Below are 56,257 nucleotides of genomic sequence, written 5' to 3' on the forward strand. Positions count from 1 at the left end.
GGGAGGCGGCCGGCACGTGGCTGAGGGCGACCCTGAGGGCCGTCGCGTCGTGCGAGTGCGACACCGGCTGCCCCTCCTGCGTGCAGTCCCCCAAGTTGCCGCAGCCGGCGCAGCGCGAGCGCGTCCGCCCCGCCGACCGGCGAGGTCAGCAGCTCGACCGCGGTGTCGACGTCCAGCGCCTCGGGTCGCAGGGCCACGCGCAGCGCCAGGCGCAACGGCCGCACCGCGGGCTCGTCGCGGACCGGCACCTCAGCGGTCGGCACCTCCACCGGGACCGCCGCGGCGGCCAGCGCCCGCCGCAACGCGCCGGTGCGGCCGGCCGAGCGGACGACGACGGCCATCCGCGACCACGGCAGGCCGTCGACGAGATGCGCCTGCCTCAGCACGTGCGCCACGTACGCGCCCTCCTGGGTGGCCGAGCGCAGCACGTCGGCCCGCACCGACCCCTCACGGGCGTCGTCGGGGAGCACCGCCCCACGGTGCGCGACCTCCCCCACCGTGCCGACCGTCGCCGCGACCCGCCGGGTCGCCGCGTCCACCGCGCGCGACGGCCGCCAGCGCGTCCCGAGCCGCACCACCCGCGCGGGCGCCCCCGCGGCCGCGCGGTGCCGGCGCGCCGCCCCGGCCAGGACCGTGGGGTCGGCGCCGCGGAACGTCTGCGTCGTCAGGTCCGGGTCGCCGGTGAGCAGCAGGTCGCTGCCCGGCGGGCGCAGCAGGTCCAGCACCCGGGCCAGGGCCTCCCCCGACTCGTGGTGGTCGTCGACCGCGACGAGCTGCCAGCGGGACCGCTCCGCGGCCAGCAGCTCGGGGTCGTCGGCCAGCAGCTCCGCCGCGGCGTCCAGGATCGCCGCCGGGTCGTACGCGCCCGGCGAGGACAGGGCCGTGACCTCCAGGTACTCGGCGAGGACGTCCGCCGCGGCCACCCACTCCGGCCGGCCCTCCCGCCGGCCGAGGTCCGCCAGGTCCTCCGGCCCGAGCCCCCGCTCCAGCGCGCGCATCAGCAGGTCGCGCAGCTCGTCGCGGAACCCGCGCAGCCCCAGCCCCGGACGCACCGACGGCGGCCAGTCCGGGCGGCGTCCCACGCCGGCGTCGTGGCCGGCGAGCAGGTCCGCCAGGACCCTGTCCTGCTCCGGGCCGGACAGCAGCCGGGGCGGCGGCTCCCCGGACGCGACCGCGGCCCGCCGCAGCAGCGCGAAGGCCAGCGCGTGCGGGGTGCGGGCCACCGGCTCGGTGAGGGTGCGCCCCAGGCGCGCCGTCACCCTGTCCCGCAGCGACGCCGCGGCCCGGCGGGACGGCGCGAGCACCAGCACCGCCCCCGGGTCGACCCCGTCCCGGTCCACGCGGGCCACGACCGACTCCACCAGCACCGTCGTCTTGCCCGTCCCCGGGGCGCCCAGGACGACGAGCGGCCCGTCGCCGCGGCGGTGGTCCACCGCGGCGCGCTGGGTGGCGTCGAGGTCGACGACCTCCCCGGCGGCGGGGGCGGGCCGGACCAGCCGGAACGCGGGTGTCGTCGTCACGCGGAGGAGTCCACCACAGCAGGCCGACACCCCCGGGACGGGCTCACCCGTCCCAGCGCGCCCGCGCCATGTCGACCCGCAGGTCCGCGACGTCGTCGCGACCGGGCCGCAGCGGCGTGCCCTCCTCCAGGTAGCGGGGCAGCGCCCTGGCCGCCAGCTCGGGCACGACGCTGCCGTCGGCGCGCAGCACCCGCCACCACGGGACGCCGGCCCCGCGAGTGGACATCACCCGGCCCACTGCGCGGGCGCCGTACCCACCGGCCGGGGCGTCCCCGAGGTACTCCGCGACGTCCCCGTAGGACAGGACGCGTCCCGGCGGGATCGACCGGACGACGTCCAGCACCGCCTCGGCGAAGTCGTCGAACACTCCCGCCGTCCGGTCAGGTGCCGGGGCGCAGGCCGCGCTCGGTCATCCGCCGCACCTGCAGCACGCACCACGGGCTCAGCGCGAACGGCACCGCCCCGACGGCGGCCACCAGGGACTCCCAGGGGAGCCAGGCGTGCTCCGCCACCTCGTCCGGGTCCGGCCGCAGCCCGACGTCCCCGCCGGCGCCCGTCGGCCCGTCGACGCGCGCCGACCACACCGGGCACACCTCGTTCTCCACGACGCCCGACGCGTCGACCGCCCTGTACCGGAAGTCCGGCAGCAGCGCCGCCACGCCGGTGACGACCAGGCCCAGCTCCTGCTCGAGCCTGCGCACCACGGCCTGCTCGGGGTCCTCCCCCGGCGCCGGGTGCCCGCAGCACGCGTTGGTCCACACCCCGGGCCACGTGCGCTTGGACAGGGCCCGCCGGGTCATCAGCACCCGGCCGCCGCCGTCCGTCACGTAGCAGGAGAACGCCAGGTGCAGCGGGGTGTCGGCACCGTGCACCGTGGCCTTGTCGGCCACGCCGACGGGCTGGTCGTCCGGCCCGAGGAGCACCACCTGCTCGCGCTCGCCGGTCACCGCGGGGGTCGTCACGCCGCCACCCTAGAGGCGGTGCGCCTCCGCGGCCCGGCGTGCGACCATCCCCGCGTGACCGCAGCCCACCGCCTCCGTCCCGCACGCCCCCTCGCGGCGCTCGCCACCGTCGCGCTGTCCGCCGTCCTGCTCACCGGCTGCGGCGAGGACGCGCTGCGCCAGGTCGCCGACGACGCGGCGTCCGCCGCCGGCGACGCCGCGAGCACCGCGGCCGTCGACGCCGTCCGCGACCAGGTCTGCCAGGTCGTCGGCGACCGCCAGGTCTCCCAGCGGGACGTGGAGGTGCTCCGCGGGCTCTCGGACGCGGCCCGGGCGGCCGGGGTCGAGTCCGGTCTGCTGGACGCGCTGGAGGACGTGGCGGGGACCGACGGCACCCCGCCGGAGAGCGCGGTCGCGCGGCTGGCCGAGGAGTGCGGCGTCACGCCCACCTCCTGACGCTCACGGCCCGACGTCCCCGCGAGCGCCCGCGCAGCGGGTCTCCCCCGGCCCGGGGTGGGGCCACCCCCCGCCCGCGCTCGGCAGGTCGCAGGATCACGGCGCCCACCGGCGCGGACCTACCGTTGACGCCGTGAGCAGCAGCCAGCCACCCGTCCCCCGCCGCAGGTCGTGGCCGGGCCGGTACGCCGTCGCCTGGGGCGCGGTGTGCCAGCTCGTCGTCGACCTCGCGCTGGTCCCCGTCTACCTGACCGTCGTCGTCCTCACGCTCGTCGGCGTGGGCACCACACCGGTCGCCGGTGCGGGGCTGCTGCTGCTCGCCCTGGCCGCGCTGATGGCGTTCCTGGCCGGCTACCTGGAGAGGGCCCGGCTGGCGGCCTTCGTGGGCGTGGACGTCGAGGCGCCGCCCGCGCCGCGCGACACGACGTCCTTCTGGCGCCGGTACGTCGTCAACGGGCGGCCGTGGAAGGCGCTGCTGCACGTCACCGCGATGACGGTGTGGGGCACGGTCGCGGGCACGACGGTCCTCGTGGCCGCCTCGGCCTGCCTCGCCGCCACCCTCCTGCCGCTGTACGCGGCCGCGCTACCCGAACCGTGGGTCGCCCGGCTGCCCGGCGGTCGCGAGCTCGCCGGGGCCGAGGTGTGGTTCGCCAGCCTCTCCGGCCTGGTCGGGCTCCTCGTCGTCGTCCCGCTGACCGCCTGGGCCCTGTCGCGGGTGGACGTCGCCCTCGTCCGCTGGCTGCTCGGCGCCGGGCACGCGGAGGAGATCGACGCGCTGTCCGAGCGCGTGGTCACCCTCACCGCCACCCGCGAGGCCACCGTCGACTCCGTCGAGCTGGAGCGCCGCCGGATCGAGCGGGACCTGCACGACGGCCCCCAGCAGCGCCTCGTCGCCATCGCCATGGACCTCGGGATGGCGCGCCAGCGCCTGGGCACCGACCCGGACGGCGCGCGCGAGCTCATCGACAAGGCGCACTCCTCAGCCAAGGAGGCGATCACCGAGATGCGTCAGGTCGCCCGCGGCATCCACCCGCCGGTGCTGACCGACCGCGGGCTGGACGCCGCCCTGTCCGCCCTCGCCGCCCGCTCCCCCGTCCCGGTCACCGTGGACGTGCGGCTGCCCGCCCGCCCCTCCCCGACGCTGGAGGCGATCGCGTACTTCTGCGTCTCCGAGGCGCTGACCAACGTGGCCAAGCACTCGCGTGCCACCCGGGCCGGGGTGCACGTCCGCCACGACGGCGGCGCGCTGGTCGTCGACGTCACCGACAACGGCGCGGGAGGCGCCCGCGTCGGCGCCGGGACCGGCCTGGTGGGCCTGCAGCGCCGGGTCGCGGCCGTGGACGGCCGGCTCGACGTCCACTCCCCGCCGGGAGGGCCCACCCGCCTGACCCTCTGGATGCCCTGGGCCGCGACGCGGCCGGTGGCGTCGCCTCCGCCCGCCGCAGCGCAGCCCACCGCGGTACAGCCCCCCGCGCCGCAGCCCCCCGCACCGCACCAGCCCACCACCTCCGGGAGCACCTCGTGACCGACCCCACCACCCAGCCGGACGCGGCGCCGCGTCTGCGCGTCGTCCTCGCCGAGGACTCTGTGCTGCTGCGCGAGGGGCTGCTGCGGCTGCTCGCGGACGCCGGCTTCGACGTCGTGGACGCGTGCGGTGACGCCGAGTCGTTCCTGCGCTCGGTGGCCGCGCACGAGCCGGACCTGGTCGTCGTCGACGTCCGGATGCCCCCCACCTTCACCGACGAGGGCGTCCGCGCGGCGCTCGTGGTCCGCGAGCAGCACCCGGACGTCGCCGTGCTCGTCCTGAGCCAGTACGTCGAGGAGAACTACGCCACCGAGCTCGTCGCCGGCCGCACGCGCGGCGTCGGGTACCTGCTGAAGGACCGCGTCGCCGACGTCGGGGAGTTCACCGAGTCCCTGCACCGCGTCGCCGCCGGAGGCACCGCCCTGGACCCGGAGGTCGTCTCCCAGCTGCTGTCCCGGGCCCGACGCTCCGACCCGCTCGAGCGCCTCACCCCGCGCGAGCGGGAGGTGCTCCAGCTGATGGCGGAGGGCCGCACCAACACGGCGATCGCCGCCGCGATGGTCGTCACCGAGGGGGCCGTCGAGAAGCACGTGTCCAGCATCTTCGCCAAGCTCGACCTGCCCCCGACCGAGCACGACCACCGGCGCGTCCTCGCCGTCCTGCGCTACCTCGACCACGCCACCCAGGGGGAGTCGTGACCACACCCGCACCCGTCAAGATCGCGCTGCGGATCATCGGCGCCGCGACCACCGGCGTCCTCGTCCTGGGTGGCGGGTACTCCGCGGCGACCGTGCTGGCCAGCACCACCAGCGTGGAGACGGTCGACGTCGCCGCCGACGGCCTGTCGTCCGTCCACGCCGAGGTGGAGGTCGGCGACGTCCGCCTCGTGGAGACGCGCGGCCTCGACGAGGTGCAGGTGGAGCTGCGCCGCCACGGCGCGTGGCGGGAGCCGTCCGCGTCCGCGCGGCGCGTGGGCGACCAGCTGCGCGTCACCGGCGACTGCCCGGGCGGGCCGTGGGGCAACTGCGCCGTGGACGTGATCGTCCGGGTGCCGACGGGCTCGGACCTGGCGGCCCGGGCGGTGACCTCGGTCGGGGACCTGCGGGTCAGCGGCTCGTGGTCCCAGCTCGACCTGCGCAGCGACACCGGCAACATGCGCGCCACCGACCTGCGCGCCGAGGCCGTCCGGGCGCACAGCTCCGTCGGCGACCTGGACGTCGTGCTCGCCGCCGCACCCGACCACGTCGAGCTCGTGTCGGACGTCGGCGACGTGCGCGCGGTCGTCCCGGCCGACGGCACCGCCTACGACGTGCGGGTCCGCACGGACGTGGGCGAGCGGCTGACCACCGTGCCGCTGGACCCGACGTCGACGCACCGGATCGACGTCACCACGTCGGTCGGCGACGTGACGGTGGTCGACGCGGCCGCACCCGAGGCCCGGAACCCGTAGGACGGCGTCAGCCGGCGACATGCGGCAGCGCGGGCCGCCTACGGGCGCGTGGTGCCCACGGGCCGGGACCGCCACACGGTGGCGCGCGCCGGGTCACCCGACGGGCTCGGGTCGACCCGGTCCACGGTGAAGCCCTCGCGCTCGTAGAACGCCGCGGCCCGGGTGTTGGCGGCGACGTGCTCGACGCCGATGCGGTCGACCCCGTCCGGCAGCCGGCGGACGAGGGCGTCGACCAGCCGGGGTCCGAGCCCGGCTGAGCGGTACCCGGGCGCGACGTACAGCTTGTAGACGACGTGGTCCTCCCCCGCCCGGCCGCGCTGGCCGACCCCGACCACCCGGCCGGCGTCCTCGGCGACGACGACGAGACCCGCCTCGACGGCTGCGGCGACCACCGGCTCGGACCACCAGCGCGTCACCTGCTCGCGCGCCGCGTCCGCCCCGATCAACGGCGCGTAGTGCCGCGGCACGTGCTCCCGCCCGAAGCGGCAGACACCCGCCACGTCGTCCGGCACGGCGTCCCGCACGACTGCCTCGTCGGCTCCCACCAGCACACCCCCGGACCGTCGTCGTCGGTGCGGAGGCTAGTCCCGGGTGCCGGTGCGGCGCGCGGCGCACACGGCAGGCTCCGCGAGGCGTCATGCTGTGACGGGAGGTGCGGTGCGACGACGTGCCGTGCGGGGAGGGAAGGCGCGTGGAGGTGGACGCCGGTGGTCGGTGACGAGCACGGCGTGCACCTTCGGGCGCTCACGGTCGTCGCCGCTGCTCGAAGCGGTGTCCGCCCGGCGTCCGGGGAGGTCGCGCGCGTGGTCCTCGCCGGCTGCCTGATGGACCTGCAGGTCGCCGGCGCGCTCACCCTGGGCTCGGGGAGCACGCCCACGTTCCAGCTGGTGCCGAGCAGGCGCACGTCCCTCGTCCCGGGGCCCGTGGTCGAGACCCTGGGGCAGGTCGGTGACTTCACACGCCTGTGCGAGCGCGTCGCGGGCCGCGCGTCGTCTGCAGCCGGGCAGGTGCTCACCGAGCTCGGCTGGGCGACCACCGTGCGCGACCGGCTCGGGCGTCCGGTCCTCCGGGCCCGGACGTCGGCCGCGCAGCAGGTCCGTGACGCGGCGTTCGACACCATCGCGGGCGCAGGCGGCCGAGCGTCGGCCGCGGCTCTGCTCCTCGCCGACGCGGGTGGGTTCGGCCTGGTCGGCCGGGACGACGTGCAGCGCCTGCAGAACGCGGTCTGGCCGGCCGACGACGAGACCGGTCGCACCCTGGCGCACCTCGCGACGTCGCTCGTGCTGCTGTCCCGCGGTCACGCCGTCTTCGGCTGACGGCCCGGACGGCGCGGACTGCTCCGTCAGTACCTGGGCAGGGTGGGGTCGACCTCGTCCACCCAGGCGAGGACCCCTCCGCGCAGGTGGCTGACCCGGCGGAACCCCCGGGCCAGCAGCGCCCGGCCCGCCTGCTCCGACCTGCCGCCGCTCTTGCAGTGCAGGACGACGTCGTCCCCGGGCGCGAGGCCGTCGACGTCGCCGGCCAGCACGCGGTCCAGCGGGACGTGCACGGCGCCGGGCACGGACACCACGGATCGCTCCTGCTCCGTCCGGACGTCGACGAGCACGAAGGACCGGCTGCCGGCGTCGCGCTCCGCGAGCAGGGCGGCGAGCTCGGCGGCACCGACCTCGGGCACGGCCTGCTGCGCGCCGCCGCCACTGGGGAGGGCGCCGCCCGAGCCGTCCGCGGCGGGCACCGCGCACGCGGCGTCCACGTCGACCACCGACGTCACCGGCGACCGGCCCGGGGTCGGCCGGACCCGCAGCTCGCGCCACGTCGTGCCGAGCGCGTCGAGCACGAGCAGCCGGCCGATCAGCGGCTCCCCGGCACCCGTGACGAGCTTGACGGCCTCGGTGGCCATCAGCGACCCGACCGTGCCGACCATGGCGCCGAGCACCCCGCCCTCGGCGCACGACGGGACCGTCCCCGGCGCGGGCGGTTCGGGGAAGAGGTCCCGGTACGTCGGCCCGTACCGGCGCCAGAACACGCTGACCTGCGCGTCGAAGCGCAGCACCGACGCCCACACCTCGGGGACGTCGAGGACCTCGCAGGCGTCGCTGACCAGGTAGCGGGTGCCGAAGTTGTCCGCGCCGTCGAGCACCAGGTCGTACCCGCCGACCAGGTCGAGCGCGTTGTCCGCGGTCAGCCGCTCGTCGTGCTCGACGACGCGCACCAGCGGGTTGAGCGCGGCGACCGCCTCCGCGGCGCTGCGGACCTTCGGCCGGCCCACGTCCGCCACCCCGTGGATGACCTGCCGCTGGAGGTTCGAGGTGTCCACGACGTCGTCGTCCACCACGCCGATCGTGCCGACCCCGGCCGCGGCGAGGTACGTGATCGACGGGGCCCCCAGACCACCGGCGCCGACGACCAGCACCCGGGCGTTCTTCAGCCGCCGCTGCCCGACCTCACCGACGTCCGGCAGGAGCAGGTGCCGCGAGTAGCGGGTGACCTCCTGCGGCGTGAGCGCCGCGGCCGGCTCCACGAGCGGTCCTGGCCGGTCCGCCCCCCTCCCCCGACCGGGCCCGGTCACGGGTACGGCCACGCGTTCGGCACGCACGGGTGCACCCCCTTCGTCTGCTGCATCATCACGGGCGCGAGCTGGTCCGCCCCCGGGCACCCCAGGTGGCCGTGCCCCAGGGCGTGCCCGACCTCGTGGTTCACCAGGTACTGGCGGTACAGCGTCAGGTCCCCGCCGAAGTCCTCCTGACCGTGCACCCACCGGTACCACGTCAGCACGACCCGGGGACCGACCCGGCACGACAGCGTGCCGTTGGTCCGCAGCGGCCGGCACATCCGCTCGGAGGTGTCGGGGCTGGCCAGCACCAGGTCGATGTCCGCGTCCCCGTCCGTGCGGGCGAAGGTGTGCCCCTCCCGGCCCCAGCCGCGCGGGTCGTTGAGCGTGGCCAGGGCGAAGTCCGCCACCGCCGCCCCGTCGGCGGGCAGCCCGCCCTCGACGAGCACCCGGACCGTCCACGTGCGGCCCTGCCCCGGCGCCGACGCCGCACCCGGGACGACGCCCAGCTGCCCGGTGCCCACCTGCGGGACGTCGCGGGCCAGCACGCCGGCGACCTGGTCGGGGGACGGCGGGGGCGCGGTCGGGGCGGCGCCCACCGACGGCGAGGCGCCGGGGTCCTGGCCGGCGCCCGCCTGGTCCGCCGGACCCGCGTCGGACGCCCCGGGCCCGGCCGTCGGGGCGGCCCCGCCCACCTGCGCGTCGTCACCGCCCGGGGCGCCCGTCGCACCGTCGGCGTCACCACCGGGGTCGGGGCGGACGGCGACGGCGTCCTCGTCCTGGCCGGGGGCCTGCGCGGCGGCGACGTCGTCCGGCGGGCCGGTCAGGGCGGTCAGCGTGGCACTCACCGGGTCCGTGCCCGTCGCCGCCCAGCCGATGAGCACCACCAGCGCCAGGGCGCCCGCGGCGACGGCCCGGACGCGGCCGCGTCGCCACCTCAGCGGCACCGGGCCGGGGGCGGCGTGACGGCCCTCGTGACGGCCCTCGTGACGGACGGTGCCCACCGGCCGTCGGGAAGGGGACGCGCCGGGGGTCCGCTGGTGCGCTCCCACCCTCCGAGCATGTCACGCGGCCCCGGTTACCGGACCGTAGGATGCCCGGGCGGTCGCAGGTGCGCACCGGCACCTGCCGGGCACGACCGCGATCGGGCCGCGACCCGGCCCGTCGGAGGAGGAACCGTGACGACTCAGGACACCCGGGCCCGGGGGGCGCGACTGCCTCGCAGCGCACGACGGGCCCAGCTGTTGTCCGCAGCGCAGGAGGTCTTCGTCGAGAACGGCTACCACTCCGCGGCGATGGACGAGATCGCCGAGCGCGCGGGGGTCAGCAAGCCGGTGCTCTACCAGCACTTCCCCGGCAAGCTCGACCTGTACCTGGCGATCCTCGACCAGCACATCGGCGAGCTCCTCGCCGACGTCCGCGCCGCCCTGGAGTCCACCACGGACAACAAGCAGCGGGTCGCGGCGACGATCGCCGCCTACTTCCGGTTCGTGGACCGCGAGGACGCGCCGTTCCGGCTGGTCTTCGAGTCCGACCTGACCAACGACGACGGCGTCCGCGAGCGCGTCGACACCGTCGAGCGCTCCTGCGCGCACGCCATCGCCGACGTCATCACCGAGGACGCCGGCCTGGAGCGCCCCGAGGCCGAGCTGCTCGGGATGGCCCTGGCCGGGATGGCGCAGGTCACCGCCCGGTACTGGCTGCAGAGCGGCCGCAGCATCCCCCGGGACGAGGCGGCCCGGTTGATCGCCCAGCTGTCCTGGCGGGGCATCGGCGGCTTCCCCAAGGCCGAGGGCCGGGCCTGACCGACGGCGGGTTAGATTGCCGTCTCCCGACGGCCCACCGGACGGCGGGCCAGGACGACGGACGTGGAGGGGTTACCCGTGGAGATCAAGGTCGGCGTGCAGAACGTGGCCCGCGAGATCGTGCTGGAGTCGGCCATGACGACCGACGAGGTCGCCTCCGCCGTGGACGCCGCCCTCGGTGGCGCGCCGAGCCTGCGGCTGACCGACGACAAGGGCCGCGTGCTGCTGGTCCCGACCGCGTCGCTGGCCTACGTGGAGATCGGCGTCGAGGAGACCCGCAAGGTCGGCTTCGGCGTCTCCTGACCCCGGACGGCGGGTCCCGCCGCCGGCTCCTCGGTCACCCGATCGGGTGATCCGTTCCGCTGGCGCGACGTCGCAGGTGGTGGGAATCTCGATCACCACCGACCAGCGAAGGAGCGCAGCACCATGGAGATCGGATCGGTCATCGGGGTCATCATCCTCGGCGCCGTGATCGGCGTCCTCGCCCGGCTCGTCCTGCCGGGCAAGCAGAACATCAACGTCCTGCTGACCATCGTCCTCGGCATCGTCGGCGCGATCCTCGGCTACTGGATCATGGGGCTCGTCGCGAGCGACAGCACGATCCTGAGGTGGATCGTGAGCGTGGCCCTCGCGGCGCTGCTCATCGTCGCCTACGAGCGCATCAGCGCCGGCGGCAGCCGCAAGGCCGTGCACTGAGCCGAGCAGCACCGGGCGCACGCGGCGCCCGACCCGCGCGGAGGGCGGTCCCGTCCCGGGGCCGCCCTCCGGCGCGTCCAGGGGCCGCGTGCCGAGCCCTCAGCAGGTGTGCGCGGTGGAGCCCGTCAGGCCGTCAGGCCGAGACGCCGCATCCGCTCCGTGTGCGAGTCCGTCAGCCGGGTGAACATCCGTCCGATCTCCGCCAGGTCGGCACCGGGTTGGCCCGCGCCGCCCACGAGCAGCTCGGTCAGGCCGTCGCGGTCGGCCGCCACCCGCTGCGCCTGGCTCAGCGCCTCCCCGACGAGGCGCCGCCCCCACAGCGCCAGCCGGCCGGCCACCCGCGGGTCGGCCGCGATCGCGGCGCGCACCGCGCTGACGACGAGCTCCACGTGCCCCTGCTCGTCGAGGACGTCGTGCACCAGGGCGCGGGTGCCGGGGTCGACGTAGGCCGCGACCTCCCGGTAGAAGTCGGTGGCGATGCCGTCGCCGACGTAGGCCTTGACCAGTCCCTCCAGCCAGTCGCTGGGCGCCGTCCGGTCGTGGAAGGCGTCGACCGCGGCGACGAACGGCAGCATGGCCTGCTCGGGGTCGGCACCGATCTCGCGGAGCCGCCTCTCCAGCAGCTCGTAGTGGCCGAACTCCGCCGCGGCGAACCGCGCCAGCGCCGACTTCTCCGGCAGCGTCGGGGCGAGCTCCGCGTCCGCGGCGAGCCGCACGAACGCCGTCAGCTCCCCGTAGGCCAGGGCACCGAGGAGGTCCACCACCGCGGTGGGCGCCGCCCCCTCCGGCAGGCCGGTCCCGGGGGCCGTGTCGGGCTCGTCGGCGGTCGCGTCGGCGCTCATGCGGGCACTGTAGCCACGCCCGGCCGGGCGCCGTCCGCGCTCCGACGGGTCGGCGCGGGAGTGCCCGGCAGGTAGTCTGGCGGTGTACGCACGGTGTGCCCGGTCGGTAGCCCGATCGGCCAGCCGACCCGACGCGGTGCGGCCCGCCGGCTCCAGGAGCCGGCGTGAGGCCCCGCCAGAGAAGAAGCACGAGGCGTTCAGTGACGACTGCCCACGACGAGACCAGGGCCGACCAGAGCACGGCCGCGACGGACGAGACCGTCGACCCCGCCGGCGCCGAGGCCGGCGCCATGGAGACCATCACCGCCGACGACGTCGAGGTGCCGCCGGAGCGCACCTTCGCCGACTACGGCGTGGACGCCCGCCTCGTCGAGGCGCTGGCGAAGGCCGGCATCACCCACCCGTTCCCCATCCAGGCGATGACCCTGCCCGTGGCCCTGTCCGGTCACGACATCATCGGCCAGGCCAAGACCGGCACCGGCAAGACGCTCGGCTTCGGCCTGCCGCTGCTCCAGCGGGTCGCCGGCCCCGGCGAGGACGGCTGGGACGCCCTGGAGGCGCCCGGCAAGCCGCAGGCCCTCGTCGTCGTCCCCACCCGCGAGCTCGCGGTGCAGGTGGCCGGTGACCTCGAGCAGGCGTCCGCGCTGCGCAGCGTCCGGGTGCTCACCGTGTACGGCGGCCGCGCCTACGAGCCGCAGGTCGAGGCGCTGCAGCGTGGGGTGGAGGTCGTCGTCGGGACCCCCGGCCGCCTCCTCGACCTCGCCCAGCAGGGTCACCTGACGCTGGCCCACGCCCGCGGCGTCGTCCTCGACGAGGCCGACGAGATGCTCGACCTGGGCTTCCTGCCCGACGTCGAGCGGCTGCTGTCCCTGACCCCTGCGGGCCGGCACACGATGCTGTTCTCGGCGACCATGCCCGGCCCGGTCGTGGCGATGGCCCGGCGCTACATGACCCAGCCCACGCACATCCGGGCGTCCGAGCCCGACGACGCCGGGCAGACGGTCAAGAACACGACCCAGTTCGTCTACCGCGCCCACGCGATGGACAAGGTCGAGGTGCTCGCGCGGATCCTCCAGGCGCGCGGTCGCGGTCTGACCATCGTGTTCACCCGCACCAAGCGCACCGCCGCGAAGGTGTCCGACGACCTGGCCTCCCGGGGCTTCGCCGCCGGCGCCATCCACGGCGACCTGGGGCAGGGCGCCCGCGAGCAGGCGCTGCGCGCCTTCCGCAACGGCAAGGTCGACGTGCTCGTGGCCACCGACGTCGCGGCCCGCGGCATCGACGTGGACGACGTCACCCACGTCGTGAACTACCAGTGCCCCGAGGACGAGAAGACCTACGTCCACCGGATCGGCCGGACGGGCCGTGCCGGCAAGAAGGGCACGGCGGTCACCTTCGTCGACTGGGACGACGTGCCCAAGTGGGGCCTGATCAACAAGATCCTCGAGCTCGGCCGGCCCGAGCCGGTGGAGACCTACTCCACGTCCCCGCACCTGTTCACGGACCTGGACATCCCCGAGGGCACCAAGGGCGTGCTGCCGAAGGCCCAGCGCACCCGCGCGGGCCTGGACGCGGAGGTCCTCGAGGACCTCGGCGAGACCGGCGGACGCGGTCGCGGTGGTCCCGGCGCCCGCTCCGGCGAGCGCCCCGGTGACCGGCGCGGCGGCGCGAGGGGCGGCTCGTCACGGCCCCGGCGCGAGGACGGCGACGACCAGCCGGCCGGCGAGCCGCGGTCGCGCAACCGCAGCCGTCGGCGCACCCGCGCCGGGGCTCCCGTCGAGGGTGCCGCGGGTGGCGGGGACGCCGGGGCGACCGCCCCCTCCACCGGACCTGTTGAGGCCGGCACGCCGTCCGGGGACGCCGGTTCCGACGCGCCGAGGCGCCGTCGGCGCCGTCGTGGCGGCCGCGGGCGCAGCGGCCAGGGCGAGTCGGCGGGCACGGGCGCGACGGGCTCGGGCGCGACCGGCTCCTCCGACTGACCTCCGGCGGCCGGTCGCCCGCGACTCAGCGACCGGTCGCCGAACCGCTCCGGCGACGGGTCGTCGCGCGTCGTCCCGGTCCGAGCCGCCAGGCGCGCAGCAGCCCCTGGGCGACCTCGCGGTAGGCCGCGGCCCCCTTGGTGCGGGTCGCCGTCCCGAGGACGGTGCGACCCAGGGCCGGCGCCTCGGCGAACCGGACCGACTTCGGGATCGGCGGGGACAGCACCGGCACGCCGTACCGGTCGCCGACGTCCTCGAGCACGGCGCGGCCGTGGCTGGTCCGCGGGTCGTACATCGTCGGCAGCAGGCCGCGCACCCGCAGCCCGGGGTTCGCCGCCCGCTGGACGTCCGCCACCGTGTCCAGGAGCTGCCCCACCCCCCGGTGGCTGAGCATCTCCGCCTGCATCGGCACCAGCACCTCGTCGGCCGCGGCGAGCGCGTTGAGGGTGAGCAGGCCCAGCGACGGCGAGCAGTCCAGCAGGACGACGTCGTACCCGGCGGCGACCTGCTCCAGCGCCTCCCGGAGCACGTGCTCGCGACGCGGTCGGCCGAGCAGCTCGGCATCAGCGCCGGCCAGGTCGATCGACCCCGGCACCAGGTGCATGCCGTCGTCGACCTCGACCACCGCCCCGGCGGCGGATCCTGCGCCGACCAGGAGCTCGTAGGAGCCCGCCAGCTCCTCCTCGTCGGGGTCGACGCCCAGCGAGAAGGTCAGGCACGCCTGCGCGTCCAGGTCCACGAGCAGCACCCGCAGCCCGTGCTCGACGAAGGCGGCGCCCAGGGACGCCACCGTCGTGGTCTTGGCGACGCCGCCCTTCTGGTTGGCGACGGCGACGACCCGAGCCGACCCGATCATCGGTCTGCCCCACCTCCGCTGGTGCCCGCCGCCGGTGCCGCGGCGCGGCTCGCCGTCACGAGGGGACATTCTGCCGCCCGCGGGGACATGGTGGACAATCCCCGGGTGGACCTGATCGCGGAGCTCGCTGCCGAGCCGACCGAGGTCGGTCGCGCGCGCCGCGCCGTCGCCCAGCTGCTCGAGAAGTGGGGGGTCGACGGCGACCCCGCCGAGGTCGCCGTCCTCCTCACCAGCGAGCTGGTGACGAACGCGATCCGCCACGGCGCCGCCCCCGTGGCGCTGCGGGCCGGGTTGGCGCGACGCGGCGCCGTCCGCATCCAGGTCGAGGACCCGCGGCCGGGGCAGGTCGTCCCCAAGGAGGAGGACCTGTGGGCCGTCGACGGCAGGGGGCTGCAGATGGTCGACCTGATGGCCGACCGGTGGGGGTGCCGCAGCGACCTGGCCGGCAAGCAGGTGTGGTTCGAGGTCCGCGTCGACGGGCTCGCGACGTCCTGAGCCGTCGCACCGGGCCCACCGGGCGCGGCCGCTGACGGTCCCGGCGGGGTCACGGGCGCAGGACCGGCAGCCGACCCTGCGCCTCGACGGCCTCCAGCGCCGCCGGGGCGGTGGTGAACTCGGCGAGGCGGTTGACCTTGCCGGTGCCGTGGTAGTCGCTGGAGCCGGTCACGACCAGGCCCAGGCCGCGGGCGAGGTCGCGCAGCCGCCGGCGGGCGGCCTCGTCGTGGTCGCGGTGGTCGACCTCGAGACCGGCCAGGCCCGCCGCGGCCATCTCCTCCACGACGTCCTCGCCGACGACCCGGCCCCGGGCGCTGGCGAACGGGTGCGCGAACACCGGCACCCCGCCGGCCGCCCGCACCAGGCGGACCGCCTCCACCGCGTCGGGCGCGTAGTGCGGCACGTAGTACGGAGACCGCGACGCCAGGATCGTCGCGAACGCCGCGTCCCGGTCCGGCACGTGACCCCGCGCGACGAGGGCGTCCGCGATGTGCGGGCGGCCCAGCGTCGCACCGGCCGCCGCCTGCGCGCGCACGTCCTCCCAGGTGAGGTCGTGGTCGCGGGAGATGCGCTCGACCATCCGCCGGGCCCGGTGCGTCCGCGACTCGCGGGACCGGTCCAGCTCGGCGCCCAGGGCGGCGTCGCCGGGGTCGTGCAGGTAGCTGAGCAGGTGCACGCTGATGCCGTGGTGGGTGCAGGAGACCTCCGTGCCCCGGACCAGCGCCACGCCCAGCCGCGCGGCCGTCGCCGCCGCCTCCTCCCAGCCCGCCGTCGTGTCGTGGTCGGTCAGGGCCAGGACGTCCAGGCCCGCGCCCGCCGCCTCCTCGACGAGCTCGGCCGGGGTCTGGGTGCCGTCGGAGGCGGTGGAGTGCGTGTGCAGGTCGATGAGCACCCGGCGAGCCTAGCCAGGCGACCGCGGCCCGCCTCCCGCGCCCGTCACAGCCGCGGGCAGGGCGCTCCGACGGGTGGGACGACGGCCACCCGCGGCGAGCGCGCGTCCGCGAGCTCGAGGTCCTCGGCGAGCAGGACGCCCGCCGTCGACGGCCACAGGACCAGGTAGAGCCACACCCCACCCGCCTCCCCCACGTAGACGGCGCGGTCCGCCGGGGAGGGCACGACCCACAGGCCGCAGACGTGCCCGTCGGCCCGCACGCTCGCGTGGGCGACGCCGGTGCCGACGCCGTCACCGGGGTCGACGCCGTCCAGGCCGGCGAGGTGCGCGCCCAGCCCCACCCCGGGCTGCTCGGCCACGAGCAGCAGGTCGGCGGGACGCTCGGGCCGCCCCGCGCGCGGGGCCGGGTTGGGCCCGGACACCGCGACCGCCACGGCCTGCGCCGTCCCTCGCGGCGTCCCGACCTCGGACAGCCCGGTGAACAACCAGCCTGCCGGCAGCGGCCAGGGCACCCAGACCGGCACCGACGACCGGCGCGCGACGTCGGCCAGCCACCGCTGCGTGGGCGGGTGCGGCGCGGACCACGGCTGGACGGCGCCGTGGCGGGCGCACGTCCAGTCGCTCACCCAGATCCCGGGTTCGCGCACCGGCCCGGCGCACCGCGGGCACCTGCTCGCCGCCACCCTCGTCACGGTCCCGCGCACCGGCGCGGTGGTCAAGGGCGCCTCCGCCGTCCGCCACCGGGCCGTCCGGGCCCGGGCCGTCGAGACCGGGCGGTGGCACCCTGGTCGACGTGGACGTGACGGACGACGCCGCGGGTGCGGGCGCCGAGCGGCGCGTGGACTGCGTCGGCGCTGTCGTCCACGACGCTCGCGGCCGGCTGCTGCTCGTGCGCCGGCGCAACCCACCCGCCGCGGGGACGTGGTCGCTGCCGGGGGGACGCGTCGAGGACGGCGAGGACGACGCCGCGGCCGTCGTCCGCGAGGTCGCCGAGGAGACGGCCCTCGTGGTGGAGGTCGGGGAGCTCGTGGGCACGGTCGAGCGGCCGGGCCCGGACGGCGTGGTCCTGGTCATCCACGACTACGCCTGCCGCGTCGGCGACCACACCGGCCGACCGCGTGCCGGGGACGACGCCACCGACGTCCGGTGGGTCGACGCGGCGGCGCTCGACGCGCTGGAGCTGGCCCCGCTGCTGCGGGACGCCCTGGCCGGGTGGGGCTGCCTGCCCCGCTGCTGAGGGCCGGTCGGTCTAGTCCCGGTCGACCTCGGGGTAGCGACCACCGGGTGGCACCACCGTCCCCTTGCGCAGGGTGCGACGGTGGCCGACGAGCGCCACCTTCCCCCGCGGGCCCCCGACCCGGCACTCGCGGCCCACGGTGACGCCGGAGTCCACGACGCTGCGGTCGACCACCGCGCCCGCTCGCACGACGGCACCGGGCAGCAGGACGCTGCGGCGCACGGTGGCGCCCTTCTCGACCACCACCCCGGGGGCGAGCACGCTGCGGTCCACGGCGCCGGCCACCTCGCAGCCGCCGGACAGCAGCGAGTCGCCCACCTCGGCGCCGGCCCGCACCGTCGCGGCACCTCGGCGCCGCCCGGCCGACAGCACCGGCCAGTCCTCGTCGTCCAGGACGAACGCGGGGCGGGCGCCGAGCAGGTCCATGTGCGCCTCCCAGTACGACTCCACCGTGCCCACGTCGCGCCAGTAGCCCGTGAACCGGTGCTCGCGCACCACGCCGTCGTCCACGAGCCGGGGCAGCAGGTGGTCCCCGAGGTCGCCGAGGTCGTCCTCGTCGTGGCCGTCGGCGACGACCTGCTCCAGCTCGTCGAGGACCCGTCGGGCGTCCAGCACGAACACCTCGTTCGCGACCACGTCCGAGGCGGGCTCGTCGGGCTTGTACGCGTAGTCGGTGACCTTCCCCCTGACCCGGTGCGGACGACGCCGTAGCGGCCCGCGTCCTCGCGCGGCACCTTCGTCGTCACCATCGTCACCGCGGCACCCGAGGCGAGGTGCTCGTCGACCAGCTCGGCGTAGTCGCAGCGGTAGACGGCGTCCGCGCTGACCACCACGAGGGCGTCCGGGGCGAACTCGCGGACCAGCGCCGCCTGCTTCCACAGGGCGTCGGCGGTCCCGTGGTGCCACCCCTCGCGGTCGCTCCCCTTGCCGGGGGGCAGCACCATCAGGCCGCCCACGGTGCGGTCGAGGTCCCACGGCCGCCCGTTCGACAGCGCCACCGCCAGCGACGCCGGGTGCTGCTGCTGGACGACCCACACGTCGCTGACGCCGCTGTGGGTGCAGCTGCTGAGCGGGAAGTCGATGAGCCGGTGCTCACCGCCGAACGGCACGACGGGCTTGGCCCGGTCGTCGGTCAGCAGCTCGAGCCGGCCGCCGGCACCGCCGGCGAGGACCAGGACGAGGGTGCGGGGTGGTGCCACGGACAGCCTCCACGGACGTGCAGCCGGGCACCCGCTCGGGTGCCCGGCTGCACGCTAGGTCCGCCGCGGGACGGCCGCGACCCGGGACTCACTGCGCCGGTGCGGGCCGTCCCGGCTGCTCGCCGCCCCGGGCGTCGAGGTAGCTCTGCTTGGGCACCATCACCTTGCGCCTGAAGACGCAGACCAGGGTGCCGTCCTGCTTGTACCCGCGGGTCTCGACGTGGACGACGCCCCGGTCGTCCTTGGAGGTCGACTCCCACTTGTCCAGCACCGTCGTCTCGCCGTAGATCGTGTCGCCGTGGAACGTCGGCGCGACGTGCTTGAGGGACTCGATCTCCAGGTTCGCGATCGCCTTGCCGGACACGTCCGGCACGGACATGCCCAGCAGCAGCGAGTAGACGTAGTTGCCGACCACCACGTTCTTGCCGAACTGGGTGCCCTCGGCGTAGTGGGCGTCCAGGTGCAGCGGGTGGTGGTTCATCGTCAGCAGGCAGAACAGGTGGTCGTCGTACTCGGTGACGGTCTTGCCGGGCCAGTGCTTGTAGACCGCGCCGACCTCGAACTCCTCGTAGCTGCGACCGAACTGCATGGGCGTTCCTCCTGCTGCGTCCTGCGGGCGGTGTCCGACGTCATCGTGCCCGAGCGCACGGGCCCGGCACAGGCGCCCGGGGCGTGCCCTTGCCCACACGCCCGCCTCGGCGCGGCGGGCCGCGGGTGCCACACTGGCCCGCATGAGCGAGACCCCCGCCACGTCCCCGGCGACCCCGAGCACGCCCGACACCCCGGAGACCGTGCCCGACCAGGGCGCCCAGCAGCCGCTGACCGAGCGGGGGTCGAACCGCAGCCAACGACCCACGTCGGAGACGTTCAAGCAGTTCATCGGCCAGGGCTGGGCGCCGCGTCCCGACGCGCTGCCGGCGCGCGCGGAGGTCGCCGACCACGCCGCGGCCCGACGGCAGAGGGTCTCCGCGGCGTTCCCCGGCGAACGGCTGGTGGTGCCCGCCGGCCCGCTGAGGACGCGCAGCAACGACACCGACTACCGGTTCCGCCCGCACTCGGCGTTCGCCCACCTCACCGGCCTGGGCACCGACCGCGAGCCGGACGCCGTGCTCGTCCTGGAGCCGGCGCCGGGGGGAGGGCACGACGCGGTCCTCTACTTCCGGCCCCGCGCGGAGCGCGACAGCGTGGAGTTCTACGCCGACGCCCGGTACGGGGAGCTGTGGGTCGGCGCGCGGCCCAGCCTGCAGGAGGTCGAGGCCGAGCTCGGCGTGACCTGCCGGCACAGCGACGAGCTCGGCGACGCCCTGCGCAAGGACGTCGGCACGGACGGCGTCCGGGTGCGCGTCGTCCCCGGCGCGGACGCGGCGGTGGAGGCCGAGGTCGACGCCGCCCGCGTGGACAGCGGGCTGAGCGAGGAGGAGTACCGCGACCTCGACGCGGCGCTCGCCGAGTTCCTGTCCGAGCTGCGGCTGGTCAAGGACCCGTGGGAGGTCGCCCAGATGCGGCTCGCGGTCGAGGCCACGGCGAAGGGCTTCGCGGACGTCGTCCGCGCCCTGCCCGACGCGGTGGCGCACCGCCGCGGGGAGCGGGTCGTGGAGACCGCGTTCGAGTCCCACGCCCGCCGGGAGGGCAACGGGGTCGGCTACGACACGATCGCGGCGTCCGGCGAGCACGCCTGCACCCTGCACTGGATCCGCAACGACGGCGCGGTCCGCGAGGGCGACCTCGTGCTCGTCGACGCCGGGGTGGAGGTCGACTCGCTGTACACGGCCGACGTCACCCGCACGCTGCCGGTCAACGGGACGTTCACCGAGGTGCAGCGCCGTGTCTACCAGGCGGTCCTCGACGCCGCCGACGCCGCCTTCGCCGTCGCCCGGCCGGGCACGCGCTTCCGCGACCTGCACGCCGCGGCGATGGAGGTGATCGCGGCCCGGCTCGAGGAGTGGGGTCTGCTACCCGTCACCGCCGCCGAGTCCCTCGACCCCGACTCCGGCGGCTACCACCGCCGGTGGATGGTGCACGGCACCAGCCACCACCTCGGGATCGACGTCCACGACTGCGCGCAGGCCCGGCGCGAGATGTACCTGGACGCCGAGCTGCGTCCCGGCATGGTGTTCACCATCGAGCCGGGGCTGTACTTCAAGTCCGACGACCTGTCGGTGCCCGAGGAGCTGCGGGGCGTCGGCGTGCGGATCGAGGACGACGTCCTGGTCACCGAGGACGGCTGCGAGAACCTGTCGGCGATGCTGCCCCGCACGCCCGACGACGTCGAGGAGTGGATGGGCACGCTGCGCAGCTGACCGCGGTGCCGTCGTCCGCCGCGCACCGCGGCCGGCCGGCGGTGGGGGCGGACCGGACCGACGACCCACGGACGACGATGAGCGACGACCAGACCGAGTACCTCCCGCGCGTCACGGGCGCCGACCCCGGGACCGGCGCCCGCCCCCGATCGGGCCCGGACCCGGACGTCGACGCACGGGCCGGCGCACGGACCGACGCGGTGGACGGCGGGCCGGCCCGGCCACGGCGGCGGCGGGACGCGCGCGGCGCGGGGCCGGCCACCGGCAGCGGGGCGGTCGTCGACCCCGCCCTCGGGGACGACCTCGAGCGCCGGGCCTCTGCCCACGCGTACGCGCCGCGGGGCGGGGACGAGTCCGTGAACGAGACGCAGCAGCTGCCGTTCCTCGACCTGCCCGACGGACCTGACGGCCCGGACGGCCACGAGGCACCCGCCGGCCCCCACCCGGCGGCCCCGCCGCCTCCGGCGACGGGTCGGGCACCGGCACCGGCACCGGCACCGGCGCACCGGACCCGGGCGTCGGTGCGCGCGGGGCGGTCGCTGCCTCCGCAGCTGCCCGTCGACGAGGACCGCGACGCCCTCACGGGCTACCTGGACGACGAGCCGGAGCCGCCGGTACGAGCTCCCGGCCAGCGCCGCAACAGCGTGCTCCTGGTCGGAGGCGGGGTCCTGCTGTGCCTGCTGGCCGTCGTCCTGGCCTTCCAGGCGCTCGGCGGGACGGGCAGGTCGCCCCGGGGCGGCGAGGCCGCCACGCCCGTGACGGCGGCGGAGCCGACGGTGGCCACCGACACGGTCGTCTTCCAGTCCCCGTCGGGCAACATCGGCTGCACGCTGTCCTCGGACGGCGCGCGGTGCGACATCGGCTCCCGGTCCTGGGAACCGCCGCCACCGCCACCGGGGTGCGAGGGCGAGTGGGCCGCCGGTGTGCGGGTCGGTCCGGACGGCGCGGGGCTGGTGTGCGCCACGGACAGCCTGCTCGGTCAGGGCGAGACCCTGGAGTACGGGGAGTCCCTCGAGCGCGGCACCTACCGCTGCGACTCCTCCCGCGACGGGATGCGGTGCGAGGAGACGGTCGCCGGGATCGGGTTCACCGTCGCACGCGCCGAGTACACGACCTTCTGAGCCGAGGTCAGGCGGTCAGGTCGGCCGGGTCGGCGTTGCCCCCGCACACCACGACCGCGACCCGCTCCCCACGGCGGGGCCGGTAGGCCCCGGAGACGAGCGCGGCGACGGCCACCGCTCCGCCGGGTTCGGCGGCCACGCGCAACCGCTGCCACAGCAGGCGCCGGGCCTGCCCGACCGCGTCGGCGTCGACCAGCACCGACGTCGCCGCTGCGTGGGTCAGCGTGTGCCAGGCCGTGTCGCCGAGGCGGGTCGCGCCCAGCGCGTCGGCCGCGAGCCCACCCACCTCGACGTCGACGGGGTGCCCTTCGGCCAGGGCCCGGTGCCACGTGGGGCAGCCGACCGGCTCCACGCCCACGACCCGCGCCCGGCCGTCCAGCGCCGCCGCGACACCCGCGGCGAGACCGCCGCCCCCGACGGCGCCGAGCACCGTGTCCACCTCGGTGACCGCGCCCGGCCACCGGCGGTCCGCGAGGTCGTCGAGCAGCTCGAGCGCGAGGGTGCCCTGGCCGGCGACGACCGCGGGCTCGTCGTACGCGTGCACGGCGAGCGCCCCGCTGGCCCGCTCGTGCGCCCGGGCGGCGTCCAGGGCGTCGGCGTAGCGCGAGCCCCCGACCCGGACGTCGGCCCCGAGGGCGCGCAGCCCCCGCACCTTGGCCTCCGGCGCGGACGCCGGCACGAAGACCGTCGCGGTCGCCCCGACCTGCTGCGCCGCCCACGCCACCGCCAGGCCGTGGTTGCCGCCGCTCGCCGCCACGACGCCCGCGGTCGGGAGGGTGGCGGTGGTCAGGGCGGTCAGCGCTCCGCGGGCCTTGAACGACCCCGTGTGCTGCAGCAGCTCGAGCTTGCAGGTGACCGACGCCGGTCCCAGCGCACCGGCCTCGACGTCGACCAGCGGGGTCCGGCGCACCCGCTCCCCCAGCAACCGGCGGGCGACGACGACGTCCGGCCGCGTCACCCGTCGCTCGTCCGTGGTCCGCGCGAGCTCGTCCATGCCACGATCCTGCCGTGGCAGCCTGGAACGGACCCCACCCGCCCCCTCCCGCCCCGAACCGCTACGGGGCGCTGACGGACGTCCCGGGGGTGCGGGTCGGCAGCGTCGAACGGGTGGGCGACGGGTGGCTGACCGGGGTGACCGCGGTGCTCCCGCCGCGGGGGTCGGTCGCGGCCGTCGACGTGCGCGGCGGTGGCCCGGGGACCCACGAGACGGACGCGCTGGCGCCCGGGACCCTGGTCACCACGGCCCACGCGATCACCCTCACCGGGGGCAGCGCCTACGGGCTGGTGGCCGCGCACGGGGTCCAGCGCTGGTGCGAGGAGCAGGGGCACGGGTACGAGGTCGGGCCCGGGCTGGTCGTACCGGTGGTCCCGGCCGCCGCCGTGTTCGACCTCGGGCGCGGTGGCGACCTCGCCGCGCGCCCCGACGTCGACCTCGGCCACGCCGCCGCGGCCGCCGCCGGCGGCGGACCGGTCCGCACGGGGACCGTCGGGGCCGGGACGGGGGCCCAGTGCCACTACGGCGCCCTGAAGGGCGGTGTCGGCACGGCCAGCGTGCGGCTCTCCTCCGGCGTGGTCGTCGGTGCGCTCGTGGTGGTCAACGCGGTCGGGTCCCCGCACACCGCCGACGGCACGCTGCACGCCGCACCCTGGGTGGACGACCCCGCGCTGCGGCCCGCCACCCCGACCGAGCCTCCCCCGCCCGCGCCGGCGCGCCCACCGGCCGCCGGCTTCAACACCACCCTGGCGGTGGTGGCGACGACGGCCGACCTCGACCGGGCGCAGGCCCGCCGGGCCGCGGGGTCGGGTCACGACGGGCTCGCGCGGGCGCTGCGGCCGGTGCACACCCTGCTCGACGGCGACACCGTGTTCGCGGTCGCGACCGGTGAGCAGGAGGTCTCCGGCGACCTGGTGGCCGTCGCCGCCGTCCAGGCCGCCGCGGCCGACGCGGTGACGTTGGCGGTCCTGGACGCGGTGCTCACCGCCACGGGCGTGCGCACCGACGCGGTGACGCTGCCCGGCTACAGCGAGCTGTGCCCGTCGGTGCTGCGGCGGCTGGGCGGCTGACCGATGACTTCCGCCGGCTCGTCCGGTCGGAACGCGCGACACCCGACGTCCTCGGAGGAGCACCCGTGGAGCAGCTGCTGCGCGTCCAGAACTTCGTCGTCTCCCGTGACGGTTACGGCGCCGGGGAGGGGCAGAGCCTCGAGCGTCCGTTCGGCCACGCGGACCCCGCCGCGCTGATGTCCTGGGCCGGGGCGACCGCGAGCTGGCCCAACCGCACCGACCCCGGGGGCAGCCGCGGCCTGGACGACTACTTCACCCGCGACTTCGCGCACGGCATCGGCGCGGAGATCATGGGCCGCAACAAGTTCGGCCCGCAGCGCGGTCCGTGGGCCGACCACGAGTGGCGGGGCTGGTGGGGTGAGGACCCGCCGTTCCGCACGCCCGTGCTCGTCCTGACCCACCACGAGCGGCCGTCGTTCACCCTGTCCGACACTACGTTCCACTTCCTGGACGCCGACCCGGCTGCGGCGCTGGAGCGGGCCAGGCAGCTGGCGCGGGAGTCGCTCCGGCAGTCCGGCCGGGGCCCGCACGTCCGCCTGGGCGGCGGGGCGACCACGGTCTTGGAGTTCCTGGACGCCGACCTCGTCGACACGGTGCACGTGGCCGTCGCTGACGTCGAACTCGGCGCCGGGGTGCGTCTGTGGGAGTCCCCGCACGAGCTGGACGACCGATTCCACCACGAGGTGGTCCCGAGCCCGAGCGGCGTCACCCACCACCTGTTCTGGCGACGCTGACCGACGGGAAGGTCGTCTCCGCGTCCAGCGGACGGAGCCGGCCGAACAACGGACCCCGCGGCTGGCGCTCAGCCCTGGCCGGGCTCCCGGTCCCCGCCGGGCGACGCGGCGGGGTCCTCGCCGCGCTCCCGCGCCAGCCGCGCGCGGCGCTCCCGCTCCTTCATCTCCCCGTACGTCGGGCCGGTCGGCACCTGCGGAGCGGCGTCGGCGGGGGCGTCCGAGCCGGGCGGCGCCGCCGGTCCGGAGGACGGCGTCCCAGGGGGCGGTCCGGGTCGGGTGGCGGGCGGGGCGCCGCCAGCGGCCGGGGTCCCCTGCGGCGGCTGCCAGGACGGTGACGGGCTCTGCGCGTGGCGGCCCCGCGGCGTCTCGCCGTCCGCCGGCCAGGACGCGTCCGCAGGGTCGACCCGGTCCGCGGCGTCCTCGGGCAGCTCGGACAGCAGCCGCTCGGCGAGCCCGGACTGCTCCGGCGCGCACAGCACCGCGTACTGGGAGGCGACGACCTGGCTGGTGGAGGTGAAGTCGCGCCGGCCGCCGGTGAACGCGTAGGACAGGACGCCGAACAGGATGCCGAAGCCGACGCCGATGACCACGGCGGGCAGCACCGTCCCGGCCAGGGACGTGCCCTGCGCGAACAGGGACAGCAGCAGGCCCACGAACAACCCGAACCACGCCCCGGACGCCGCCCCGGCCATCGCGACCCGGCCGTACGTCAGGCGGCCCGTCACCCGCTCGACCATCTGCAGGTCGGTGCCGACGATCGTCACGTGCTGCACCGGGAACTGCCGGTCGGACAGGTAGTCCACGGCACGCTGCGCCGCCAGGTACGTGCGGTACACGGCGATGCGTCGTCCCGTGGGCGGTGTGGGGACGGTCTGGGCGCGGCCGGCGCCACCGAGGTTGGCCATGGGCGCAGTCTCCCCCAGCACCCCGAGGGCGCGCGAGGTCAGCGGGCCCGGTACTCCTCGAGCAGCCGGCGACCGATGATCATGCGCTGGATGTCCGCGGTGCCCTCCCCGATGAGCAGCATGGGCGCCTCGCGGTACAGCCGCTCGATCTCGTACTCCTTGGAGTACCCGTACCCGCCGTGGATGCGGAACGCGTCCTCGACGACCTGGGCGCAGTACTCGCTCGCCAGGTACTTCGCCATCCCGGCCTCGAGGTCGTTGCGCTCGCCGGCGTCCTTCTTGCGCGCGGCCATCACCATCATCTGGTGCGCCGCCTCGACCTTGGTCGCCATCTCGGCCAGCCGGAACTGCACGGCCTGGTGCTCGGCGATCTTCTTGCCGAACGTCTCGCGCTGCTGCGCGTAGTCGATCCCGAGCTCGAACGCCCGCATCGCGACACCGCAGCCCCGGGCGGCGACGTTGACGCGGCCCACCTCGACGCCGTCCATCATCTGGTAGAAGCCGCGGCCCGGCTCGCCACCGAGGACCTGGTCGGACGTCGTCCGGTGCCCCTCGAGCACCAGCTCGGTGGTGTCGACGCCCTTGTAGCCCATCTTCTCGATCTTGCCGGGGACGGTGACGCCCTGGGCGGTCTCACCGAAGCCCGGCTCCTTCTCGATGAGGAACGTGGACATGTTGCGGTACACCGAGTCCGCGCCGGTGTCGGTCTTCACGAGCACCGCGACGAGGTTCGCGGAGCCGCCGTTCGTCAGCCACATCTTCTGGCCGTCGATCGTCCAGCCGCCGTCCTCGCCCTGGACCGCCTTGGTGCGGATCGCGGAGACGTCGGAGCCGCAGCCGGGCTCGGACATCGAGAAGGCGCCGCGCAGCTCGCCGGTGGCCATCCGCGGCAGGTAGCGCTGCTTCTGCTCCTCGGTGCCGTGGTGGATCAGCATGTAGGCGAGGATGAAGTGGGTGTTGATGATCCCCGAGACGCTCATCCAGCCGCGGGCGATCTCCTCGACCGCGAGCGCGTAGGTCAGCAGGGACTCGCCGAGGCCGCCGTACTCCTCGGGGATCATCAGGCCGAAGATCCCCATCTCCTTCATGCCCTCGACGATCTTGTCCGGGTACTCGTCGGCGTGCTCGAGGCCGGTGGCGACGGGGATGATCTGCTCGTCGACGAACTCCCGCACGAGCTTCAACAGCTCCCGCTGGTCCTCGGTCAGCCCCTCGGTGTGCTGCAGCCGGCCCATGCGTCGGTCTCCCTCGGTCGAACGGGGTCAGGTCCTGCGGTGAGTATGGCGACCGGACCGGGGGCGGGGCAGGGCGAGCGCCTGTGAGGCCCGACACGCGGACGCCGTCCCACCGCCTGCCGCTCGCCGGCCCCTCCCGTCCCACCACCCGCCGCTCCACCCCCGCCCCGCGAGTCGGACGAACACGCCGTCCGCGGCGACACGACGACGGCGTGTTCGTCCGCCTCGCGGGGCGCGGGGGCGGGGCGGAGGCGGGGGCGGGGGTGGGTCAGTAGACCCAGACGGCGCTGCCGCGGGGCATCAGGTCGCGGGCCCAGATCATGTCCATCGCGGGCAGGCTGACCCGGGCGCACCCGTGGGACGCCGGGTAGGCCGGGACGCTGCCGAAGCCGTGCACGGCGATGCCGTCGGGGTGGAAGTACCGCGGCCGGTACAGCCGTCCCAGGTCGGCCTGCCGCCAGCCGTCGTGGCTCCACGTCACCGAGTAGCGGCCCTCCGGGGTGTCGGCCAGCAGGGTCCGCCCGCCGGCCGTGTACTCCCTGAAGGTCCCCGTGGACGTGTGCAGGGCGACCTCCACCCGGCCGTCCTCGACCAGCAGGACCAGACCGCGCTCCCGGTCGATCTCCGTGACCCGGCCGCTGCTGCTGCGTGCCTGGGGGCGGGCACCCTCGTCCAGCGCGGCGCGGGTGCGGGGCCCGACGTGGCCGTCGCGGGCCAACCCGGCGGCGCCCTGCAGCGCGTACACGGCCTGCGTCGTCAGGTGCCCGAACCGTCCGTCGGGCGTCCCGAGCCAGTACCCGAGGTCGGCGAGCCGCTCCTGCAGGGCGAGCACCTGCGGGCCGGAGTCCCCGGGGCGCAACGTCCCGTCCGCCGGCGCGTCCTCGCCGGCCGACCCGCCACCGGGCGCGGGGGCGCTGGTGCGCGGTGGCTGCGGGGTCGGCTCCTCGGACGGCTCCACGGACGGCTGGTCCGTCGGCTCACCCGTCGGCTCGCTCGTCGGCTCCCCCGTCGGCTCCTCCGTCGGCTCCCCCTTCGGCTGGGTTGCGGGTTGCCCCGTGCCGGTCGACGGCGAGACCACCGTCGGGGTCACGGCCGGGGCGGCGCCCGGCACGGCGTCGCCGCACCCGGCGAGCAGGAGCCCGGCCACCGCGAGGGCGGCCGCGGTGCGGTGTCGGGTGCGGGTCATGCTGGTCCTCTCTCGGGGTCGTCACCCACAGGACGCCCCGCAGGTGCACCGCGTTGCGCCACAGCGCCCGTGAGCCGGGTCACGATCCCGTCACGACGGTCCCGCGGACGGCCGCGGCGCGGCAGGGACCTCCGGCCCTGTGCCGGTCGGGCCGACCGGCGGACCGTGGGGGCGTGGACAGCACGACACGGACCACGACTCCGACCACGACGCGGCCCGCGACACAGGCGGGGAACGGCGACGGGCCGGCCGGCCCCGGCGCCCGGGTGCTCGTCGCCTACGCCTCCCACCACGGGGCGACCCGCGAGGTGGCCGAGCGCGTCGGCGGCCGCCTGCGCGCCGCGGGCCTGGAGGCCGACGTCCGGGACGTCGACACGCAGCCCGGCGTGAGCGGGTACGACGCGGTCGTCCTCGGCAGCGCCACCCAGGGGGCGGCCTGGCTGCCGCAGGCGGTGCAGTTCGCCCACCGCCACCTGCACGCGCTGGCCGCCGTCCCGCTGTGGCTGTTCACCGTCGGCCTGCAGCCCGCCGCCGACGCCCAGCGCGGCCCCTTCGCGCGGATGATCCGCGCCGCCACGCCCCGCGAGGTCCCCGGGCTGCAGCTGTCCCTGCACCCCGTGGACCACCACGCGTTCGCCGGTGCCGTCGACCGGGACTCCTCCACCGGACCGGAGAAGGCCCTGTTCCGCCTGCTCGGCGGCCGCTTCGGCGACTTCCGCGACTGGGTGCGGATCGAGGCGTGGGCCGACGGGATCGGCACCCACCTGCGCGGCGCGGGCGGCACCACCGGCACGGCACCCACCGCCGGCGACCCGCCGGTCGCGGACGAGGCACGGAGCTGACCGCCACCCGGCGGTGCAGGGAGGACGAGACCATGGGCGAGACGACGTTGACACCGGCCACGACCACCGCGGCAGCGGCACCCGAGGCACCGACCGGACCCACCACGCCGGCCCCACCGGCCGACGGGACCGCGAGGGCCCGCTGGGTGCAGCCGTTCGACGCCGGGGACCGCTCGATGGCCGACCTGCTGGGCGGCAAGGGCGCCGGCCTGGCCGAGATGACCCGCCTGGGACTGCCCGTGCCGCCCGGCTTCACCGTCACGACGCAGGCCTGCCGCCACTACCTGGCCACCGGCACCGAGCCGGCCGGGCTCACCGACCAGCTCGCGACGGCGCTGGCGGACCTCGAGGAGCGGACCGGTCGCGGGTTCGGCGACACCGCCGACCCGCTGCTGCTGTCGGTGCGCTCCGGTGCGCGGTTCTCCATGCCCGGGATGATGGACACCGTCCTGGACGTCGGCCTGACCGACGCGACCGTCGACGGCCTGGCCCGCCGGTCCGGGGAGCGCTTCGCGTGGGACTGCTACCGCCGGCTCGTGCAGATGTTCGGCCGCACCGTCCTCGGCGCCGACGGCGCGCTCTTCGAGGCCGAGCTCTCCGCCGCCCGGGAGCGGGCCGGCGTCCCCGACGACCACGGCCTCGGCGCCGAGGCGCTGCGCGAGGTGACCGGCCGGTTCCGTGGCCTGCTGCGCGAGGCGACCGGGCGCGACCTGCCCCAGGACCCTCGCGAGCAGCTCGCGCTCGCCGTCCGGGCGGTCTTCTCGTCGTGGAACTCGCCGCGGGCGCGCGTCTACCGCAGCCGGGAGGGCATCAGCGAGTCCCTGGGCACCGCGGTGAACGTCCAGACGATGGTGTTCGGCAACACCGGCGAGCGCTCGGGCAGCGGCGTCTGCTTCACCCGCGACCCCGCGACCGGCGCCCCGGGCGTGTACGGCGACTACCTGCCGGACGCCCAGGGCGAGGACGTCGTCGCCGGCATCCGCGACACCGTCCCGCTCGCGCGCCTCGCCGAGCTCGACCCGGCCTCCTACGACCAGCTGATGAGGCACCTCGCGACCCTCGAGTCGCACTACCGGGACCTGTGCGACGTCGAGTTCACCGTCGAGGACGGTCGGCTGTGGGTGCTGCAGACGCGGGTGGGCAAGCGCACACCCGCCGCCGCGTTCCGGATCGCCTGCCAGCTCGTCGACGAGGGCGTCGTCGACCTCGACGAGGCGCTGCGCCGGGTGTCCGGCGAGCAGCTCGAGTCGCTGCTGCACCCGCACTTCGCCGGCGGGTCGGACCACGTGGTCCTCGCCCGCGGGCTGGCCGCGAGCCCCGGTGCCGCGGTCGGCGAGGTCGTGCTCGACCCCGCGCGCGCCGTCGAGCGGGCGGCCGGGGGTGCGGACGTCGTCCTCGTGCGCCCGGAGACCAGCCCGGACGACCTGGCCGGGATGGTGGCCTCCGTCGCCGTGGTCACCGCCCGCGGCGGCGTCACCTCCCACGCGGCCGTCGTCGCGCGCGGGATGGGGCGCACCTGCGTGGCCGGGGCGAGCGGCCTGGTCATCGACGCGGACGCCGGGACGGTCACCGGACCGGACGGCACCGTCGTCCGGGAGGGCGACGTCGTCTCCGTGGACGGGGGCAGCGGCGAGGTGCTCGTCGGCGCCGTCCCGGTCCGGCCCAGCCCGGTCGCGGCCGCCCTCACCGGCACACCGGCCGCCGACCCGGTGGTCGCGTCCGTCCTGCGGCTGCTCGCCCACGCCGACGCGGTGGCGCGGGTGCAGGTGCGGGCCAACGCCGACACCCCCGCCGACGCCGGCACGGCCCTGCGGCTGGGTGCCCGCGGCATCGGCCTGTGCCGCACCGAGCACATGCTGCTCGGAGAGCGGCGCGCGCTCGTCGAGGCCGTCGTCCTGGACGACGACCGCGCGGCGGCCCTCGACGGCATCAGCCGGCACCACCGGGCCGACCTGGTCGAGGTGCTGCGCACCATGGACGGGCTGCCGGTCGTCGTCCGGCTGCTCGACCCGCCGCTGCACGAGTTCCTGCCCGATCCCGAGGAGCTGTCCGTGCGGTGCGCGCTGGCGCACGAGCGGGGCGAGCCGACCGCCGAGCTGGACCGCCGGCTCGCGGCGGTGCGGCGCTGGCAGGAGCACAACCCGATGCTCGGCCTGCGCGGGGTGCGGCTGGCCGTCGTGGTCCCCGAGGTGCTCGAGGCGCAGGTGCGGGCGCTCGCGGACGCCGTCCTGGACCTGGTCGAGGAGGGCCGCTCCCCCCGGCTGGAGGTGATGGTGCCGCTGGTCGCCGACGCCGCGGAGATGCGCACCACCCGGGCCCGGGTCGAGCAGGTGCTGCACCGGCGGGCCGACGAGCGCGGGACCGCCCTGCCGCCGGTGCCGGTCGGCTCCATGATCGAGCTGCCCCGCGCGGCGCTGACCGCCGACCGGATCGCCGCCGTGAGCGACTTCTTCTCCTTCGGCACCAACGACCTCACCCAGACCACCTGGGGCCTGTCGCGGGACGACGCGGAGGCCAGCGTGCTGCCCGCCTACCGCGACGCCGGGCTGCTGGCCGCCGACCCGTTCGCCCACCTCGACGCGACCGGGGTCGGCCGGCTCGTCGAGGTCGCCGCCCGCGAGGGAAGAGCCGCGCGCCCGGAGCTGCAGCTGGGCGTGTGCGGCGAGCACGGCGGCGACCCCGCGTCGGTCGAGTTCTTCGCCGCGGTCGGCCTCGACTACGTGTCCTGCTCGCCGTGGCGGGTGCCCGTGGCGCGGCTCGCCGCGGGGCGCGCCGCGGTCCTCGGCACCGGCGGGTCGGACACCCGCTGAGCCCCAACCCACTGAGCCGTCCCAGCCAACCGTCCGGTCGGAGGTCACGATGAGGGTCCTGGTCAGCGCCGCGGGCCGGCACGGCGCCACGGAGGAGATCGCCGCGCAGGTGGCCGACGTCCTGCGCTCCGAGGGGCTGGACGTCGACCTGCGCCCGCCCGCGGACGTCGGCGACCTGACGGGCGTGGACGCCGTCGTCCTCGGCAGCGGCGTCTACGCGGGGCGGTGGGTCAAGGACGCGCGCCGGGCGGTCGACCGCCTGACGGACCTTCTCGACGGCCGACCGGTCTGGCTGTTCTCCAGCGGCCCGCTCGGCGACCCGCCGGCGCCGGACCCCGACGACCTCGACGTCGGCGGCGTCGTCGCGCGGACCAGGGCGCGGGGGCACGCCGTGTTTGCCGGGCGCCTCGACAGGCACGGGCTCAACCTGGCCGAGCGGGCCGCCGTCCGGGCCGTGAAGGCCCCCGAGGGCGACTTCCGCGACTGGTCGGCGGTTCGGGCGTGGGCGTCGGAGGTGGCCGCCGAGCTGCGCGAAGGTCAGGACCCCCGCTGACGTCAGCGTGACGTCAACGAGGGCGTCAGCGGGGCGTCAGCACGCAGGGGCGTCAGCGCACGACGAGCACCGGGCAGTCGGCGTGCTGCACCAGGCCGCGTCCGACCGAGCCCAGCAGGGCCGCCTCGAACGCCCCTCGGCCGCGGGAGCCGACCACGACGGCGCGGGCGCGCCCGGACCGCGAGGTGAGGGCCTCGAGCGGGTGGGACTGGGTGACGTCCGTCTCGACGACGACGTCGGGGTGGGACTCGGCCAGTCCCGCCACGCACTCGGCCAGGTCTGCGCGCGCCTGCTGCAGCGCCGGCTCGTCCGGGCCGCTGACCCGGCCCAGCGCGTCGGTCACGGGCGGCACCGCCATCTCGGCGAGCAGCGGCGCGCCGAACCGGGCGGCCAGGTCCGCGGCGAAGGCGACGGCGCGCTGCGCGGTCCCGGAGCCGTCGACCCCGACGACGACGGGACCCTCGGGCCGCTCCTGCCCGCGGACGACAGCCACCGGCCCGCGGGCGTGTGGCACGACGACACCGGCCGTGGAGCCGAGCAGCAGCCGGCCCAGCAGGCCGTGGCCGTGGCTGCCGATGACGAGCAGGTCCTCCGGCCCCGTCTCGGTGAGCAGGACCACCGCGGGCTCGCCGGCCTGCACGACCGACCGCACCCGGCCCTCCCCGAGCTCCTTCTCGGCCTCGGCGACCGCCTCCTCGACGACCTGCTGCGCGGCGCTGGTGCGGGACGACAGGGCGTCGGGGTACCGGGGGACGTCGTCGACGGCCGCGACCACCGTCAGCGGCACGTCACGCAGCCCGCACTGCCCGACCGCCCACGTCAGGGCGAGCCGGGCCGAGGCCGACCCGTCGAAGCCGACGACCACGGAGCGCAGGGACGGCGTCGTGTCGGTGCTCATCTCGTTCCTCCCGTCAGCGGGACCGGGTGTCCCGTCGGCCCTACCCTGTCGGTTCCGTGCTCGACGCGGAAGGTCCCGACGACCCGGTGCGACAGGACCTGCGACCTCCGCTCAGCCGGCGGGACGGGCGCTGCGGCGCCTCACCCGGACCACGCCCGGCACCGTGCGCGCCAGCACGCCGGCGATCCGCTGCCGGGCGCCGTCCGGGGCGCCGTACAGGGTCACGACCCCGTCGACGACGTCGAGGTCCCAGCCGTCGGCCTGGCCGAGCTCGGCGAGCAGGTCGCGGACGTCGCGCTCGACGTCGGCGTCGGGACGGGCCAGCGAGCGGAGCAGGTCGCGCCGGGCGACGACCCCGACGACGTCCTTCCCCTCGCAGACCGGGAGCATCTTGACCCCGTGGTCGAGCAGCAGCCGGGCGGCGCGGTCGACGTCGTCGTCCCCACGCACCAGCAGCGGCGGGGTCGCCATGACCGTCTCCACGTGGACGGCCGGCGCAGGCTCGGTGTCCGGTCCCGTGTCGCGGATGGAGGACCGGGGGTCACGCTGGGTGCGCCCGCGCAGCAGGTCCGCCTCGCTGACGACGCCGACCAGGTGGCCGTCGTCGTCGAGCACGGGCGCGGACGCGATCCGGTGCTCCAGCAGCAGCACCGCGGCGTCCCGCACGGTGTCCCGCGCCCGCACCGTCACGGCGGGGGCCGTCATCGCCTCGCGCACCAGCACGTGCGTCCTCCTCGGGTCGTGGCCGCCTGGCCGGGGCGCCCGCCTCGGCGGGCCGGACTCGCTGACCGGCCCGCCGCGCGGACCGCGGGATCAGGTGTACCGCACGACCTCGACGGGGCACTCGGCGGCGTGGATCACACCGCGGCTGACCGACCCCAGCAGCAGGCTGGCGAAGTCGCCGCGGCCGCGCGCGCCCACGACCACCAGCGCCGCCTCGGCCGACGCGTCGGCGATCGCGGGTGCGGCGGCACCCTCGACGGCGCGCGTGGTCACCCGTACGTCCGGGTACCGCTCCCGGACCCGGTCGCGCACCTGGGCGAGCAGCTCCTCCGCCGCCGTGCGCGCGACGTCGTCCGGACGCTGCCCCGGGTACGACTCGGCCCAGTACGCCGACGCCCACGACTCGCTGGCGCGGGTGTGCCACGCGGTGACCAGCACCAGCTCCGCGTCGTTCGACGCGGCGAGGTCGGCGGCGCGGTCCACGGCCGCGTCCGCTCCGGTGGACCCGTCGACGCCGGCGACGACGGGGTGGTCGGGTCCGACTCGCTGCGTACTGCGGCCGCGGACGACGACGACGGGGCAGCCGGCGTGCGCGGCGGTCCCGAAGGCGACGGAACCGAGCAGCGAGCCGATCCGCTCGCCGTGCCCGCGGGTCCCGACGACGACGAGGGCCGCCGAGCGGGACGCGTCGGTCAGGGCCGCCACCGCCCCGGACATGGCGGTGAGCGCCTCGACGTCGAGGTCCGGCGCGGTCTTCAGCGCGCGGGCCGCGCCCTCCTCCGCGATCTCGTGGGCGACGAGCTGCGCCTCGCTGGGCAGCCACGCGCCGGCCCCCGCGGGGCCGACGAGTACCCCGGAGTAGTTGGCGGCGTACAGCACCTTCAGCGGTGCGCCGCGCTCCGCGGCCTCCCTGGCCGCCCAGTCGAGCGCGGCGTCCGCGTGCTCGGAGGCGTCGTAGCCGACGACGACGGAGCCGGTCATGTCACGCATCGGGTCCTCCCTGGTGGTGGGGTCCTACACGGCGCTGGCGACGGGGCGGCCCACCACCCGGCGTCCGGTGACGACGGTCAGCGGGATGCGGATGAACACGTCCTTGATGCCGGGCACCCACGGCGTGAGCAGGGCGTCGAGCCGGGCTCGCTCGAGGTCGTCGGACTCCAGTCGCGCCTCGCCGGTGACGACGACGCTCCAGCCGCCGCGGCCACCGGCCGCCACCTGGTCGGCCTCGAAGGCCAGCACGGCGTCACGGGCTGCGCGTGCCAGCCGCGAGCCCTCGGCGGTGCGCAGCACGACGTCGCCGTCCCGGACGACGAACGCCACGGGCAGGATCGCCGGCAGCGCCCGGTCCGTGAACACGACCCGGCCGACCTCGACGCTGCCGAGCAGCTCCAGGCAGTCGTCCCGGGACAGCACCTCGATGCGGTGGACGTTCTCCATGGGTCGATGCTCCCCGGGGCCCCGGGCACCAGGCAGGGCCGAAGGTCCTGACGGACCGGCGGACGTCAGTCGGTCCTGACGGACCGGCGGACCTCAGCCGGTCCGGCCGGCCGGGCTGGACGGCTGGTCGGCGCCGGGCGGGGTGTGACCGAGCCCCACGGTCAGCAGCACGACGCACCCGTGCGCGGTGGTCAGGCCGTGGCGGGCGTCGGGGATCTGCACGAGGTGCCCCGCGGCCGTCTCCACCGACTGGTCGTCCCAGCGCAGCGTGCAGGCGCCGCGGAGCACGTGCAGCGTCGCGGCGCCGGGGCTCTCGTGGTCGCTGAGCTCCGCGCCGGGCGCCAGGGCGATGGCGGTGACCCGCAGCCCGCCCACCGTCACCACGGTCCTCGCGGCCCGTCCCGCGGACGCCCCTGCCGCCTGCCGCTCGAGCTCCTCGGCGAGCGCGCGCACGTCGTGCACCCCGCCGTGCCGTGGGCCGCGCCCGGGATCGGCGCCGGTCCGGTTCGTCGACTCGTTCACTGCACCCGCTCCCATCCGCGCTTGGGGGCCCGCGCCCCCATCTGCTCGTCACGACTGCGGTAGACGACGTACGGCCGGGTCAGGTAGCCGAGCGGCGCGCTGAAGACGTGCACGAGCCGCGTGAACGGCCACAGCGCGAAGAGGAAGAACGCGGCGAAGCCGTGCGCCTGGAACCCGATCGGGGCGGCCGCCATCAGCTCGGGCCGCAGGTCGAACCGGAAGATCCCCCGGAACCACGGCGACACGCCGTCCCGGTAGTCGTAGTGCCCCACCACGTTGGTGAGCACGGTGTTCAGCAGCCCCAGCAGGATGACCGTGCCGAGCACCAGCCACATGAACTTGTCCATCTTCGTCGTGGCGCTGAACACCGGCCCGACGGTGCGACGGCGGTAGATGAGGATCGCGGCGCCGACGAGGGTGCAGAAGCCGGCGATCGCCCCGATGCCCACCGCCATCAGGTGGTACACGTCGTCGCTGATCCCGACCGCCTGCGTCCACGACTTCGGGATCCCGAGCCCCATCACGTGGCCCATCAGCACGAACAGGATGCCGAAGTGGAACAGGGGGCTGCCCAGCCGCAGGAGCCTGCTCTCGTACATCTGGGACGAGCGCGTGGTCCAGCCGAACTTGTCGTACCGGTACCGCCACACGTGACCGAGGACGAAGACCGCCAGGCACACGTAGGGGAAGACCACCCACAGCAGCACGTCCAGGCCGCTGGCCTCGCCCGCCGGCTCGGCGTGGCCCGCGGCGAGCAGGGCGGTCAGGGGGCTCATCGGCGGTCTCCTGTCGTCGAGGCGGTCGGTCTGGTGGTGGCGCGCTGGCTGAGGACGGTGGGTGTCGGCAGCGGCACCGGGCCGGTCGGCAGCGGACCGGTGGGCGAGGCACCCGAGCCACCGCCCGGCGGCTCGAAGGGCTGCAGACCGACCTCCTCGGCGGGCGGCCCCTGGGCGGCCAGACGGGCCACGGCCGCCCGCTCGTCCCCGCCGAGCGGCGGCAGCGTCGCGGAGACGGCGTCCAGGACGCGCGCCCAGGGGCTGCCCCGGTCGGCCAGGGCCAGGCGCAGCAGCTCCAGCCCGGCGCGGTGGTCCAGCAGCAGCTGCCGTCCGCCGTCCGGGTCGGTCGTCGCCGCGAACTCCAGCAGCACGCCGAGGTGGTCGGGCAGCTCGTCGTCTCCGAGCTCCGCACCCGCACGCCGGTAGGCCTGCTTGAAGTCCAGCAGCGCCACGCCGCGCTTCCTGGTGTCGCCGTGCCCGTAGTACGTCAGGTACAGGCAGCAGCGCCGGGTGGTGTCGAACGTGTCGACGTAGTCGGTCCGCAGCGTCGTCGGGTCCGTCGCGTCGACGTGGGCGAGGAACTCCCGCAGGGGCGTGGCCAGCCGCCCGGGCAGCCCGTCGACCTCGCGCCGCAGCAGCGGCAGCCGGTCGGTCCAGGCCTCGTCCGGGTAGTCGAGCAGGAGCGAGGCGACCTGCCACGTGGTGCGGGTGGCGGCGTCCGGTCGGGACGACGCCCCGGGGCGGCTCCCCCGGCGTCCGAGGAGCGGGAGCGGGCTCACGGCCGGGGCTCCGTCTCGGCGGCCGGGTCCGAGCCCTCGGCGAGGTGCTCGGCACCGGTGCGGGCGCCCTCCGCGGACGGGAAGAGCCCTTCGGGCATCCCCTTGCCGTCCCAGTTCAGCAGGTTGACCCGCGTGGACTTGTCGGCCGGGTCGGCGAAGTGGCCGCTGGTCTGCCGCTCCTTGAGCATGTGGAAGTTCTCCACGGCGACCGGCGTGGCGCCACCGGAGCCCTCGCCGAACGGGCCCCACCCGCCCATGCCGGGGCCGCCCTCGTAGTCCAGGGAGCACTCGGTGGCCAGCTCCTCCAGCGAGTGCGCCTGCTCGGCGTGCGCGGGCGGGATGACGTACCGCTCGTCGTACTTGGCCAGCGCGAGCAGCCGGTACATGTCGTACACCGTCTCGCCGTCCATGCCGACGGAGGCGGGGATGGCCTCCTGCGGGTCGCGGCCGAGGTTGATGTCGCGCATGTAGCTGCGCATGGCCGCCAGCCGCCGCAGGACCTTGTCCACGGGTTCGACGTCCCCGGCCGTGAACAGCTCGGCGAGGTACTCGATCGGGATCCGCAGCGCGTCGATCGCGGCGAACAGGTTGCGCGGGTCCTCGGCGTCCTCGCCGGTGTCCCGGACCGCGTCGACGACCGGCGACAGGGGCGGGATGTACCAGACCATCGGCATGGTCCGGTACTCCGGGTGCAGCGGCAGGGCGACCTCGAACCGGTTGATCAGGGCCCAGATCGGGGAGCGCTGCGCGGCCTCCACCCAGTCCCGCTGGATGCCGGCGCGCTCGGCCTCCCGGATGACCTCCGGGTCGTTCGGGTCGAGGAAGACCGACCGCTGCGCGGCGAGCAGGTCCTTCTCGTCGGTGACGGACGCGGCCTCCAGCACCTTGTCGGCGTCGTAGAGGACCAGCCCGATGTACCGCAGCCGGCCGACGCAGGTCTCCGAGCACACGGTCGGCAGGCCGACCTCGATCCGCGGGAAGCAGAACGTGCACTTCTCGGCCTTGCCGGTGCGGTGGTTGAAGTAGACCTTCTTGTACGGGCAGCCGGTGACGCACATCCGCCAGCCGCGGCAGCGGTCCTGGTCGACCAGGACGATCCCGTCCTCGCTGCGCTTGTAGATCGCCCCCGACGGGCAGGACGCCGCGCACGACGGGTTGAGGCAGTGCTCGCAGATGCGCGGCAGGTAGAACATGAACGTCTGCTCGAACTCGAGCTTGATCTTGTCCGACACCTTCTGCAGGACCGGGTCGTCCTGGGCCAGCGCGGGACCGCCGCCGAGGTCGTCGTCCCAGTTGGCGCTCCACGTGATCTTGGTGTCCTTGCCGGTGAGCAGGGACTTCGGCCGCGCGACGGGCGTGTGCTCCTGCAGCGGGGCGTTGGTGAGCGTGTCGTAGTCGTACGTCCACGGCTCGTAGTAGTCGTCGATCGCCGGCATCAGCGGGTTGGAGAAGATGCTCAGCAGCTTCTTCAGCCGGCCGCCGCCCTTGAGCTGCAGGTTGCCGCGCTTGTCGAGCTGCCAGCCGCCCTTCCAGCGCTCCTGGTCCTCGTAGGTGCGCGGGTACCCCTGGCCGGGCCGGGTCTCGACGTTGTTGAACCACACGTACTCGACGCCGGACCGGTTCGTCCACGCCTGCTTGCACGTGACGGAGCACGTGTGGCAGCCGATGCACTTGTCGAGGTTCATCACCATCGCCATCTGGGCCATGACGCGCATCAGTACGTCACCTCCTGGTTGCGACGGCGGATGACCGTGATCTCGTCCCGCTGGTTGCCCGTCGGGCCGAGGTAGTTGAACGCGAACGACAGCTGCGCGTAGCCGCCGATGACGTGACTGGGTTTGACCAGCAACCTCGTCAGCGAGTTGTGGATGCCGCCGCGCCGGCCGTTCGTCTCCGTCAGCGGGACGTCGATGAGCCGGTCCTGCGCGTGGTGCATGTACACGGTCCCCTCGGGCATCCGGTGCGAGACGATCGCGCGGGCCACGACGACGCCGTTGCGGTTCACCGCCTCGATCCAGTCGTTGTCGTCGACGCCGATCTTCGCGGCGTCCTTGTCGCTCATCCAGATCGTCTGCCCGCCGCGGGACAGGCTGAGCATGAACAGGTTGTCCTGGTACTCGGAGTGGATGGACCACTTGTTGTGCGGCGTCAGGTACCGCACGGCGATGCCGAGCTCGCCCTGCTCGCCGACCTGCGGCTCGTCGAACAGCGCGGTCATGTTCAGCGGCGGCCGGAACACCGGCAGCCCCTCGCCGAGCTCGGTCATCCAGTCGTGGTCGAGGTAGAAGTGCTGCCGGCCCGTGAGCGTGTGCCACGGCTTGAGCCGCTCGACGTTGATGGTGAAAGGCGAGTACCGCCGTCCCCCGCTCTCGCTGCCCGACCACTCCGGCGAGGTGATGACCGGGACGGGACGGGCCTGGGTGTCGGCGAAGGTGATCTGCTTGCCCTCGTGCTCGGCGGCCAGGTCCGCCAGCTGCGTGCCGGTGCGCTTCTCGACGGTGTGGAAGCCCTGCGTGGCCAGGTGGCCGTTCGTCGTCCCGGACAGCGCCAGGATCGCCTCGCAGGCGTGGACGTCGCGCGCCAGCGACGGGCGGCCGTCGGCGACCCCGCCGTGCACCGCGCCGTTCTTGGCGCGCAGGTACTCGACCTCGCGCTTCACGTCGTACGTGACGCCCTTGGTCGTCGTCCCGAGCGTGTCCATCAGCGGCCCGAGCGACGACATCTTCGCGGCGATCGCCGTGTAGTCGCGCTCGACCACGACGATCTTCGGCATCGTCCTGCCGGGGACCGGCTCGCACTCACCGAGCTTCCAGTCCCGCACCACCCCGGACGGGTTGGCCATCTCGTCGGGGGTGTCGTGCAGCAGCGGGACGGCGACGACGTCCTTGCGGGTGCCGAGGTGCGTGGCCGCGAGCTCGCTGAACACCTTCGCCAGCGACTGGAACGCGTCGTAGTCCGTGCGGGTCTGCCACGGCGGGGAGATCGCCGGGTTGAACGAGTGCACGAACGGGTGCATGTCCGTGGTGTTGAGGTCGTGCTTCTCGTACCAGGTCGCGGCCGGCAGGACGACGTCGGAGAACAGCGTCGTGCTCGTCTGCCGGAAGTCCAGCGAGAAGAGCATGTCGAGCTTGCCGGTCGGCGCCTCGTCGTGCCAGACGACGTCCTTGGGGCGGACGCCGGTCGGGGCCTCCTCGGCGCGCACGGCGTTGTCGGTGCCGAGCAGGTGCCGCAGGAAGTACTCGTTGCCCTTGCTGGAGCTGCCGAGCAGGTTGGCCCGCCACACGCCCAGCACCCGGGGGAAGTTCTCCGGGTCGTCCGGGTCCTCGGCGGCGAACCGCAGCGTGCCGGCCTTGAGCTCGGAGACGACGTGGTCGGCCGGGCTGACCCCGGCGGCGTCCGCCTCGTCGGCGAGCGTCATCGGGTTGCGGTCGAACGTGGGGTAGCTGGGCATCCAGCCCATCCGCGCCGACTTGGCGATGACGTCGGCCGTGGTCAGACCCGCGAACGCCCCCGTCGCGCTGGTGGACGACAGCGTGTCCGCGGTGAAGTGGTCGTAGCGGAACTGGTTGGTCGCGAGGTACCAGTAGGCGGTCTGGATCATCTGCCGCGGCGGGCGCGACCAGTCCAGGCCGAACGCCAGGTTCGCCCAGCCGGTGACCGGGCGGCACTTCTCCTGCCCGACGTAGTGCGCCCAGCCGCCGCCGTTGACCCCCTGGGTGCCCGTCAGCGTCGTCAGGGTCAGGAACGCCCGGTAGATCGTGTCGGAGTGGAACCAGTGGTTCGTCCCGGCGCCCATGAGGATCATCGACCGGCCGCGCGAGTCCTCCGCGTTCTGGGCGAACTCCCGCCCGATCCGCGCGGCCTTGTCGGCGGGGACGCCGGTGAACTGCTCCTGCCAGGCGGGCGTGCACCCCTGGGTGGCGTCGTCGTAGCCCGTGGGCCACTGGCCCGGCAGGCCGTCGCGACCGACGCCGTACCCGGCGAGCAGCAGGTCCATCACCGTGGTGACGAGGTGGTCGCCGACCTGCCTGGCCGGCACGCCGCGCTCGACCGAGCGCGCTGCGCCGTCCAGGGTGTCGAACGCGGGCAGCGTGACCGCGACGGCCTGCGCGGTGCCGCCGGCGGCGGACAGCAGCGGGTCGACGTCACCGAGGTCGAGGTTCCACTTCCCCGCGCCCTCGTCGCCGTACCGGAAGCCCAGCGACCCGTTGGGGACCGTCGGGTTCCCCGCCGCGTCGAGCAGCACGGTCTTGAACGCCGCGTTCTCGCTGGCGTCGCCCAGGTCGGCGGCGGTGAGGAACTTGCCCGGCGCGTACCCGTCGCCGGACCGCTCGAGCCGGACGAGGAACGGCAGGTCGGTGAACCGCTTGACGTAGTCGGTGAAGTACGGGACCTGCCGGTCGACGAAGAACTCCTTGAGGACGACGTGCCCCATGGCCATCGCCAGGGCGCCGTCCGTCCCCGGGTGGGGGGCGAGCCACTCGTCGGCGAACTTGACGTTGTCGGCGTAGTCCGGGGCCACCGCGACGACCTTCTGGCCGCGGTAGCGGGCCTCGGCCATCCAGTGCGCGTCCGGGGTGCGGGTCACCGGCAGGTTCGAGCCCCACATCACCAGGTAGCCGGCGTCCCACCAGTCCCCCGACTCCGGGACGTCGGTCTGGTCGCCGAACACCTGCGGGCTGGCCACCGGGAGGTCGGCGTACCAGTCGTAGAAGCTCAGCATCGTCCCGCCGGTCAGCGAGAAGTACCGGGCGCCCGACGCGTGGCTGACCATCGACATCGCGGGGATCGGCGAGAAGCCCGCGACGCGGTCGGGGCCGTACCGCTTGATCGTGTAGACGTGGGAGGCCGCGACGAGCTCCAGCGCCTCGGCCCAGGTCGCGCGGACCATCCCGCCCTTGCCGCGCACGCGCTTGTAGCGGGCGGACTTCTCCGGGTCGTTGGTGATCTCGGCCCAGGCCAGCACCGGGTCGCCGAGCCGCTGCTTGGCCTCCCGGAACATCTCGAGCAGCACGCCGCGCACGTACGGGTAACGCACCCGCGTCGGCGAGTACGTGTACCAGGAGAAGGCGGCGCCCCGGGGGCAGCCGCGCGGCTCGTACTCCGGACGGTCGGGCCCGACCGACGGGTAGTCGGTCTGCTGCGCCTCCCAGGTGATAATGCCGTCCTTGACGTACACCTTCCACGAGCAGGAGCCCGTGCAGTTGACGCCGTGGGTGGAGCGGACGACCTTGTCGTGGCTCCAGCGGTCCCGGTAGAAGTCGTCCGCCTCGCGACCACCCGTCTTGTGCAGGGTGCGCAGGTCGTCCGACACGTCGCCGGAGCGGAAGAACCGCCCCGTTCTCACCAGCGCCGAGCTCAGCCCCCCGTCCGTGGCGGGGCCGGACCCCCTTCTCCCTGCGTCGTGGGGCGTCGTCCCGGTCTGGCTCATGCTGGTGACCTCCGGCTCGGTGGTGCTGGGTCGGTGACTCCGACCCTCTCGGACCTGCTTCGTGGACGCAACGGCGACTCGCGGGGACGTCAGGACGGCTTCTCGGCACCCGGGCGGGCGTAGTAGTACCAGGCCAGGCCGACGCAGAGGACGAAGAACACCGCCGCGCCGACGAAGAACGGCACGGCCGGGACGCTGGCGAGGGCCACGCCGAAGATGAAGGGACCGAACGCCGCCACCGCCGCCGTCCAGCCGATGACCCCGCCCGCCTGACGGCGGTCGAAGATCATCGGCATCTGCTTGAAGGTCGAGGCGTTGCCGATGCCGGCGAAGAGGAAGATGCCGAGCATCCCGGTGAGGAACCAGCGGAACTCGCCGACGGACTCGGGCGTCAGCCACAGGATGGTGAAGACCGTCGACAGGGTCATGCCGATCCCGGCGACGACGGTCCAGATCGCCCCGCCGAAGCGGTCGCACAGCGGGCCCCACGCGACGCGGGCGAGCGACCCGACGAGCGGGCCGAGGAAGGCGTACGTCAGCGGGTCGGGCGCGTTCTCGAAGCCGCCGTACAGGTCGCGGGTCAGCAGGCCGAACTGCGCGGCGAAGCCGGAGAAGGCACCGAACGTCATGATGTACAGGGCCGTCATGACCCAGGTGTGCTTCTCGCCGAAGATGTCGAGCTGCTGCTTGAAGTTCGCCTGGACCGGGACGCTCTTGAGCATCGTCCAGGCCAGCAGGGCGCCGAGGACGACCCAGGGCAGGAACACGATCCCCGCGTTGTGCAGCCAGATGGACCCGGTCGCGGTGCCGGCCTGGTCCACGACCTGCTGCGGTCGGATGCTCGCCGTCCCCAGCAGGGCGAAGCCGATCACCCACGGGACGAGGAACTGCACGACGCTGACGCCGAAGTTGCCGACACCGGCCTGGATGCCCAGGGCCGTGCCCTGCTTGCGCTTGGGGAAGAAGTACGACGTGCTGGGCATGAAGCCGGAGAAGATGCCACCGCCGATGCCGGACAGGCACGCGAGGAGCAGCAGCACCCAGTACGGGGTGGAGGCGTCCTGGACGGCCCAGCCCCAGCCCGCCATCGGGATGACGAGCATCAGCGTCGAGTAGGTGACCAGCTTGCGGGTGCCCAGCACGGGCGGCAGGAACATCCAGACCATGCGCAGCAGGCCGCCGGCCAGGCCCGGCATCGCGGCCAGCCAGTACAGCTCGCCGTTCGTCAGGTCGAACCCGACGTTGTTGAGGCGGGGGGCGATGGCCGACACGAGGAACCACGCGATGAACGCCAGGACGAGGTTGTACGTGGTGATCGACAGCGTGCGCCAGGCCAGGGCGCTGTCCCAGGTCGCCTCGTCCTCGGGGTCCCACCGCTCCAACCACTCCTTGCCACGTCGGGCGGGCGGGGCGGGTGACGTCTGCGGGGGCGTCGGGGTGCTCATGCGGGTTCTCCGGTCGGGTTCAGCGGTTCAGGTGGTCAACGTCTGGGGTGGTCGACGGTCAGGTGGTCGACGGTCAGGTGGTCGACGGTCGGGTGGTCAGCGGTCGGTGGCGCGGTCAGCGGGCACGGGCTGCTCGATGTCCGTGCTCAGCTCCGGCGAGCCCTCGTGCAGCATCCGGTGGATGGTCCAGTGCATCCAGACGGCGCAGACGGCGGTGATGAGGAAGAGGATGAAGAACGTCGACTGCGGCAGGGCGGTCCACGCCTGGGCGTAGGCGAACAGCGGCGGGAGGAAGAAGCCGCCGAGCGCGCCGAGCATCCCGACCAGGCCACCGACCGCGCCGACGTCCTGCGGGAAGTACTCGGGGATGTGCTTGTACACGGCGGCCTTGCCCACGCCCATGGCCACGCCGAGGACGAAGACGAGGACGGTGAACGGCACCACGCCGAGCTCGTACGGCAGGACCTCGCGCACGCCGTCGGCCTCGTACCGCTCGGGCACCTGCAGCACGATGTGCCCGTACGGCATGGACAGCAGCAGGGTGGAGGCGAGCATGATCCCGAACGTCCAGTACATGACCCGCCGGGCCCCCCACCGGTCGGAGAACAGGCCGCCGACCGGACGCAGCAGGCTGGCCGGGAAGATGAACAGCGCCGTCAGCAGCGCGGCCTGGTAGAGCTCGAGCCCGAAGACGTCGATGTAGTACTTCGGGAGCCACGCGGCGAGCGCCACGTAGGCACCGAAGACCGCGACGTAGTACAGGCTGAAGCGCCAGACGCGGACCTGCCGCAGCGGCCGGAACATCTCCCCCAGGGGGCGGCCCTGGCCGGGCTTGCGGTCCACCCGCGGCGCGAGCAGCCACACGGCGAGCGCCATCACCACGAGCAGGACCGCGTACAGGAACGGGACGAAGCGCCAACCGCCGGGGACGAGCCCACCGGCGTACCCGGCCACCGGCACGGCCGCGATGAGCGCGGGGCCGATGAACTTGGTGACCGACGCGCCGACGTTACCGGCGCCGAAGACCCCGAGGGCGAAGCCCTGCCGCTCGCGCCGGGTCCACGCGGAGTTCCAGGCGATGCCGGCACTGAACGCGTTGCCCGCGAAGCCGGCCAGGAACGCGAACAGCAGCAGCGCCGCGTAGCTGCCCGCTCGGGAGACGAGGTAGGTCGGCACGGCGGTGAACAGCAGCATCGCGATGAACACGACGCGACCGCCGACGCGGTCGGTGACGACGCCGGTCACCAGCCGCCACAGCGCGCCGTTGAGGATGGCGACGGCCGACAGCCACGAGAGCTGGACGTCGGTGAGGCCGAACTCGTCCCGGATCGGGATGCCCAGGACGCCGAACATCAGCCAGACGGCGAACATCAGCGTGAAGGCGGTGCTGGACAGCGCCAGCACCCGCGTCGAACCGTGGCCCGACGTCTCGTCCGCGCTCGTGCCGGGGCGGACGCTGGTTCCCGTCGTCATGGCCGCGGGCTCCCCTCGTTCAGTGGGCGGGCGCCTGCTGCGCCGGGTTCCGCCGATGGTTGCTGTGAGTCACTGGATGCGCAACTGCGAGTCACGACGAGCTCGCCGCCCGGACCGCTGCCCGCAGGGCCTGCGGGTCCCAGCTCGTGAGCCTCTCGCCGTCCACGACGACGGTCGGGGTGCCGTTCACGCCCGCCTTCGAGGCGGCGTCCGTGGCGGTGACCGTCCAGCCGGCGTACGTCTCGTCGCGCACGCACTGCTCGAACGCCTCCCCGTCGGCACCGGCGTCCGCGGCGAGCGCGAGCAGCGCGTCGTCGTCCGGGCCAGCCGTGCCCTTCTCCGGCTGCGCGGCGAACAGGGCCGAGTGGACGTCCCCGAACGGCGTCCCCTCGTCCACGGCGCACACCGCGGCGTTCAGCGCCCGCGTCGACCACCGGTTGCTGGTGTACCGGTCCATGAAGGCCATCGGGCGGTACACGACGCGCACCGTGCCGGCGTCCACGAGCTCGTCGAGGACGGGGCCGGCGACGGTCTCGAACTGCCCGCACGCGGGGCACATGTAGTCCTCGTACACCTCGACCGTCACGGGGGCGGCCTCGTCGCCGACCGGGATGCCCGTGCCGTCCACCGCCCAGGCCGGTTCGGCGTCGGCGGACGCGGAGGCGCCGCTGCGCAGGCTCTGGACGAGGACGCCGGCGCCGGCGACCAGCGCCAGGACGACGACGACGGCCAGGGCGGTCAGCCGGTGCCGACGCGCCGCGTCCTTGCGCGCCTGCTCGGCGCGCAACCGGGCCGCGTGCTCCTGCGCGGTGCGCCGCGCCGCCGTGCGGGTCGTGCTCATCGGGTCTCTCCGGTGGTGGGGGCGGCCGCGGCCGCGGGGGTGATGAAGGAGTCGACGGCCCACCGGGTGCGGGGCCGGACGAGGAGGGCCAGCGACGCGGCCAGGAAGGCGGTGTCGCGGACGAGCTCCTCGACGTAGCGCGTCGCGCCCGGCTCGACCTCGCCGCCGCCCCCGAAGCAGCCGCAGTCGATGGACAGCCCGCGCGCCCACGCGGCGCTGACGCCGACCACGAAGACCACAAGCAGGACGGCGGACACGGCGGCGGCGGTGCGGGTCCCGAGACCGACGAGCAGCAGGACGCCGAGCGCGATCTCGACGAACGGCAGCGCGTAGCCGACGGCGGGGACGAGGGCCTCGGGCAGCAGCTGGTAGGCGCGGACGGCGCGCACGCTGGCGGCTGGGTCGGCCACCTTGAGCGCCCCCGCGACGACCCACACGCCGGCCAGGCCGAGCCTGGCGACCAGCAGCGCCCACGGGGCCGCGCGGCGCAGCCGCGACGCCGCCCGCCGGTCGGGGTGGTCCGCGGGGTCCGCCCCGCGCGCGGCGTCGGACCGCTCCTCGTCCGCACCAGCGTCCCGTGCGGGCGCGTCCGGTCCGGGCCGGTCCCCCGGCCCCGTGAGCGTGGCGTTCACCGGGTTCCGCCGACGAGCGCGCTCCCCGCGCGGGCGCGGACCGCCTCGACGCGCTCCCACTGCTCGGAGCCGAGCTCGGCGAGGGCGGCCGGGAAGACGCCGTCCTGCTCCTTGAGGATGTGGTCGCGCAGGTCGTCGAGGGTCTCCAGCAGCCGCTGCGGCCACGTGGGGTCCGTCGGGGTGGCTGCTGCGGACTCGGCCAGCACCGCCTCCGTCCGGCGGTGGTCGGCCTCCAGCGCGGCGACGTGGTCGGGGAAGGCGTCGACCAGCTCGGGGAACAGCCCCTGCTCCTCGACCACGGTGTGCGGGGTGAGGACCTCGGCGATCCGGCGGGTGAGCGCGGCGACCTCGTCGAGGTCGCCGCGGGCGACCCCGGCTCGGACCAGGCCGACCAGCCGCACGACGTCGTCGTGCTCGGCCGTCAGCTCGGCCACGGTGGCCACCGCCTGGCAGCCGCAGTACTCGCACACGCCTCGTCACACCCCCTGCGGCACCCCGTGGCGCCGCTCGTCGCGTCGGTCGTGACAAGCGTCGACGCACGGAGCCGGTGACCTCAGGGACGAAGGTCCCGACCTGGCCGGGAAACGTCCCGGCGGGGCCCGTGGAAATGCCCGGCGCGAGGTGGGCGGCGCGGCCGGTCAGCCCAGCGGGACGGTCCACTCCAGGACGGTGCCGCCACCGGGCGCGGACTCGAGCCGCATGCCGCCGCCCCGCAGCTCGGCCCGCTCGGCGAGGTTCGCCACGCCGCTGCGGCGGCGCAGCCCCTCCTGCGGGAGACCGACGCCGTCGTCCTCGACCCGCAGGACCAGCGGCGGACCCATGCGCAGGTGGACCGTGACCCTGCGCGCCCTGGCGTGCCGGGCGACGTTGGACAGCGCCTCGCGCAGCACGGCCAGGACGTCCGCGGCGACCGGGGCGGGGACGGCGGCCAGCGGGCCCTCGGTGCGCACGCGCGGCATGAAGCCCAGCGCGCCGCGGGCGTCGGCGACGACCTGCTCCACCTGGGAGCCGAGACCACCGGTGCCCGCGGCGCCCCGGCCGTGCAGGTGGAAGATCGTGCGCCGGACGTCCTTGATGGTGTCGTCGAGGTCCTCGACCGCGCGCTCCAGCCGCTCGGAGACCACGTCGCTGACCGCCTCGCGGGCCACCGCCTGGACGGTCAGCCCGATCGCGAAGAGCCGCTGGATCACCAGGTCGTGCAGGTCCTTGGCGATCCGGTCCCGGTCCTCGAGCAGGACGAGCCGCTGGCGGTCGCGCTGGCTCGCGGCGACCTCGAGGGCCAGGGACACCCGCTCCGCGTACGCCTCGAGCGCGGTCAGCGAGCCCAGCGTCGGCAGGGCGACCGCCTCGTCCTGCCACCCGAGCACGAGGGCGCCCGAGGCGTCGCCGGGGTGGCGGCGGCCGTCGAGCGGCACCCACACGACGGTCTCCAGGGGCTGGTCGACCAGCCCGCCGACCAGTCCGGCGGGCAGGTCCGTGCCGTCGACCACCTGCGCGCCCTGGGCGTCGCCCAGGCCGGGTGGGAGCTGCTCGGGCGGGACGACGTGCCCCGTCCCGGCGGGGGCGTACGGGCCGGCCGCGGCGACGACCGCGCGGCGGCCGGGGTCCTCGGCGTCCGGCAGCAGCAGCAGCGCGAGCTGGCACGACCCGGCCTCCTGCGCCGCCCGGACGACGTCCTCGACGGCGTCCGGGGAGGCCTCGGGCGCGGTGAGCGAGGCGCTGACCTCGGCGGCCGCCTGCAGCCACACCTCGCGGTGCCGGGCCTGCTCGTACAGCCGGGCGTTCTCGATCGCGACGCCCGCGGCCGCCGCCAGCGCGGCGACGATCTCCTCGTCCTGGGGGGTGAAGTCGCCGGCGGGCTCCCCGTCCTCGCCGAGCTTCTCGGCGAGGTAGAGGTTGCCGAAGACCTCCTCGCGCAGCCGGACGGGGACGCCGAGGAAGCTCTGCATCGGCGGGTGGTTCGGCGGGAACCCCACCGACTGGGGGTGCTCGGCGATGTCGTGCAGCCGCAGCGGGCGGGGGTCCTCGATCAGCAGGCCGAGGACGCCGCGCCCGCGCGGCAGGTCGCCGATGGCGCGGTGCGTGTCGTCGTCGATGCCGAAGGTGACGAACTCGACGAGGTGCTCGCGGTCGCGGCCGATGACCCCGAGCGCCCCGTAGCGCGCACCGGCGAGCAGGCAGGCGGTGGAGACGATCCGGTCGAGGACCGCGGGCAGGTCCAGGTCCGCGGAGATGGCGATGACGGCCTCCAGCAGGGCCGCCTGGCGCTCCTGGGCGGTCCGCACCGCACCGGCGCGTTCCCGCAGCTCGGTGAGCAGGTCGTCGAGGCCGACGTGCGAGAGCGCCGGCACCGGCGTGCTGCGGGGCTGGCTGGACGTCACGGCCCCGATCCTAGGCAGAGCCCGGCCGGGGCAGGCGCCCACCGCGCGCGACGGGCAGCCGGCGCGGCGCGGGTCAGCCCGCCTCGCGGTGCACGACCTCCAGCGGCAGGTCGCGCACCACCGTGACGGGGCACTCGGCGCGGTGCACGACCTCGCGGCTGACCGAGCCCATGAGCATCGCCTGCAGGCCGCCCAGGCCACGGGAGCCGACGACGACGAGGCGGGCGTCGCGGGCGTGCCGCAGCAGCGCGTCGACGGGGTGCGCCAGCACGAGGACCACGTCGACCCCGAGGCCCGGACGGCGTCGCGTCACCGTGCGCACGCACTCGTCGACCAGAGCCCGCCGGGCGTCCTGCTCGGCCCCCGTGGGGGCGGTGACGACGCCGGTCGCGTCGGTCACCGGGGGCAGGGCGGTGACGACGCGCAGCCGCGCCCCGGCGGTCAGGGCGGCCTCGGCCGCGTGCTCCAGGGCCGCCCGGGAGACGACGGACCCGTCCACCCCCACGACCACCGGCCCGAGCCGGCGCAACCGGGACCCGTGCACCACCTGCACGGGGCAGGGTGCGGCGGCCACGAGGGCGGTGCTCACCGACCCCAGCACCATCCGCGCCACGGGACGGTGCCCGTGGGTGCCGACGACGAGAAGGTCGCGCGGCCGGCACAGCGAGGCGAGCTCGGCGCCGGGTGAGCCGACCGCGAGGTGGGCGCGGACCCGGTCGCCGCCGAGCTCGTCGGCGGCACGCGCCACGGCCTCGGCGAGCACCTCCTCGGCGGCGAGCCGGTGCGAAGCGACGTCCACGCCGACACCGTCGGGCAGCTCGACCACGCAGGCGACGAGCAGCGTCGCCCGCCGGGCGCGCGCCTCGACGACGGCGCGTTCGAGCGCCACGGCGGCAGCCGCCGACCCGTCGATGCCGACCACGACCCTGCTCACGCCCGGTGCGTCCACGACCCGCTCCCCTCCCACGGCGCGCGGCTGCGCGCCTCCTCCACCATCGGCCCGCCCCCCGACGGGCAGCACCCGCCAAGGACCCCACCCGGCCGGGACCTTCGACCCGAGGCGGGCACCCGACCCGGCACCGCCCGCGACGCGCCCGCGCGCCCTACGCTGGACCCATGGAGACGATCCGGGTGTTCCTGCTGGACGACCACGAGGTGGTGCGCCGCGGCCTGCGCGAGCTGCTGGAGGCCGAGGACGACATCGAGGTCGTGGGTGAGTCCGCGAGCGCCCAGGAGGCGCAGCGCCGCATCCCGGCGCTGCGTCCGGACGTCGCGGTGCTCGACGGCCGCCTGCCCGACGGCAGCGGCATCGACGTGTGCCGGGAGGTCCGTTCCCGGGACGAGTCGATCAAGGCGCTGATCCTGACCTCGTACGACGACGACGAGGCGCTGTTCGCGGCGATCATGGCCGGGGCCGCCGGCTACGTGCTCAAGGAGATCCGGGGCAACGAGCTGGTCGACGGGATCCGGCGGGTCGCGGCCGGCCAGTCGCTGCTCGACCCGGGGGTCACGGCGCAGGTCCTGCAGCGGCTGCGCAGCGGACCGCAGGAGGACCCGCGGCTGGCCGGCCTCACCGGCCAGGAGCGGCGGATCCTCGAGCACATCGCCGACGGGCTGTCGAACCGCCAGATCGCCGAGGAGATGTTCCTGGCCGAGAAGACGGTGAAGAACTACGTCTCCAGCCTGCTGGCCAAGCTCGGCATGGAGCGCCGCACCCAGGCGGCCGTCTTCGCGACCAAGCTGAAGCAGCAGCCCTGACGGCGGTACCCACCGGCTCGACGCGCCCCTCGTCGCCCGCGTCCACCCACCCCCTGACCGCACCTTTCCACCGACCTGCGGTCGGTGAGGCCCGGTCGAGCGCAGGTTGGTGGAAAGGTGCGGCGGGTGACGACAGGGCACGACGAAGGGGCACGGTCTCCCGTGCCCCTTCGTCGTGCGCGCCCTCAGGTCACCTGAGGAACGGGTACCGCTGCACCAGCGGGATGCGCTCCCACAGCGTCCCGAGGCCGAAAGTGCGGCTGGCGCCGACCGCGGCGAGGCCGACCATCACCAGCGCGTAGACGAGGTGGTCGTCCATGAACGGGTTGTTCTCCAGCGGCAGGGAGGCCATCCACATGAAGACCAGCAGCAGCGCGCCGGAGGCCGCGGCGATCCGCATCGCGAAGCCCGCGGTGAAGGCGACGCCGACGCCGAGCAGGCCGGCCATGAACAGCCAGTCGGCCCACGCCTGACCGGCCATGCCGTTGAAGAAGCCGGCGAACGGACCCTCGACACCGCTCAGGTAGCCGGTGGTCGGCGAACCGCCGTTGACCCACGCCCGCTCGCTGGGGGTGGCGAAGCCGAGACCGAGCAGCTTGTCGACGAAGGCCCACAGGAACACGAAGCCGATCGAGATCCGCGTGGCGGCCCAGATCGCCGGGGCGATGCTGCGACGACCCAGGTCCACCAGCTCGGGGTGGACGGCAGCCGCGGCCTCGGCGCGGCGGATCCTCTTGGTCGTGGTGCTCATGGCTCCTCCTTCGGGTGCCGGTGACCGTCCTCGTGGCGGTCCGTCTGTCGACGTGCCTTCACGGTAGGGACGGCGGGTAGGCGCCTTGATCGGCCGAACGCCCTGTCCCGGGGGGACCTTGTGCCCGCCCGGTCAGCGCGTCCACGGCTCAGGACGTCGACAGCCGCCGGCCGGTCACGACGTCGGCGCGCACGGCGACCACGAAGTCCTTGTCACCGGGTGCCCAGGGACGCGGCGCGACCCCGCCGTCGCCGTCGAGCTCCAGCGCGGCGAGGTCCCCGAGGTCGGTGACGACCCTGGCCGGCCCGGCGACGTTGACGACCCAGCCGGTGCGCGTCACGGGGTCGAGCTCGTCGGCCTCGACGGTCATCGTCGACCCGTGGGCGGCCGCGGCGAGCTTGCCGCCGTACGACGTCCGGATCACCACCTCGTCACCGCGCACCACCGCGTTGACCGGCAGCACGGGCACGTGCGCGACGTCCTGGTAGGCGAGCCGGACGACGTCGCACCCGCGCAGCAGGTCCATCGCCTCGTCCCGGTCGAGCTCCTCCACGTAGGTGCCGGTCACGTCGGCCACCCCCTCCTGGCAGGCGCCGGTCCGCCCGGCGCGGTCGGACCGGTCAGCGCAGGACGTCGGCCAGCGAGCGCCGCGGCGTCGGCGGCACGTCCACCAGCGGGCGGCCGACGCGGACGACGTTCTGCACGTGGCCGAGCACGTCCACGACGTCGGGCAGCAGGCGCCGGGTCCGCGGCTGCTGCGTCGCCTGGTCGGCGAACGTCAGCACGTACCCGGCCGCGGTGGCGCGCAGCCACAGCAGCTCCAGGACCCGTCCGGCGGCGACCCAGTCCCGCTGGGTGTCTCCGGGGGTGGCGACGACCAGCACGGTGGAGGACGTGAGCATCTCCTCCACGGTCTCCTCGTCGACGTCGGACTGACCCTCCTGGACCAGGGAGTCGACCGGGTACGGCGCCGTCCCGAGCGAGTCGACGGGGATGCCGTCGTCGACGTCGACGTCACCGGCGCCGCGGTGGCGGATCCACTGCTCCACCTCGCCGGTGAACTCGGGCGAGCCGGCCTGCAGCCGAGCGGCCTCGACGAGCAGGTCGGCCAGCGGCCGGCGGGCCGTCGCGTCGACCGGGACGGCGACCGCCCCGTACCGGCCCTGGCGGCCGGTCAGGCCGACGAGCAGGTCGGCGAGGTCGGCCGGGGGGACCTCCTCGCGACGGTGCAGCCGGCGGTGCGCCCGCCGGACCGGGACGGCGTCGGCGAGCGCGCGGGCGGCGTCGTCCGCGTCGTGCCGGTGGCGTGGGCGGACGACGGCGACCACCTCGGGCGCCGTGTGGGCGGGCAGGTCGGTGTCCGGCGGCAGGACGACCACCTGGGGCTCGTAGCCGGCTGCGGCCAGCGCGACCTCCGCGTTGGCGACGGCGGCGCCGCACGAGATCGTGCGCAGCCGGCCGTACGGGTCGAGCACGTCCAGCGAGCGGCTGTCGTCGACGGACACGGCGAGCCCGTCGGGCAGCGCGGTGAGGACCCACGGCTGGGTGTTGTGCACCGACGGCGCCCACCGCGCGGCCTCCGCCATGGCGTGGACGACGGCGGCGAACCCGTCGGTGTCCCCCGGGTGCGTCCCTGGGCTGGTGGTGGTCGACATGGTGACCTCCGCGGCTACCGGTCGGCCGCCGGCGCGGCCGGTGTCCTCACGATCCTCGTGCGCGCCCCAGCCGCGGGGATGGGCCGAAGGTCCCCCGATCGGCTCACCGCCGTCGGGCCCTCACGCCAGGCCGAGCTCGTGGGCCTCCTCCCACAGCTCCCCGCGCACCGACGGGTGGGCGGCGTGCTCGATGAGCTGGCGCGCCTGCGCCTTCTCGTCGTGCCCCCAGATCTCGGCGGTCCCCTGCTCGGTGACGACGGCGGAGTGCTGGAACGACGTCACCGGCTCGTCGACGAGCGGCACGATGGTCGAGCAGTCGGCCCGCGGGTGCCAGGAGCGCAGGGCCATCAGCGCCTGCCCGCCCGGGGCCTGCATGGCCCCGACGATGAAGTCGGTCTGCCCCCCGAAACCCGAGTAGATCCGGGCCCGGATCCGGGAGGCGTTGGCCTGCCCGAGCAGGTCGACCTGCAGCGCCGTGTTCACCGACGTCATCCCGGGGTTCTGCGAGATGAGCGCGGGTGAGTTCGTGTGCTCGGTGCGCATCAGGCGCACCCGGGGGTTGCCGTCGAGCCACTCGTACAGCGCGGCCGATCCGAACACGAACGACGTGGTCAGCGGGACGGTGTCGTCGAGCGCGCCGGCGGCGTCCAGCCCGAGGATCCCGTCGCTGAACATCTCCGTCCACACGCGCAGCCCGCGACGGTCGAGCAGCCCGGCGAGGGTGGCGTCCGGGACGGCCCCGATCCCGGTCTGCAGGGTCGAGCCGTCCTGCACGCGGGCGGCGACCCGCGCACCGATCTCGGCGGCGGTGGCGTCCGGTGGCACGGGCGTGTGGACGGCCAGCGGCTCGTCGACCTCCACGCAGGCGTCCACCTGGTCCAGCGGCAGGACCGCGTCCCCGAACGTCCACGGCATCCGCGGGTTCACCTGCGCGATCACGAGGCCCCCGCGACGGCGAACCTCCTCGACGGCGGCGGGCAGGACGTTGACCTCCGTGCCGAGGGACACGGCACCGTCGCGCGGGGGCGTGGTGTGCACGACGACGACGTCGGGCGGCATCGTCGTGCCGAACAGCCGCGGCACGAGGGACAGGCGACTGGGCACGTAGGCCAGCCGCGGGTGCCGGCGCATCGCCGGGCCGACGAACGGGGTCTCGTAGGTCACGCCCTCCCGGTCCGGGATACCCGGCTGGGCGTTCAGCACGAACAGCCGGTAGTGCGCCAGGGCGCTGTCGAGCGCCTTCAGCACGGTGCCGGGGGTGGCGAAGTTGCCGCTGACGACGACCCGCGGGTTCGGGGGCACCTTCTGGAGCAGCGCGGGCAGGGCGTCGATGTCGATGGTCCTCACGTGGCACCATCCTGCCGGTCGGCCGGTGCCCCCGCACGAGACCTTCGACCCGGACGCGCGGGACGGCCGCCCTCACCCGTTCGGGTCAGGACGGCCGTCGACCGTGCTCGTGGGGGCGCGCAGGGACGCGCTCGCGCGCGGGCAGTCACTCGCTGGGCGGCGTCCACGTGTCCGTGCGCTGCATGCCGGCGGCACGGCCCTTGCCGGCGATGACGAGCGCCATCTTGCGGGACGCCTCGTCGATCATCTCGTCGCCGAGCATCGCGGCCCCGCGCTTGCCCCCGGCCTCGGAGGTGTACCAGTCGTAGGCGTCGAGGATGTTCTCGGCGTGGTCGTAGTCCTCCTGGCGGGGGCTGAAGACCTCGTTCGCGGCGTCCAGCTGACCGGGGTGCAGGACCCACTTGCCGTCCAGGCCGAGCGCCGCGCTGCGGCCGGCGACGCGGCGGAAGCCGTCGACGTCGCGGATCTGCAGGTACGGGCCGTCGATGGCCTGCTTGTCGTTGGCCCGGGCGGCCATGAGGATCGACATGAGGATGTGGTGGTAGGCGTCGCCCACGTCGTAGCCGGGCGGCTGCTCGCCGACGACGAGGCTCTTCATGTTGATCGACGCCATGAAGTCGGCGGGCCCGAAGATGATGGTCTCGACCCGGGGCGACGCCTTGGCGATCGCGTCGACGGCGATCAGGCCCTTGGCGTTCTCGATCTGGGCCTCGATGCCGATCCGCCCGACCTCCAGGCCGGTGGTGCGCTCGATCTGGGTGAGCAGGAGGTCCAGGGCGACGACCTGCTCGGCGGACTGCACCTTCGGCAGCATGATGCAGTCGAGGTTCGCCCCGGCCCCCTCGACGACCTCGACCACGTCCTGGTAGGTCCACTGCGTCGTCCAGTCGTTGACCCGGACGGTGCGGACCTTCTCGCCCCAGCCGCCCTCGTTGAGGGCCGCGACGATGTTCTTGCGCGCGTCCGGCTTGGCCAGCGGCGCGACGGCGTCCTCGATGTCGAGGAACACCTGGTCGGCGGCCAGTCCCTTGGCCTTGTCCAGCATCTTCGTGCTGGAGCCGGGCACGGCGAGGTTCGAGCGGCGCGGGCGCAGGGTGCGCGTGGTCTCGTTCGACATGCGCGGGACGCTACCCAGCGGGGTGGCCCGGCGCACCGGGGCCGGTGCGTGACGTTGCTCTCGGCCGACCGCCGGTCGTCCACCCGTCGTCCGGACG

The 56,257-nt window shown here is 75.3% G+C and carries 56 protein-coding genes and 1 pseudogene; 19 read left to right on the forward strand and 38 right to left on the reverse strand.

Annotated elements, in window-relative coordinates; all coding sequences use genetic code 11:
* The 3 genes from ACYVQV_RS10945 to idi all read right to left on the reverse strand — a co-directional run.
* A partial coding sequence (locus tag ACYVQV_RS10945) for a UvrD-helicase domain-containing protein (protein ID WP_461023323.1) occupies positions 1-1,520 on the reverse strand: 1,520 nt, incomplete at its 3' end.
* 43 nt (positions 1,521-1,563) lie between these two features.
* The gene (locus ACYVQV_RS10950; RefSeq protein WP_461023324.1) at positions 1,564-1,887 is read right to left on the reverse strand and encodes an MGMT family protein; all 324 of its coding nucleotides are present in this window, start codon (positions 1,885-1,887) and stop codon (positions 1,564-1,566) included.
* 13 nt (positions 1,888-1,900) lie between these two features.
* Positions 1,901-2,482: an isopentenyl-diphosphate Delta-isomerase gene (gene idi / locus ACYVQV_RS10955; RefSeq protein WP_461023325.1), complete on the reverse strand. Its 582-nt coding sequence runs from the start codon at positions 2,480-2,482 to the stop codon at positions 1,901-1,903.
* Between the two features lie 54 nt (positions 2,483-2,536).
* Between idi and ACYVQV_RS10960 the strand changes: the two genes are divergently transcribed.
* The 4 genes from ACYVQV_RS10960 to ACYVQV_RS10975 all read left to right on the forward strand — a co-directional run bounded on the left by ACYVQV_RS10960 (position 2,537) and on the right by ACYVQV_RS10975 (position 5,892).
* On the forward strand, positions 2,537-2,917 hold the full coding sequence (locus ACYVQV_RS10960; RefSeq protein ID WP_461023326.1) for a hypothetical protein: 381 nt from the start codon (positions 2,537-2,539) through the stop codon (positions 2,915-2,917).
* A gap of 133 nt (positions 2,918-3,050) precedes the next feature.
* Positions 3,051-4,442 carry a sensor histidine kinase gene (locus ACYVQV_RS10965; RefSeq protein WP_461023327.1) on the forward strand — a complete coding sequence of 464 codons (1,392 nt, stop codon included), beginning with the start codon at positions 3,051-3,053 and terminating at the stop codon, positions 4,440-4,442.
* A complete protein-coding gene (locus tag ACYVQV_RS10970; RefSeq protein WP_461023328.1) occupies positions 4,439-5,140 on the forward strand; it encodes a response regulator in 702 nt (233 codons plus the stop codon). The genes ACYVQV_RS10965 and ACYVQV_RS10970 overlap by 4 nt, the downstream gene beginning before the upstream one ends.
* A complete protein-coding gene (locus ACYVQV_RS10975; RefSeq protein ID WP_461023329.1) occupies positions 5,137-5,892 on the forward strand; it encodes a DUF4097 family beta strand repeat-containing protein in 756 nt (251 codons plus the stop codon). Before ACYVQV_RS10970 ends, ACYVQV_RS10975 begins: the two co-directional genes overlap by 4 nt.
* A 38-nt stretch (positions 5,893-5,930) precedes the next feature.
* Here the strand turns inward: ACYVQV_RS10975 and ACYVQV_RS10980 are convergent, their stop codons facing one another.
* Entirely contained in the window at positions 5,931-6,437 is a 507-nt protein-coding gene (locus tag ACYVQV_RS10980; RefSeq protein WP_461023330.1) for a GNAT family N-acetyltransferase, read from the reverse strand.
* 162 nt (positions 6,438-6,599) lie between these two features.
* Here ACYVQV_RS10980 and ACYVQV_RS10985 point away from each other — a divergent pair, with 162 nt between their 5' ends.
* The gene (locus tag ACYVQV_RS10985; protein WP_461023331.1) at positions 6,600-7,208 is read left to right on the forward strand and encodes a hypothetical protein; all 609 of its coding nucleotides are present in this window, start codon (positions 6,600-6,602) and stop codon (positions 7,206-7,208) included.
* Positions 7,209-7,234: 26 nt separating this feature from the next.
* Here ACYVQV_RS10985 and moeB read toward each other — a convergent pair whose 3' ends face one another.
* Both moeB and ACYVQV_RS10995 read right to left on the reverse strand, forming a co-directional pair.
* Entirely contained in the window at positions 7,235-8,413 is a 1,179-nt protein-coding gene (gene moeB / locus ACYVQV_RS10990; protein WP_461023332.1) for a molybdopterin-synthase adenylyltransferase MoeB, read from the reverse strand.
* A 44-nt stretch (positions 8,414-8,457) separates the two neighbouring features.
* The gene (locus ACYVQV_RS10995) at positions 8,458-9,447 is read right to left on the reverse strand and encodes a DUF3152 domain-containing protein (RefSeq protein ID WP_461023333.1); all 990 of its coding nucleotides are present in this window, start codon (positions 9,445-9,447) and stop codon (positions 8,458-8,460) included.
* Positions 9,448-9,621: 174 nt separating this feature from the next.
* Between ACYVQV_RS10995 and ACYVQV_RS11000 the strand changes: the two genes are divergently transcribed.
* From ACYVQV_RS11000 to ACYVQV_RS11010, 3 genes are all read left to right on the forward strand, one after another.
* Complete coding sequence (locus tag ACYVQV_RS11000; RefSeq protein ID WP_461023334.1) at positions 9,622-10,248, forward strand: TetR/AcrR family transcriptional regulator; 627 nt, start codon at positions 9,622-9,624, stop codon at positions 10,246-10,248.
* A gap of 78 nt (positions 10,249-10,326) precedes the next feature.
* Positions 10,327-10,551, forward strand: a complete 225-nt coding sequence (locus tag ACYVQV_RS11005) for a DUF3107 domain-containing protein (protein WP_461023432.1) — start codon at positions 10,327-10,329, stop codon at positions 10,549-10,551.
* A 129-nt stretch (positions 10,552-10,680) separates the two neighbouring features.
* On the forward strand, positions 10,681-10,944 hold the full coding sequence (locus ACYVQV_RS11010; RefSeq protein WP_461023433.1) for a GlsB/YeaQ/YmgE family stress response membrane protein: 264 nt from the start codon (positions 10,681-10,683) through the stop codon (positions 10,942-10,944).
* A gap of 125 nt (positions 10,945-11,069) precedes the next feature.
* Here ACYVQV_RS11010 and ACYVQV_RS11015 read toward each other — a convergent pair whose 3' ends face one another.
* Positions 11,070-11,786, reverse strand: a complete 717-nt coding sequence (locus ACYVQV_RS11015) for a ferritin-like fold-containing protein (RefSeq protein ID WP_461023335.1) — start codon at positions 11,784-11,786, stop codon at positions 11,070-11,072.
* 200 nt (positions 11,787-11,986) lie between these two features.
* Between ACYVQV_RS11015 and ACYVQV_RS11020 the strand changes: the two genes are divergently transcribed.
* A complete protein-coding gene (locus tag ACYVQV_RS11020; RefSeq protein ID WP_461023336.1) occupies positions 11,987-13,765 on the forward strand; it encodes a DEAD/DEAH box helicase in 1,779 nt (592 codons plus the stop codon).
* A 25-nt stretch (positions 13,766-13,790) separates the two neighbouring features.
* On the opposite strand, the gene ACYVQV_RS11025 is transcribed toward ACYVQV_RS11020, so the two are convergent.
* Positions 13,791-14,621 carry a ParA family protein gene (locus ACYVQV_RS11025; RefSeq protein ID WP_461023337.1) on the reverse strand — a complete coding sequence of 277 codons (831 nt, stop codon included), beginning with the start codon at positions 14,619-14,621 and terminating at the stop codon, positions 13,791-13,793.
* 105 nt (positions 14,622-14,726) lie between these two features.
* On the opposite strand from ACYVQV_RS11025, the gene ACYVQV_RS11030 reads away from it, so the two are divergent.
* Positions 14,727-15,116, forward strand: a complete 390-nt coding sequence (locus ACYVQV_RS11030) for an ATP-binding protein (RefSeq protein ID WP_461023338.1) — start codon at positions 14,727-14,729, stop codon at positions 15,114-15,116.
* 49 nt (positions 15,117-15,165) lie between these two features.
* Here the strand turns inward: ACYVQV_RS11030 and ACYVQV_RS11035 are convergent, their stop codons facing one another.
* Together ACYVQV_RS11035 and ACYVQV_RS11040 are read right to left on the reverse strand one after the other, a co-directional pair.
* Positions 15,166-16,008 carry a PHP domain-containing protein gene (locus ACYVQV_RS11035; protein WP_461023339.1) on the reverse strand — a complete coding sequence of 281 codons (843 nt, stop codon included), beginning with the start codon at positions 16,006-16,008 and terminating at the stop codon, positions 15,166-15,168.
* Positions 16,009-16,052: 44 nt separating this feature from the next.
* Complete coding sequence (locus ACYVQV_RS11040; RefSeq protein WP_461023434.1) at positions 16,053-16,712, reverse strand: DUF6758 family protein; 660 nt, start codon at positions 16,710-16,712, stop codon at positions 16,053-16,055.
* A gap of 89 nt (positions 16,713-16,801) precedes the next feature.
* Between ACYVQV_RS11040 and ACYVQV_RS11045 the strand changes: the two genes are divergently transcribed.
* Positions 16,802-17,245 (forward strand): NUDIX domain-containing protein, encoded by a 444-nt coding sequence (locus ACYVQV_RS11045; protein WP_461023340.1) that lies wholly within the window; start codon positions 16,802-16,804, stop codon positions 17,243-17,245.
* Positions 17,246-17,257: 12 nt separating this feature from the next.
* Here ACYVQV_RS11045 and ACYVQV_RS11050 read toward each other — a convergent pair whose 3' ends face one another.
* From ACYVQV_RS11050 to ACYVQV_RS11060, 3 genes and pseudogenes are all read right to left on the reverse strand, one after another.
* The gene (locus ACYVQV_RS11050; protein ID WP_461023435.1) at positions 17,258-17,671 is read right to left on the reverse strand and encodes a GlgC family sugar phosphate nucleotidyltransferase; all 414 of its coding nucleotides are present in this window, start codon (positions 17,669-17,671) and stop codon (positions 17,258-17,260) included.
* Between the two features lie 51 nt (positions 17,672-17,722).
* A pseudogene (locus tag ACYVQV_RS11055) lies at positions 17,723-18,444 on the reverse strand (sugar phosphate nucleotidyltransferase); the annotation flags it as partial.
* An 88-nt stretch (positions 18,445-18,532) separates the two neighbouring features.
* A complete protein-coding gene (locus ACYVQV_RS11060) occupies positions 18,533-19,033 on the reverse strand; it encodes a MaoC family dehydratase (protein ID WP_461023341.1) in 501 nt (166 codons plus the stop codon).
* A 142-nt stretch (positions 19,034-19,175) separates the two neighbouring features.
* On the opposite strand from ACYVQV_RS11060, the gene ACYVQV_RS11065 reads away from it, so the two are divergent.
* Both ACYVQV_RS11065 and ACYVQV_RS11070 read left to right on the forward strand, forming a co-directional pair.
* Complete coding sequence (locus tag ACYVQV_RS11065; protein WP_461023342.1) at positions 19,176-20,744, forward strand: aminopeptidase P family protein; 1,569 nt, start codon at positions 19,176-19,178, stop codon at positions 20,742-20,744.
* A gap of 77 nt (positions 20,745-20,821) precedes the next feature.
* Complete coding sequence (locus tag ACYVQV_RS11070; RefSeq protein WP_461023343.1) at positions 20,822-21,865, forward strand: hypothetical protein; 1,044 nt, start codon at positions 20,822-20,824, stop codon at positions 21,863-21,865.
* 7 nt (positions 21,866-21,872) lie between these two features.
* Here the strand turns inward: ACYVQV_RS11070 and ACYVQV_RS11075 are convergent, their stop codons facing one another.
* Complete coding sequence (locus tag ACYVQV_RS11075) at positions 21,873-22,859, reverse strand: serine/threonine dehydratase (RefSeq protein ID WP_461023344.1); 987 nt, start codon at positions 22,857-22,859, stop codon at positions 21,873-21,875.
* A gap of 14 nt (positions 22,860-22,873) precedes the next feature.
* Between ACYVQV_RS11075 and ACYVQV_RS11080 the strand changes: the two genes are divergently transcribed.
* Both ACYVQV_RS11080 and ACYVQV_RS11085 read left to right on the forward strand, forming a co-directional pair.
* Positions 22,874-23,929, forward strand: a complete 1,056-nt coding sequence (locus ACYVQV_RS11080) for a P1 family peptidase (RefSeq protein ID WP_461023345.1) — start codon at positions 22,874-22,876, stop codon at positions 23,927-23,929.
* A 65-nt stretch (positions 23,930-23,994) separates the two neighbouring features.
* The gene (locus ACYVQV_RS11085; protein ID WP_461023346.1) at positions 23,995-24,663 is read left to right on the forward strand and encodes a dihydrofolate reductase family protein; all 669 of its coding nucleotides are present in this window, start codon (positions 23,995-23,997) and stop codon (positions 24,661-24,663) included.
* A 68-nt stretch (positions 24,664-24,731) separates the two neighbouring features.
* On the opposite strand, the gene ACYVQV_RS11090 is transcribed toward ACYVQV_RS11085, so the two are convergent.
* The 3 genes from ACYVQV_RS11090 to ACYVQV_RS11100 form a co-directional block, all read right to left on the reverse strand.
* Positions 24,732-25,568, reverse strand: a complete 837-nt coding sequence (locus ACYVQV_RS11090; protein ID WP_461023347.1) for a YflT domain-containing protein — start codon at positions 25,566-25,568, stop codon at positions 24,732-24,734.
* A 38-nt stretch (positions 25,569-25,606) separates the two neighbouring features.
* Positions 25,607-26,803 (reverse strand): acyl-CoA dehydrogenase family protein, encoded by a 1,197-nt coding sequence (locus ACYVQV_RS11095; RefSeq protein ID WP_461023348.1) that lies wholly within the window; start codon positions 26,801-26,803, stop codon positions 25,607-25,609.
* Between the two features lie 268 nt (positions 26,804-27,071).
* Positions 27,072-27,989 (reverse strand): peptidoglycan-binding protein, encoded by a 918-nt coding sequence (locus ACYVQV_RS11100; RefSeq protein WP_461023349.1) that lies wholly within the window; start codon positions 27,987-27,989, stop codon positions 27,072-27,074.
* A 173-nt stretch (positions 27,990-28,162) separates the two neighbouring features.
* Between ACYVQV_RS11100 and ACYVQV_RS11105 the strand changes: the two genes are divergently transcribed.
* Genes ACYVQV_RS11105 through ACYVQV_RS11115 form a run of 3 tightly spaced genes read left to right on the forward strand, consistent with a single transcriptional unit; the run spans position 28,163 to position 32,194 of the window.
* Positions 28,163-28,831 (forward strand): flavodoxin domain-containing protein, encoded by a 669-nt coding sequence (locus ACYVQV_RS11105; RefSeq protein WP_461023350.1) that lies wholly within the window; start codon positions 28,163-28,165, stop codon positions 28,829-28,831.
* 32 nt (positions 28,832-28,863) lie between these two features.
* A complete protein-coding gene (ppdK, locus tag ACYVQV_RS11110; protein ID WP_461023351.1) occupies positions 28,864-31,641 on the forward strand; it encodes a pyruvate, phosphate dikinase in 2,778 nt (925 codons plus the stop codon).
* 49 nt (positions 31,642-31,690) lie between these two features.
* Positions 31,691-32,194 (forward strand): flavodoxin domain-containing protein, encoded by a 504-nt coding sequence (locus ACYVQV_RS11115; protein WP_461023352.1) that lies wholly within the window; start codon positions 31,691-31,693, stop codon positions 32,192-32,194.
* A 52-nt stretch (positions 32,195-32,246) separates the two neighbouring features.
* Here the strand turns inward: ACYVQV_RS11115 and ACYVQV_RS11120 are convergent, their stop codons facing one another.
* The 16 genes from ACYVQV_RS11120 to ACYVQV_RS11195 form a co-directional block, all read right to left on the reverse strand.
* On the reverse strand, positions 32,247-33,092 hold the full coding sequence (locus ACYVQV_RS11120) for a universal stress protein (RefSeq protein ID WP_461023353.1): 846 nt from the start codon (positions 33,090-33,092) through the stop codon (positions 32,247-32,249).
* Positions 33,093-33,203: 111 nt separating this feature from the next.
* Positions 33,204-33,815, reverse strand: coding sequence for a CBS domain-containing protein (locus ACYVQV_RS11125; RefSeq protein WP_461023354.1), 612 nt, complete (start codon positions 33,813-33,815; stop codon positions 33,204-33,206).
* Positions 33,816-33,905: 90 nt separating this feature from the next.
* Positions 33,906-34,805 carry a universal stress protein gene (locus ACYVQV_RS11130; RefSeq protein WP_461023355.1) on the reverse strand — a complete coding sequence of 300 codons (900 nt, stop codon included), beginning with the start codon at positions 34,803-34,805 and terminating at the stop codon, positions 33,906-33,908.
* 24 nt (positions 34,806-34,829) lie between these two features.
* Entirely contained in the window at positions 34,830-35,252 is a 423-nt protein-coding gene (locus ACYVQV_RS11135; RefSeq protein ID WP_461023356.1) for a pyridoxamine 5'-phosphate oxidase family protein, read from the reverse strand.
* A gap of 93 nt (positions 35,253-35,345) precedes the next feature.
* Positions 35,346-35,774, reverse strand: coding sequence for a cupin domain-containing protein (locus ACYVQV_RS11140; protein ID WP_461023357.1), 429 nt, complete (start codon positions 35,772-35,774; stop codon positions 35,346-35,348).
* Entirely contained in the window at positions 35,771-36,550 is a 780-nt protein-coding gene (gene narI / locus ACYVQV_RS11145; protein ID WP_461023358.1) for a respiratory nitrate reductase subunit gamma, read from the reverse strand. The genes ACYVQV_RS11140 and narI overlap by 4 nt, the downstream gene beginning before the upstream one ends.
* A complete protein-coding gene (narJ, locus tag ACYVQV_RS11150) occupies positions 36,547-37,329 on the reverse strand; it encodes a nitrate reductase molybdenum cofactor assembly chaperone (protein WP_461023359.1) in 783 nt (260 codons plus the stop codon). Before narJ ends, narI begins: the two co-directional genes overlap by 4 nt.
* On the reverse strand, positions 37,326-39,044 hold the full coding sequence (narH, locus tag ACYVQV_RS11155) for a nitrate reductase subunit beta (RefSeq protein WP_461023360.1): 1,719 nt from the start codon (positions 39,042-39,044) through the stop codon (positions 37,326-37,328). Before narH ends, narJ begins: the two co-directional genes overlap by 4 nt.
* Complete coding sequence (locus ACYVQV_RS11160; protein WP_461023361.1) at positions 39,044-42,760, reverse strand: nitrate reductase subunit alpha; 3,717 nt, start codon at positions 42,758-42,760, stop codon at positions 39,044-39,046. The genes narH and ACYVQV_RS11160 overlap by 1 nt, the downstream gene beginning before the upstream one ends.
* A gap of 89 nt (positions 42,761-42,849) precedes the next feature.
* Positions 42,850-44,205 (reverse strand): MFS transporter, encoded by a 1,356-nt coding sequence (locus ACYVQV_RS11165; RefSeq protein ID WP_461023362.1) that lies wholly within the window; start codon positions 44,203-44,205, stop codon positions 42,850-42,852.
* 96 nt (positions 44,206-44,301) lie between these two features.
* Positions 44,302-45,678, reverse strand: a complete 1,377-nt coding sequence (locus ACYVQV_RS11170; RefSeq protein ID WP_461023363.1) for an MFS transporter — start codon at positions 45,676-45,678, stop codon at positions 44,302-44,304.
* 91 nt (positions 45,679-45,769) lie between these two features.
* On the reverse strand, positions 45,770-46,519 hold the full coding sequence (locus ACYVQV_RS11175) for a DsbA family protein (RefSeq protein ID WP_461023364.1): 750 nt from the start codon (positions 46,517-46,519) through the stop codon (positions 45,770-45,772).
* Positions 46,516-47,151, reverse strand: coding sequence for a MauE/DoxX family redox-associated membrane protein (locus ACYVQV_RS11180; RefSeq protein ID WP_461023365.1), 636 nt, complete (start codon positions 47,149-47,151; stop codon positions 46,516-46,518). Before ACYVQV_RS11180 ends, ACYVQV_RS11175 begins: the two co-directional genes overlap by 4 nt.
* Positions 47,148-47,585, reverse strand: coding sequence for a hemerythrin domain-containing protein (locus ACYVQV_RS11185; RefSeq protein WP_461023366.1), 438 nt, complete (start codon positions 47,583-47,585; stop codon positions 47,148-47,150). The genes ACYVQV_RS11180 and ACYVQV_RS11185 overlap by 4 nt, the downstream gene beginning before the upstream one ends.
* 204 nt (positions 47,586-47,789) lie before the next feature.
* The gene (locus ACYVQV_RS11190) at positions 47,790-49,532 is read right to left on the reverse strand and encodes a GAF domain-containing sensor histidine kinase (RefSeq protein WP_461023367.1); all 1,743 of its coding nucleotides are present in this window, start codon (positions 49,530-49,532) and stop codon (positions 47,790-47,792) included.
* Between the two features lie 73 nt (positions 49,533-49,605).
* Positions 49,606-50,466 (reverse strand): universal stress protein, encoded by an 861-nt coding sequence (locus ACYVQV_RS11195; protein ID WP_461023368.1) that lies wholly within the window; start codon positions 50,464-50,466, stop codon positions 49,606-49,608.
* A 182-nt stretch (positions 50,467-50,648) separates the two neighbouring features.
* Here ACYVQV_RS11195 and ACYVQV_RS11200 point away from each other — a divergent pair, with 182 nt between their 5' ends.
* Positions 50,649-51,290, forward strand: coding sequence for a response regulator (locus tag ACYVQV_RS11200; RefSeq protein ID WP_461023369.1), 642 nt, complete (start codon positions 50,649-50,651; stop codon positions 51,288-51,290).
* A gap of 190 nt (positions 51,291-51,480) precedes the next feature.
* On the opposite strand, the gene ACYVQV_RS11205 is transcribed toward ACYVQV_RS11200, so the two are convergent.
* The 5 genes from ACYVQV_RS11205 to ACYVQV_RS11225 all read right to left on the reverse strand — a co-directional run bounded on the left by ACYVQV_RS11205 (position 51,481) and on the right by ACYVQV_RS11225 (position 56,160).
* On the reverse strand, positions 51,481-52,041 hold the full coding sequence (locus ACYVQV_RS11205; protein ID WP_461023370.1) for a hypothetical protein: 561 nt from the start codon (positions 52,039-52,041) through the stop codon (positions 51,481-51,483).
* A 148-nt stretch (positions 52,042-52,189) separates the two neighbouring features.
* Complete coding sequence (locus ACYVQV_RS11210) at positions 52,190-52,609, reverse strand: pyridoxamine 5'-phosphate oxidase family protein (RefSeq protein WP_461023371.1); 420 nt, start codon at positions 52,607-52,609, stop codon at positions 52,190-52,192.
* Between the two features lie 52 nt (positions 52,610-52,661).
* Positions 52,662-53,696: an Acg family FMN-binding oxidoreductase gene (locus ACYVQV_RS11215; protein WP_461023372.1), complete on the reverse strand. Its 1,035-nt coding sequence runs from the start codon at positions 53,694-53,696 to the stop codon at positions 52,662-52,664.
* 120 nt (positions 53,697-53,816) lie between these two features.
* Positions 53,817-55,043 (reverse strand): acetyl-CoA hydrolase/transferase family protein, encoded by a 1,227-nt coding sequence (locus ACYVQV_RS11220; protein ID WP_461023373.1) that lies wholly within the window; start codon positions 55,041-55,043, stop codon positions 53,817-53,819.
* Positions 55,044-55,188: 145 nt separating this feature from the next.
* Positions 55,189-56,160, reverse strand: a complete 972-nt coding sequence (locus ACYVQV_RS11225; RefSeq protein WP_461023374.1) for an HpcH/HpaI aldolase/citrate lyase family protein — start codon at positions 56,158-56,160, stop codon at positions 55,189-55,191.
* Positions 56,161-56,257 lie beyond the last annotated feature (97 nt).

This window comes from Thalassiella azotivora (assembly GCF_054781695.1).

Coding starts and splice junctions, on each gene's coding strand:
- ACYVQV_RS11075 (WP_461023344.1), bottom strand. CDS start 22,859: ATGGACGAGCTCGCGCGGACCACGGACGAGCGACGGGTGACGCGGCCG.
- ACYVQV_RS11065 (WP_461023342.1), top strand. CDS start 19,176: ATGAGCGAGACCCCCGCCACGTCCCCGGCGACCCCGAGCACGCCCGAC.
- ACYVQV_RS11225 (WP_461023374.1), bottom strand. CDS start 56,160: ATGTCGAACGAGACCACGCGCACCCTGCGCCCGCGCCGCTCGAACCTC.
- ACYVQV_RS11160 (WP_461023361.1), bottom strand. CDS start 42,760: ATGAGCCAGACCGGGACGACGCCCCACGACGCAGGGAGAAGGGGGTCC.
- ACYVQV_RS11025 (WP_461023337.1), bottom strand. CDS start 14,621: ATGATCGGGTCGGCTCGGGTCGTCGCCGTCGCCAACCAGAAGGGCGGC.
- narH (WP_461023360.1), bottom strand. CDS start 39,044: ATGCGCGTCATGGCCCAGATGGCGATGGTGATGAACCTCGACAAGTGC.
- ACYVQV_RS11090 (WP_461023347.1), bottom strand. CDS start 25,568: ATGGCCAACCTCGGTGGCGCCGGCCGCGCCCAGACCGTCCCCACACCG.
- ACYVQV_RS11120 (WP_461023353.1), bottom strand. CDS start 33,092: ATGAGCACCGACACGACGCCGTCCCTGCGCTCCGTGGTCGTCGGCTTC.
- ACYVQV_RS11130 (WP_461023355.1), bottom strand. CDS start 34,805: ATGCGTGACATGACCGGCTCCGTCGTCGTCGGCTACGACGCCTCCGAG.
- ACYVQV_RS11095 (WP_461023348.1), bottom strand. CDS start 26,803: ATGGGCCGGCTGCAGCACACCGAGGGGCTGACCGAGGACCAGCGGGAG.
- ACYVQV_RS11205 (WP_461023370.1), bottom strand. CDS start 52,041: ATGAGCACCACGACCAAGAGGATCCGCCGCGCCGAGGCCGCGGCTGCC.
- ACYVQV_RS11215 (WP_461023372.1), bottom strand. CDS start 53,696: ATGTCGACCACCACCAGCCCAGGGACGCACCCGGGGGACACCGACGGG.
- ACYVQV_RS11170 (WP_461023363.1), bottom strand. CDS start 45,678: ATGACGACGGGAACCAGCGTCCGCCCCGGCACGAGCGCGGACGAGACG.
- ACYVQV_RS11115 (WP_461023352.1), top strand. CDS start 31,691: ATGAGGGTCCTGGTCAGCGCCGCGGGCCGGCACGGCGCCACGGAGGAG.
- narI (WP_461023358.1), bottom strand. CDS start 36,550: ATGAGCCCCCTGACCGCCCTGCTCGCCGCGGGCCACGCCGAGCCGGCG.
- ppdK (WP_461023351.1), top strand. CDS start 28,864: ATGGGCGAGACGACGTTGACACCGGCCACGACCACCGCGGCAGCGGCA.
- ACYVQV_RS11070 (WP_461023343.1), top strand. CDS start 20,822: ATGAGCGACGACCAGACCGAGTACCTCCCGCGCGTCACGGGCGCCGAC.
- ACYVQV_RS11050 (WP_461023435.1), bottom strand. CDS start 17,671: ATGGACCTGCTCGGCGCCCGCCCCGCGTTCGTCCTGGACGACGAGGAC.
- ACYVQV_RS11175 (WP_461023364.1), bottom strand. CDS start 46,519: ATGAGCACGACCCGCACGGCGGCGCGGCGCACCGCGCAGGAGCACGCG.
- ACYVQV_RS11200 (WP_461023369.1), top strand. CDS start 50,649: ATGGAGACGATCCGGGTGTTCCTGCTGGACGACCACGAGGTGGTGCGC.
- ACYVQV_RS11015 (WP_461023335.1), bottom strand. CDS start 11,786: ATGAGCGCCGACGCGACCGCCGACGAGCCCGACACGGCCCCCGGGACC.
- ACYVQV_RS11100 (WP_461023349.1), bottom strand. CDS start 27,989: ATGACCCGCACCCGACACCGCACCGCGGCCGCCCTCGCGGTGGCCGGG.
- ACYVQV_RS11165 (WP_461023362.1), bottom strand. CDS start 44,205: ATGAGCACCCCGACGCCCCCGCAGACGTCACCCGCCCCGCCCGCCCGA.
- ACYVQV_RS11135 (WP_461023356.1), bottom strand. CDS start 35,252: ATGGAGAACGTCCACCGCATCGAGGTGCTGTCCCGGGACGACTGCCTG.
- ACYVQV_RS11060 (WP_461023341.1), bottom strand. CDS start 19,033: ATGCAGTTCGGTCGCAGCTACGAGGAGTTCGAGGTCGGCGCGGTCTAC.